At 69.8% G+C, this 56,104-nt stretch carries 48 protein-coding genes, 1 tRNA gene and 1 pseudogene; 27 read left to right on the top strand and 23 right to left on the bottom strand.

The window, feature by feature from the left end; translation table 11 throughout:
- Window positions 1-395 precede the first annotated feature (395 nt).
- Genes AAHG09_RS04000 through AAHG09_RS03985 form a run of 4 tightly spaced genes read right to left on the bottom strand, consistent with a single transcriptional unit; the run spans window position 396 to window position 7,133 of the window.
- Window positions 396-1,529, bottom strand: a complete 1,134-nt coding sequence (locus tag AAHG09_RS04000; protein ID WP_342105547.1) for a M20/M25/M40 family metallo-hydrolase — start codon at window positions 1,527-1,529, stop codon at window positions 396-398.
- Window positions 1,526-2,998, bottom strand: coding sequence for a M81 family metallopeptidase (locus AAHG09_RS03995; RefSeq protein ID WP_342105546.1), 1,473 nt, complete (start codon window positions 2,996-2,998; stop codon window positions 1,526-1,528). Before AAHG09_RS03995 ends, AAHG09_RS04000 begins: the two co-directional genes overlap by 4 nt.
- A gap of 32 nt (window positions 2,999-3,030) precedes the next feature.
- On the bottom strand, window positions 3,031-5,592 hold the full coding sequence (locus AAHG09_RS03990; RefSeq protein WP_342105544.1) for a penicillin acylase family protein: 2,562 nt from the start codon (window positions 5,590-5,592) through the stop codon (window positions 3,031-3,033).
- A complete protein-coding gene (locus tag AAHG09_RS03985; RefSeq protein ID WP_342106191.1) occupies window positions 5,589-7,133 on the bottom strand; it encodes an acetolactate synthase large subunit in 1,545 nt (514 codons plus the stop codon). The genes AAHG09_RS03990 and AAHG09_RS03985 overlap by 4 nt, the downstream gene beginning before the upstream one ends.
- Window positions 7,134-7,345: 212 nt before the next feature.
- On the opposite strand from AAHG09_RS03985, the gene AAHG09_RS03980 reads away from it, so the two are divergent.
- Complete coding sequence (locus tag AAHG09_RS03980; RefSeq protein WP_342105543.1) at window positions 7,346-8,959, top strand: ABC transporter substrate-binding protein; 1,614 nt, start codon at window positions 7,346-7,348, stop codon at window positions 8,957-8,959.
- A gap of 4 nt (window positions 8,960-8,963) precedes the next feature.
- Window positions 8,964-10,355: an amidase gene (locus tag AAHG09_RS03975; RefSeq protein ID WP_342105540.1), complete on the top strand. Its 1,392-nt coding sequence runs from the start codon at window positions 8,964-8,966 to the stop codon at window positions 10,353-10,355.
- A 41-nt stretch (window positions 10,356-10,396) separates the two neighbouring features.
- Here the strand turns inward: AAHG09_RS03975 and AAHG09_RS03970 are convergent, their stop codons facing one another.
- On the bottom strand, window positions 10,397-11,101 hold the full coding sequence (locus AAHG09_RS03970) for a sigma-70 family RNA polymerase sigma factor (RefSeq protein WP_342105539.1): 705 nt from the start codon (window positions 11,099-11,101) through the stop codon (window positions 10,397-10,399).
- A 203-nt stretch (window positions 11,102-11,304) separates the two neighbouring features.
- Between AAHG09_RS03970 and nthA the strand changes: the two genes are divergently transcribed.
- From nthA to AAHG09_RS03955, 3 genes are read left to right on the top strand one after another with little or no spacing between them, the layout of a single operon-like run.
- Window positions 11,305-11,997 (top strand): nitrile hydratase subunit alpha, encoded by a 693-nt coding sequence (gene nthA, locus AAHG09_RS03965; protein ID WP_342105538.1) that lies wholly within the window; start codon window positions 11,305-11,307, stop codon window positions 11,995-11,997.
- The gene (gene nthB, locus AAHG09_RS03960) at window positions 11,994-12,653 is read left to right on the top strand and encodes a nitrile hydratase subunit beta (RefSeq protein WP_342105537.1); all 660 of its coding nucleotides are present in this window, start codon (window positions 11,994-11,996) and stop codon (window positions 12,651-12,653) included. Before nthA ends, nthB begins: the two co-directional genes overlap by 4 nt.
- On the top strand, window positions 12,650-12,973 hold the full coding sequence (locus AAHG09_RS03955; RefSeq protein WP_342105536.1) for a nitrile hydratase accessory protein: 324 nt from the start codon (window positions 12,650-12,652) through the stop codon (window positions 12,971-12,973). The genes nthB and AAHG09_RS03955 overlap by 4 nt, the downstream gene beginning before the upstream one ends.
- On the opposite strand, the gene AAHG09_RS03950 is transcribed toward AAHG09_RS03955, so the two are convergent.
- Both AAHG09_RS03950 and AAHG09_RS03945 read right to left on the bottom strand, forming a co-directional pair.
- Entirely contained in the window at window positions 12,961-13,836 is an 876-nt protein-coding gene (locus tag AAHG09_RS03950; protein ID WP_342105534.1) for an MBL fold metallo-hydrolase, read from the bottom strand. The two genes, AAHG09_RS03955 and AAHG09_RS03950, sit on opposite strands and share 13 nt — an antisense overlap.
- A 58-nt stretch (window positions 13,837-13,894) precedes the next feature.
- Window positions 13,895-14,905, bottom strand: coding sequence for an SDR family oxidoreductase (locus tag AAHG09_RS03945; protein WP_342105532.1), 1,011 nt, complete (start codon window positions 14,903-14,905; stop codon window positions 13,895-13,897).
- A gap of 180 nt (window positions 14,906-15,085) precedes the next feature.
- Here AAHG09_RS03945 and AAHG09_RS03940 point away from each other — a divergent pair, with 180 nt between their 5' ends.
- The 4 genes from AAHG09_RS03940 to AAHG09_RS03925 all read left to right on the top strand — a co-directional run bounded on the left by AAHG09_RS03940 (window position 15,086) and on the right by AAHG09_RS03925 (window position 22,679).
- Complete coding sequence (locus AAHG09_RS03940; protein ID WP_342105531.1) at window positions 15,086-15,343, top strand: hypothetical protein; 258 nt, start codon at window positions 15,086-15,088, stop codon at window positions 15,341-15,343.
- A 143-nt stretch (window positions 15,344-15,486) separates the two neighbouring features.
- A complete protein-coding gene (locus AAHG09_RS03935) occupies window positions 15,487-18,900 on the top strand; it encodes an acyl-[ACP]--phospholipid O-acyltransferase (protein WP_342105529.1) in 3,414 nt (1,137 codons plus the stop codon).
- A gap of 463 nt (window positions 18,901-19,363) precedes the next feature.
- Complete coding sequence (gene pbpC, locus AAHG09_RS03930) at window positions 19,364-21,493, top strand: penicillin-binding protein 1C (RefSeq protein ID WP_342105528.1); 2,130 nt, start codon at window positions 19,364-19,366, stop codon at window positions 21,491-21,493.
- A gap of 142 nt (window positions 21,494-21,635) precedes the next feature.
- Entirely contained in the window at window positions 21,636-22,679 is a 1,044-nt protein-coding gene (locus AAHG09_RS03925; protein ID WP_342106190.1) for a cytochrome-c peroxidase, read from the top strand.
- 9 nt (window positions 22,680-22,688) lie between these two features.
- On the opposite strand, the gene AAHG09_RS03920 is transcribed toward AAHG09_RS03925, so the two are convergent.
- Window positions 22,689-23,135: a hypothetical protein gene (locus AAHG09_RS03920; protein ID WP_342105527.1), complete on the bottom strand. Its 447-nt coding sequence runs from the start codon at window positions 23,133-23,135 to the stop codon at window positions 22,689-22,691.
- Window positions 23,132-23,965, bottom strand: a complete 834-nt coding sequence (locus AAHG09_RS03915; RefSeq protein WP_342105526.1) for a nucleotide-binding protein — start codon at window positions 23,963-23,965, stop codon at window positions 23,132-23,134. The genes AAHG09_RS03920 and AAHG09_RS03915 overlap by 4 nt, the downstream gene beginning before the upstream one ends.
- Window positions 23,966-24,918: 953 nt before the next feature.
- On the opposite strand from AAHG09_RS03915, the gene AAHG09_RS03910 reads away from it, so the two are divergent.
- The gene (locus tag AAHG09_RS03910) at window positions 24,919-25,971 is read left to right on the top strand and encodes a hypothetical protein (protein ID WP_342105524.1); all 1,053 of its coding nucleotides are present in this window, start codon (window positions 24,919-24,921) and stop codon (window positions 25,969-25,971) included.
- A gap of 24 nt (window positions 25,972-25,995) precedes the next feature.
- Here AAHG09_RS03910 and AAHG09_RS03905 read toward each other — a convergent pair whose 3' ends face one another.
- Both AAHG09_RS03905 and AAHG09_RS03900 read right to left on the bottom strand, forming a co-directional pair.
- Entirely contained in the window at window positions 25,996-26,700 is a 705-nt protein-coding gene (locus AAHG09_RS03905; protein ID WP_342105522.1) for a MarC family protein, read from the bottom strand.
- A 79-nt stretch (window positions 26,701-26,779) separates the two neighbouring features.
- On the bottom strand, window positions 26,780-27,514 hold the full coding sequence (locus AAHG09_RS03900; RefSeq protein ID WP_342105521.1) for a methyltransferase domain-containing protein: 735 nt from the start codon (window positions 27,512-27,514) through the stop codon (window positions 26,780-26,782).
- Between the two features lie 152 nt (window positions 27,515-27,666).
- On the opposite strand from AAHG09_RS03900, the gene gloB reads away from it, so the two are divergent.
- The 9 genes from gloB (at window position 27,667) to lpdA (ending at window position 39,731) form a co-directional block, all read left to right on the top strand.
- Window positions 27,667-28,443, top strand: coding sequence for a hydroxyacylglutathione hydrolase (gene gloB / locus AAHG09_RS03895; RefSeq protein ID WP_342105519.1), 777 nt, complete (start codon window positions 27,667-27,669; stop codon window positions 28,441-28,443).
- A 291-nt stretch (window positions 28,444-28,734) separates the two neighbouring features.
- Window positions 28,735-29,370: a TetR family transcriptional regulator gene (locus AAHG09_RS03890; protein ID WP_412759998.1), complete on the top strand. Its 636-nt coding sequence runs from the start codon at window positions 28,735-28,737 to the stop codon at window positions 29,368-29,370.
- A 399-nt stretch (window positions 29,371-29,769) separates the two neighbouring features.
- Entirely contained in the window at window positions 29,770-30,732 is a 963-nt protein-coding gene (mdh, locus tag AAHG09_RS03885; RefSeq protein ID WP_342105516.1) for a malate dehydrogenase, read from the top strand.
- Between the two features lie 113 nt (window positions 30,733-30,845).
- Window positions 30,846-32,042, top strand: coding sequence for an ADP-forming succinate--CoA ligase subunit beta (gene sucC / locus AAHG09_RS03880; protein ID WP_342105515.1), 1,197 nt, complete (start codon window positions 30,846-30,848; stop codon window positions 32,040-32,042).
- 2 nt (window positions 32,043-32,044) lie between these two features.
- A complete protein-coding gene (sucD, locus tag AAHG09_RS03875; RefSeq protein ID WP_012317924.1) occupies window positions 32,045-32,929 on the top strand; it encodes a succinate--CoA ligase subunit alpha in 885 nt (294 codons plus the stop codon).
- 175 nt (window positions 32,930-33,104) lie between these two features.
- The gene (locus AAHG09_RS03870; RefSeq protein WP_342105513.1) at window positions 33,105-36,095 is read left to right on the top strand and encodes a 2-oxoglutarate dehydrogenase E1 component; all 2,991 of its coding nucleotides are present in this window, start codon (window positions 33,105-33,107) and stop codon (window positions 36,093-36,095) included.
- A 94-nt stretch (window positions 36,096-36,189) separates the two neighbouring features.
- Window positions 36,190-37,503, top strand: coding sequence for a 2-oxoglutarate dehydrogenase complex dihydrolipoyllysine-residue succinyltransferase (odhB, locus tag AAHG09_RS03865; protein WP_342105512.1), 1,314 nt, complete (start codon window positions 36,190-36,192; stop codon window positions 37,501-37,503).
- 7 nt (window positions 37,504-37,510) lie between these two features.
- Window positions 37,511-38,266: an SDR family oxidoreductase gene (locus AAHG09_RS03860; protein ID WP_342105510.1), complete on the top strand. Its 756-nt coding sequence runs from the start codon at window positions 37,511-37,513 to the stop codon at window positions 38,264-38,266.
- A 61-nt stretch (window positions 38,267-38,327) separates the two neighbouring features.
- The gene (gene lpdA / locus AAHG09_RS03855) at window positions 38,328-39,731 is read left to right on the top strand and encodes a dihydrolipoyl dehydrogenase (protein ID WP_342105508.1); all 1,404 of its coding nucleotides are present in this window, start codon (window positions 38,328-38,330) and stop codon (window positions 39,729-39,731) included.
- A gap of 141 nt (window positions 39,732-39,872) precedes the next feature.
- Here lpdA and AAHG09_RS03850 read toward each other — a convergent pair whose 3' ends face one another.
- Both AAHG09_RS03850 and AAHG09_RS03845 read right to left on the bottom strand, forming a co-directional pair.
- Window positions 39,873-40,730 carry a response regulator gene (locus tag AAHG09_RS03850; RefSeq protein WP_342105506.1) on the bottom strand — a complete coding sequence of 286 codons (858 nt, stop codon included), beginning with the start codon at window positions 40,728-40,730 and terminating at the stop codon, window positions 39,873-39,875.
- A 154-nt stretch (window positions 40,731-40,884) separates the two neighbouring features.
- Window positions 40,885-41,853: a tyrosine recombinase XerC gene (locus AAHG09_RS03845; protein WP_342105505.1), complete on the bottom strand. Its 969-nt coding sequence runs from the start codon at window positions 41,851-41,853 to the stop codon at window positions 40,885-40,887.
- A gap of 99 nt (window positions 41,854-41,952) precedes the next feature.
- Between AAHG09_RS03845 and AAHG09_RS03840 the strand changes: the two genes are divergently transcribed.
- On the top strand, window positions 41,953-42,273 hold the full coding sequence (locus AAHG09_RS03840) for a YnfA family protein (protein WP_342105504.1): 321 nt from the start codon (window positions 41,953-41,955) through the stop codon (window positions 42,271-42,273).
- 180 nt (window positions 42,274-42,453) lie between these two features.
- Here AAHG09_RS03840 and AAHG09_RS03835 read toward each other — a convergent pair whose 3' ends face one another.
- Window positions 42,454-43,026, bottom strand: a complete 573-nt coding sequence (locus AAHG09_RS03835) for a peroxidase-related enzyme (RefSeq protein WP_342105502.1) — start codon at window positions 43,024-43,026, stop codon at window positions 42,454-42,456.
- Between the two features lie 102 nt (window positions 43,027-43,128).
- On the opposite strand from AAHG09_RS03835, the gene ruvC reads away from it, so the two are divergent.
- On the top strand, window positions 43,129-43,752 hold the full coding sequence (gene ruvC, locus AAHG09_RS03830; protein WP_342106189.1) for a crossover junction endodeoxyribonuclease RuvC: 624 nt from the start codon (window positions 43,129-43,131) through the stop codon (window positions 43,750-43,752).
- 17 nt (window positions 43,753-43,769) lie between these two features.
- Here the strand turns inward: ruvC and AAHG09_RS03825 are convergent.
- Window positions 43,770-43,853: transfer RNA gene (locus AAHG09_RS03825), tRNA-Tyr, on the bottom strand.
- Window positions 43,854-44,120: 267 nt separating this feature from the next.
- On the opposite strand from AAHG09_RS03825, the gene AAHG09_RS03820 reads away from it, so the two are divergent.
- From AAHG09_RS03820 to AAHG09_RS03805, 4 genes are all read left to right on the top strand, one after another.
- On the top strand, window positions 44,121-45,929 hold the full coding sequence (locus AAHG09_RS03820) for a DEAD/DEAH box helicase (protein ID WP_412759997.1): 1,809 nt from the start codon (window positions 44,121-44,123) through the stop codon (window positions 45,927-45,929).
- 27 nt (window positions 45,930-45,956) lie between these two features.
- Window positions 45,957-46,280 carry a hypothetical protein gene (locus AAHG09_RS03815; RefSeq protein WP_342105499.1) on the top strand — a complete coding sequence of 108 codons (324 nt, stop codon included), beginning with the start codon at window positions 45,957-45,959 and terminating at the stop codon, window positions 46,278-46,280.
- Between the two features lie 364 nt (window positions 46,281-46,644).
- On the top strand, window positions 46,645-46,779 hold the full coding sequence (locus AAHG09_RS03810; RefSeq protein ID WP_342105498.1) for a hypothetical protein: 135 nt from the start codon (window positions 46,645-46,647) through the stop codon (window positions 46,777-46,779).
- Between the two features lie 115 nt (window positions 46,780-46,894).
- Window positions 46,895-47,308, top strand: a complete 414-nt coding sequence (locus AAHG09_RS03805; protein WP_342105497.1) for a DUF3597 domain-containing protein — start codon at window positions 46,895-46,897, stop codon at window positions 47,306-47,308.
- Between the two features lie 138 nt (window positions 47,309-47,446).
- On the opposite strand, the gene AAHG09_RS03800 is transcribed toward AAHG09_RS03805, so the two are convergent.
- Entirely contained in the window at window positions 47,447-48,490 is a 1,044-nt protein-coding gene (locus AAHG09_RS03800) for a polyamine ABC transporter substrate-binding protein (RefSeq protein ID WP_342106188.1), read from the bottom strand.
- Between the two features lie 68 nt (window positions 48,491-48,558).
- Window positions 48,559-48,915, bottom strand: a complete 357-nt coding sequence (locus tag AAHG09_RS03795; RefSeq protein WP_244006939.1) for a RidA family protein — start codon at window positions 48,913-48,915, stop codon at window positions 48,559-48,561.
- Between the two features lie 181 nt (window positions 48,916-49,096).
- Between AAHG09_RS03795 and AAHG09_RS03790 the strand changes: the two genes are divergently transcribed.
- Complete coding sequence (locus tag AAHG09_RS03790; RefSeq protein WP_342105495.1) at window positions 49,097-49,360, top strand: GlsB/YeaQ/YmgE family stress response membrane protein; 264 nt, start codon at window positions 49,097-49,099, stop codon at window positions 49,358-49,360.
- A gap of 77 nt (window positions 49,361-49,437) precedes the next feature.
- Here AAHG09_RS03790 and AAHG09_RS03785 read toward each other — a convergent pair whose 3' ends face one another.
- Window positions 49,438-49,659 carry a YgaP-like transmembrane domain gene (locus AAHG09_RS03785; protein ID WP_342105494.1) on the bottom strand — a complete coding sequence of 74 codons (222 nt, stop codon included), beginning with the start codon at window positions 49,657-49,659 and terminating at the stop codon, window positions 49,438-49,440.
- Window positions 49,660-49,742: 83 nt separating this feature from the next.
- Between AAHG09_RS03785 and AAHG09_RS03780 the strand changes: the two genes are divergently transcribed.
- Window positions 49,743-51,536, top strand: coding sequence for an SWIM zinc finger family protein (locus AAHG09_RS03780; protein ID WP_342105492.1), 1,794 nt, complete (start codon window positions 49,743-49,745; stop codon window positions 51,534-51,536).
- 168 nt (window positions 51,537-51,704) lie between these two features.
- Here the strand turns inward: AAHG09_RS03780 and AAHG09_RS03775 are convergent, their stop codons facing one another.
- The 5 genes and pseudogenes from AAHG09_RS03775 to AAHG09_RS03755 all read right to left on the bottom strand — a co-directional run.
- Complete coding sequence (locus AAHG09_RS03775; RefSeq protein ID WP_342105491.1) at window positions 51,705-52,346, bottom strand: Shedu anti-phage system protein SduA domain-containing protein; 642 nt, start codon at window positions 52,344-52,346, stop codon at window positions 51,705-51,707.
- Entirely contained in the window at window positions 52,346-52,621 is a 276-nt protein-coding gene (locus AAHG09_RS03770) for a hypothetical protein (protein ID WP_342105489.1), read from the bottom strand. Before AAHG09_RS03770 ends, AAHG09_RS03775 begins: the two co-directional genes overlap by 1 nt.
- A gap of 378 nt (window positions 52,622-52,999) precedes the next feature.
- Window positions 53,000-55,219 (bottom strand): polyribonucleotide nucleotidyltransferase, encoded by a 2,220-nt coding sequence (gene pnp / locus AAHG09_RS03765; protein ID WP_342105487.1) that lies wholly within the window; start codon window positions 55,217-55,219, stop codon window positions 53,000-53,002.
- Window positions 55,220-55,428: 209 nt separating this feature from the next.
- Window positions 55,429-55,698 (bottom strand): 30S ribosomal protein S15, encoded by a 270-nt coding sequence (gene rpsO, locus AAHG09_RS03760; protein ID WP_010685305.1) that lies wholly within the window; start codon window positions 55,696-55,698, stop codon window positions 55,429-55,431.
- A gap of 213 nt (window positions 55,699-55,911) precedes the next feature.
- A pseudogene (locus AAHG09_RS03755) lies at window positions 55,912-56,104 on the bottom strand (polysaccharide biosynthesis/export family protein); the annotation flags it as partial.

The raw sequence follows: 56,104 nt of genomic DNA, 5'->3' as shown, positions 1-56,104 counted from the left end.
CTTCAGCCCTTTGGCGGGTTCTGAGGGCGGAGCCCTGAGCTGCTTGGCCCTGAGATGTTAACCAGGGCTCCGCCCTGGACCCGCGAAAGGGCTCGCCCCAGCCCTTTTAAGGTGTTTGAAGCTGTACTATCGCGTAGGAGCGCTGCCCCCCAGGCGCAGCGCTCTACCCGAAAACACTTTCTCGTGCAGTGGCTTGGTCGCTCCTCGACGATGCTGTTTCGGAGCGCGCCGTCCGGGATCAGCCGCTCGGGCGTAGAACGGCCGCGCTAAAGGCTCAGCCGCGCGCGTTGAAGCAGGCAAGAGAGAAGGGCCTGATTTCGTTCACAAGAAGCGCTCGCCCCTGCCCCGACTAAACACCTTAAAAGGGCTGGGGCTCGCCCTTTCGAAACCCCGACTCACGCCGCCCCGAGGCTCGCCAGCAGCGCCGCGAACAGCCGGGCCCGCTGCGGCAGCGTCTCGATCAGCACGTGCTCCTCCAGGGTGTGGTAGCCCTGGCCGAGGGGGCCGAGACCGTCCAGCGTCGGGATGCCGTTGGCACCCGTGAAGTTGCCGTCCGAGCCGCCGCCGGCGCTCCGGTGGGGCAGGGGGTGGCCGAGCGCCTCGCTCAGGCGCCGCGCCGTCTCGTACAGGGCCAAGCCGCCGGCATCGGGCTCCCAGACCGGCCGGGTCACGCCCCGGGTCACCGAGAAGCGGACGCCATCCTCCTCCCCCGACAGGGCCAGCATCCGCGCGACGCCGCGGTCGAGATCGGCCTGGCGCTTGGCCATGCTGAGGGCCTGCCCGCGGCAGAGTGTCGGCACGCAATTCACCCACTGCCCGCCGGAGACGATGCCGGTTGAGAAGGTGCAGTCGGCATCCGACAGGGCGTCGATGGCGAGGATCATGCGCGCCATGGCGCGGATCGCCGAGCGGCCCTCGTGGGGCGAGGACCCGGCGTGGCTCGGGCGGCCGGTCGCCTCCAGATCGAAGCGCGCGATGGCGTAGCGGCCGGTCACCACCCCGTTCTCCGGCTGGCCGGGCTCCGGCACCAGCACGAAGGCGTGGCGGGCGGCCTCGGCCTCGATCAGGTCGCGGGTCGAAGGGCTGCCGACCTCCTCGTCGCCGGTGAACAGCACGGTGATCGGCAGCGGCGTTTCGATCCCGGCCGCCGCGAGTGCCTGGATCGCCGCCAGCGCGATCACGTTGCCGCCCTTCATGTCGAGGATGCCCGGCCCGTAGGCGCGCTCGCCCTCGATCCGCCAGGGCAGGGCGCCGAGCGTCCCCACGGGGTGGACGGTGTCGAGATGGCCGAGGATCAGGATCCCCGGCACGTCCCGGCGCGGATGCGCGAAGCGCGCGCGCACGCAATCGCTCAGGCCCATCCGCCCGGGGATGGTCTCGACCCGCGCCCCCAGGAGGGCGAGGTCCCGGGCGGCCACGCCCATCATCCGGTTGACCGCGGCCGCGTCGTAGGTCGGGCTCTCGCACTCGACCCAGGGGCGCAGCGTCGCGAGGATTCTGTCCGCGTCGAGGTGCAGGTCCGGGATCATCGGGCGGCTTGCTCGGCGAAAGGATCGGCAACCCGCGGCCAGTAGGCGCCCGAGCGCTTCGTGTAGGGGATGGCACCGTAATCCGGCGGGACCGCCCCGGGCGCCGCCACGTAGCGGACCTCGCTCGCGATGGGCGCGAAGGCGGCGTAGAAATGCTGCATCGACTTCACCACGACGATCCGCTTGTCGTCGAGGGAGAGCCCGAGTCCCGTGAAGGCGTCGGGCGCGAAGGCCTGCTGGCGCTTCTGGGTCAGCACCACGTGGATCCCGTCGGCCTCCACCCAGGCGGCGGAGCCGAGCTGCGCCCGGCCCCCGCTGAGGCCGGTCTGGCTGTGGTCCTCCGAGAGGCCGCGCACGGTGACCCGCAGGTCGACGGGATCGCCCGAGGTCACGCCGCACTTGCCGCCCATGCGGAGCGTGAAGGTCGCCCCGAGCCCGGCCTCGTGGCAGATCCCGACCGCGCCGGGGTCCCAGATCAGGCCAAGGGCGACGTCCTTGATGCCGCGCTCGGCGAGGCGGGCGAGGATCGCGGTGTTGTCCGAGGGCGCGCCGGCGCCGGCATTGTCGGCGAAGTCGGCGAGCACCATCGGGCGCGGGTCGTTTGAGGCCAGCGCCGCATCGATGGCGGCGTCGATCGTGTCGCAGCGGCTCGCCGCCTCTTCCCGCATCGCCCAGATTGCGGCGGCGAGCTCGTCGGCGAGCGCCTGCGCCTTGCCGGCATCGCCGTCGGCGACCACGAGCATCTTCGCGCCGACATCGGCCACGTCGCCCCAGGGGAAGCCGTGCCCGAAGGAGACCGACAGGATGCCGTTCTTCCCCTCCAGTGATTCCATCCGGCGCACGAAACCCGCCACGGGCTCGCGGCTGGTGCGCCACATGTTGACGATCCGGCAATCGGCATAGGCCATCACCGGCCGGATTTCCTTCGCGACCGTCCGCACCACCAGCGGATAGAGGTCCCGGGCGCGGTCGACGATGTCGGTGTGCGGGTATTCCTTGTAGATCACGATGACGTCGGCGCTTTGGCGCATCGTCTCGGTGAGGTGGCAGTGCAGGTCGAGCTCGACGCCGATTACGGCGTCCGGCCCGACGAGGGCGCGGACCCGCTCCAGGGTGTCGCCCTCGCAATCGTCGTAGCCCTCGGCCACCATGGCGCCGTGCATGAACAGCAGCACCGCGTCGACCGGCAGGGCGGCCTTCAGATCCGCCAGCAGGGCGTCGCGCAACTCCTCGTAGACGGCCCGCAGGGTAATCCCGCCGGGCTGCGCGAAGGTCGAGAGGCTTTCGACCACATCGTGGCCGTCGGCCTCGGCGAGCTCCCGCCACGCCTTGAGGCCGATATTGCTGAGGCTCGGCGGGTTCCGCGTGCCGTCCCGGCGGGCATAATCGGCGTGGAAGGCCGCGCGGCCCGTGGGCAGCGGCGCGAAGGTGTTGGTCTCGGTGGCCAGTCCGGCGATGAAGATTGTCAAGGTCGTTGTCCCACTCCGTCCCGGCCGCCCGGTCAGGCGGGGCTCAAGGCGATGATCGTCTCGGTGGCGGCGTCCACGGCTTCGCGGCCGTAGAGCATCGGCACATGGTCCTGGCGGCCCCAGACGGGAGCCAGGTCGGCGTAGTGCGGGCTGCCCGGGTCCCCGGACTGGCCCGGCACGTTGATGAAGACCGAGCGGTCCCAGTCCCCCACGTCCACGATCATGCGGAACGAGGCGCCGTGGGTGAGCCGGAACGTGTCGGTCCGGTACTCCGCGTGCATGACCGATGCCGCGGCCCCGCCCACGGGCAGGGGGCCGACATTCCAGGCCTGATCGGGTCGCAGGACGGAGAGGGGATGGGCGAACAGGGCGTGGTGCAGGCCGCCCCAGGACCAGCCGTTGTGGGAGTCGCACTCGCCGAGCCGCGGGGCTCTCTCCTCCCCCTTGCGGGGAGGAGTTGGAGGTGGGGGTGGTTCAGGATCGAGCGACGCGGTGCCTTCTGCACCACCCCCACCCCTGGCCCCTCCCCGCAAGGGGGAGGGGAAAAGCGCTGTTTCTTGAGAGTTTTGCCGCTCGTCGGAAAGGGGCGTCTCCGCCGCGAGCCGCCCCATCGGGTCCGCCCCCATTCGCTCCAGGCAATCCCGGAACGCGGCTCCGAGGGTGTCCGCCAGCAGCTTTTCGCGGGTCCCGGTGTCGAGACCGGCCTCGAGCCGCTCGATCAGACTCTGCGTGTCGCCGGGCGGCAGGAGGCGGCGGGTGCCGGCATCGGGCACGAACGCCTTCAGCAGGGCCGGGCGCAGGTGATGCACCCAGAGCAGCTCGATGAGCGCGGCGGCGGCCGAGTCCGGGGCCAGCGTCCCGTCGAACGATTCCAGCAGGGCCTGGGCCGAGGCCAGATCGGGATCCGAGGCCGGCGGCAGGGCCCGGACCAGTTCGGCGAGCCGCAAGGCGGGCTCGGAGAACGCATCGCCCTGGAGCGCGCGGGAATCCTCCAGGCTGTGCCGGGTCTGCCCGCCCAACACCGCGCGGATGCGCCGGGCGCGCCAGGGCTCGGCCCATTCGAACCCGACCTTGTGCGCCTCGACCGGGAAATCCGGCGGCAGGTTCATCTCGTTGGCGGTGGCGAGCCAGCCCGCCTCCGGATCGAGGCTCCGGGGCAGGGCGCCGGGATCGTGGAAGCCCGCCCAGTCGTAGCGGCCGTCGCCCGGCACCGGCAGCAGCCCGTCATGGGCCGGCCGCACCGGCGCCTTGCCGGCCATGAACCACGCGATCCGCCCCGTGGCGTCGGCGTAGAGCTGGTTCACCGAGGGCGCCGACCAGTGGCGCAGGGCCTCGCCGAACGCCTCCGGCGTGGTGGCGTCGAGATAGGCGAGGCTGCCGAGATAGGCGGCAGCGCCCGGCTCGGACCAGACGGTCCGCAGCGCGAAGGCCCGGCCCCCCGCCTCGCGGATCACCGGCCCGTGCCGGGTGAAGCCCAGGACCACGGTCTCGTCCGGCGCAGCCCGCACCGGGATTTCTTCGGAGATGCGCTCGATCGGCTCCCAGCCATCGCGATAGCGGTAGCGATCCGGGTCGTCCGGGTCGGTCTCGCAGACGAACAGATCTTCCTGGTCCATCGGCGCGATGGTCAGGCTGAAGGCGGCGTGGCCGTTATGGCCGATCGAAATCCCGGGGAGCGCCGGCTCGCCGGCCCCGATCACGTCGAGGCCCGGCGCCGTGAGATGGACGGCGTAGCGCAGGGACGGCTGCAGGTAGATCCGGTGCGGGTCGCTCGCCAGGATCGGGCGGCCGGTGTCCGTTTGGGACGGACCCACCACCCAGTTGTTGGAGCCCTCCGCCGGCTCCTTCGGGGCGGCGCGTGGGCCGCGGGTCACAGCGCCGTGCGCGTCGACCTTGCTCCAGGCCCAGGCCTCGTCGCGGGTCGCGGCCAGCCGTTCGGGCGAGAACCCGACCGGCGCGGTGGCGAGGCGAAAAGCGTCGAGGAGATCGTCCGGCCAGTCGGCGGCACCGAGCCCGTCCGGCACCACCGGATCGTGCGGCGGGCTGATCCGCTTGCGCAGGTCGTCGGCGGCGAGCCCGGCCTCCCGGGATTCGGCACGGGCCAGCACCCGGGCGCGGGCAACCTCGGAGAGGACGTTGCGCACCAGACCGTGGCTGCGGATGCGCACCACATCCTCCGGCTGCCAGCGGGCCGGGCGCGTCTCGGTCAGGGCGAATTCAGGCGGCAGCAGCTCGTGCCGCGCCGCGGTGAGCGCCACGTAGGCGTTGAGCCCATCCACGAAGGCCGTGACGATGGCCTTCGTGTCCTGCGGCCCGTAGGTGGCCCATTCCGCCGCCAAGTCACCGCGATAGAGGAACAACCGGGCGGCGCGGTCCTGGGCGAGGTAGCCGGGCCCGAAATCCGCCGCCAGCAGGCCGAGCCCGCGCTTGCGCCAGAGGTCGAGCTGCCAGAGCCGGTCCCGCGCCGCGTTGAAGCCCTGCGCCCGGAACGCGTCGAGGGTCGAGCCGGCGCGGATATGCGCCAGCCCCCAGCGGTCCACCCGGATCTCGGCCGGACCCGCGAGGCCGGGGAGGGCGTAGGTGGCCTCGCTCACAGGGCCACTTCGATCAGGTGCGGCCCCTTGTGGGCGAGCGCGTGCTGGAACGCCTCGATGAACGCCGCAAGCGTCTCGACGCGCTGGCCCTCCACGCCGAACCCCTTGGCCAGGCTCACCCAATCCACCGCCGGATCGTCGAGGCTCAGCATGCCGAGCGCCTTCGGGCCGGGATTGTGGGCGCCGACATTGGTGAGTTCCGCCCGCAGGATCGCGTAGGACCGGTTCGACCAGACCAGCGTCACCACGTCGAGGTGCTCGCGGGCCTGGGTCCAGAGCGCCTGGACGGTGTAGAGCCCGCTGCCGTCGGCCTGGAGGTTGATGACCTTGCGGTCAGGGCAGGCCACGGCGGCGCCGGTCGCCATCGGGATGCCGAGCCCGATCGAGCCGCCGCTGAGCTGGAGCCACGTGTGGGGCGCCGCGTCCCGGGTGAGGGCGAAGAAGTTGCGGCCCGTGGTGATCGACTCGTCGCAGATCACCGCGCCCTCCGGGATCAGCGCGCCGAGCACCTGCCCGATCGTGTCCTGATCGAGGGGACCCGACGTCGGCAGCGTCGGACGCGGTCCGGCGGCGATCGGCTCGGCGGGCGGGGCGCCGACGGCCTCGGCCAAGCGCTCCAGGGCGTCGATCTGGTCCTCCTCGGGGGTGGCCAGGGTGATGGTGGACGAGCCCTCCGGCGCCAGCAGGCTCGGCTTGCCCGGATAGGCGAAGAAGCCCACCGGCGGGGTCGCGCCGATCAGGATGATGTGGCGGAAGTCCTTCAGGGCCGCGATGCCCTGATCGATCGGGTAGGGCAGGCGCTCGATCGGCACGGTGCCGGCGCCGCGGTCGATCCGTGAATTCGACGTCATCGCCATCAGCTGCGCGCCGGTCTTGCGGGCGATCCGGTCGGCGACGACCCGGCCCTCGTTCCGCACAGCCCGGTCGCCGAGGTGCAGGAGCACCTTATCGCCGCTCTGCAGCGCCTTCACCGCCGCCGCGATCGCATCGTCGCCGGCCTTCGCCCGCTCAGGGATCGCCGGCACCGGCGCGGGCCCGGTGCCGGGATCCCAGGCGGTGTTGGCCGGCAGGATCAGGGTCGCGACCTGACCGGGGGCGGTGCGGGCGGCCGCGATGGCGGCGGCGCCGTCCGGGCCGATCTCGGCGGCGCTCATCCCGGTGCGGACCCAGGACGACATCGGCCGGGCCAGCCCCTCGATGTCGGAGGTCAGCGGCGCGTTGTACTCCCGATGGTAGGTCGCGTGCTCGCCGACGATGTTGACCACCGGCGTGCGCGCCTTCTTGGCGTTGTGCAGGTTGGCCAGACCGTTCGCGAGGCCGGGCCCGAGATGGAGCAGGGTCGAGGCCGGCTTGTCGGCCATGCGGGCGTAGCCGTCCGCCGCGCCGGTCGCCCCGCCCTCGAACAGGAACAGCACGCAGCGCATGCCCTCGACCCGGTCCAGGGCGGCCACGAAATGCATCTCGGAGGTGCCGGGATTGGTGAAGCAGACCTCGACCCCGCCCTCCACGAGGGTTCGGACCAGGCTCTCGGCCCCGTTCATGGCGGCCGGCATCCCATCGCTCACGGGCGTCTCCCCTCTCACTGGCGGCCTCGGCGGCACCATGGATTCTGTATTATCGTGACGCCGCCGCGGCCGAGCGCAAGGGGCTGCCGGTGACATTGTCCCTTCGCCGGACGCGGGCATGATGGCCCCGTCTGGCGCGGGACTTGCCGGGGGCGAGCCGCACCTTCCACGCGTGAGGTCTGATGAAAATGCGCCGCCTGATTGCCGCCGCCCTGGCTGGCTCCGCTGCCTTGACCGGACCCGTCGTCCTGGCGGGTCCCGCCAGCGCCGAGAGCGTGCTGCGCATCGCCATGACGGCCTCCGACATCCCCACCACCACGGGGATGCCGAACAACGGCTTCGAGGGGATGCGCTTCCTCGGCTACCCGATCTTCGAGGGGCTGGTGCAGTGGGACCTGAAGAGCACCACCAAGCTCGCCGGCATCATGCCCGCCCTGGCCGAGCGCTGGGAGCAGGACCCGAACGACAAGACGATCTGGACCTTCCACCTGCGCCAGGGCGTCAAATTCCATGACGGCACGCCGTTCAACGCCGACGCGGTGATCTGGAACCTCGACCGCTACTTCAAGAACGACAGCCCGCAATTCGAGCCGCAGGGCGCCGGCATCTCCCGCGCCCGGGCGCCGCTGGTCGGCAGCTACAAGAAGATCGACGACGCCACCGTCCAGATCACCACCACGCAGGTGGCCTCGTACTTCCCCTACATGGTGGTCTACCTGCTGTTCACCTCGCCGGCCTCCTTCGAGAAGGCGGGCCACGACTGGAACAAGGTCGCCACGCTGCCGGCGGCCGGGACCGGGCCGTTCAAGATCACCCGCGTCGCCCCGCGGGAGGCGGTCGATCTCGCCAAGTTCGACGGCTACTGGGACCCGAACCGGATGGCCAAGGTCGACAAGGTCCGGCTGCTGCCGATCCCGGAGGCCAATGCCCGGGTGGCGGCCCTGCGGTCGGGCCAGGTCGACTGGATCGAGGTGCCGGCGCCCGACGCGATTCCGTCCCTGAAGCAGGCGGGCTTCACCATCACCACGGGCTCGTACCCGCATGTCTGGCCCTATATCTACAACATGGGCGCGAAGGACAGCCCGCTGAAGGATGTCCGCGTCCGGCAGGCGCTGAACTACTGCATCGACCGCGCCGGCATCGTGGAGCTCTTGAACGGCACGGCCGAGCCGGCCTCCGGCTGGCTCAACGACAAGGACCCGAATTTCGGGTCGCCGAAGAACCGCTACACGTTCGACGCCGCCAAGGGGAAGGCGCTGCTGGCCGAGGCCGGCTACACCGATGCCAAGCCCCTGAAGCTCAAGGTGATGATCTCCTCCTCCGGCTCGGGCCAGATGCTGCCGATGCCGATGAACGAGTACCTGCAGGAGAACCTGAAGCAGTCCTGCAACGTCGAGCTGAGCTTCAACGTGGTCGAGTGGCAGGTGCTGCTCAATTCGAGCCGCGCGCTGCCGGATGCGCAGAGCCTGCAGGGCTCGATGGCGCTCAACGTCTCCTCGCCCTCCTCGGACGCCGCCGTGATGGCGCGCTACTTCGGAAGCGACCGCTTCCCGCCGTCCGGCTTCAACTTCCCCAACTGGAAGGACGATCAATTCGACGCCGCCCTCAAGGCACTCGCCGAGACCACCGACGCCAAGGTGATCGACGCGCAGACCAAGGTCGCGCACGAGCGCCTCGTCGACAATCCGCCGTGGCTGTTCGTCGTCCACGACCTCAACCCGCGGGGGATGTCGAAGAAGATCCACGGCTTCGTGTCGCCCCAATCCTGGTTCGTCGACCTCACCCTCGTCAGCGTGCAGTAATCCGATGTCCGATCTCGATCCCGTCCAGGCCTCCGCGGCCGACCTCGCCCGGGCGATCCGCGCGCGCAGCCTCTCGCCGGTCGATGCGGTCGACGCGCTGCTCGGGCGCATCACGCAGCTGGAGCCGAAGCTGCAGGCCTTCACGGAGGTGTTCTCCGGGGATGCCCGCCTCGCCGCCGAGGGGGCGGACCGGGCGATCCGCTCGGGCCACGCGGTGGGGCCGCTCCACGGCGTGCCGGTGGTGCTCAAGGACCTAATCGATCTGGAGGGCCGGATCACCATGGGCGGCTCGGCGGCCCATCGCACACGGCGGGCCGAGCGGACCGCGACCATCGCCCGGCGCCTGATCGCGCAGGGCATGATCGTGCTGGGCAAGACCCATACGGTCGAGTTCGCCTATGGCGGCTGGGGCACCAACCAGCATCTCGGCACGCCCTGGAATCCCTGGGATTCCGAAGTTCCGCGGACTCCAGGCGGGTCGAGCAGCGGCACCGGCGTCGCGGTGGCGGCCCGGATGGCCCCCTGGGGCATCGGCACCGATACCGGCGGCTCCGTGCGCCTGCCGTCCGCCTTCTGCGGCCTGACCGGGCTCAAGGTGACGGTCGGACGGGTCTCGACCTGGGGGATCGTGCCGCTCTCGACGACGCTCGATTCCCCCGGCCCGCTCGCCCGCACGGTGGAGGACGCCGCGCTCCTCTACGAGGCGATCTCCGGCCCCGATCCGCTGGATCCGACGACGCGCGGCGTCCAGCCGGACGCCCCCTGGTCCACCCTCGACCGCGGCGTGCGCGGCCTGCGCCTCGGACGCATGCCGGCGATCGAGCGGGAGGGCGTGGCCGCCGACATGCTGGCCGCCTACGACGACGCCCTCGACCGGCTGGCCCGGCAGGGCGCCGAGATCGTGGACGTCGCCCTGCCGTTCCGCTTCAGCGATTGCGTGGCGATGACCGCGATCACCAACGCCGAGGCGTATTTCTTCAACGGCACGCTGGCGGAGGACCCGTCGGCACAGCTCGGCGACGCCGTGCGGGCGCGAATCCTGGCCGGCGCCAAAGTCTCGGCCCAGGACTATCTCGGCACCCTCCATCGGCGCGCCGCGATGAAGCAGGCCTATGCCGAGGCGACCGCGGGAATCGACGCCCTGCTGACGCCGACGACGGAAACCGCCGCCGTGCCGCTCGCGACGGTCGACGAGGCGCATCTGCCCTCGCGCTTCACCCGCTTCGGCAACCTGCTCGATCTCTGCGCCCTGGCGCTGCCGAACGGCTTCACGGCCGACGGGCTTCCGCTCTCGCTGCAGATCGTCTGCCGCGGCTATGACGAAGCGACGGCGCTGCGGATCGGGCAGGCTTACCAGCAGGCCACCGCATGGCACCGGCGCCGGCCGCCGATGTAAGGGCCTGATCCGATCGACGGATCGGGCCGACGGCATCGCCCTCAGGCGGCCGGGATCTGCCCGGCCACCACCGTGCCGAGGGTGCCGAGCAGGGAGGACCGGGCCCGGCTCACCCGGCTCTTCACCGTGCCGACCTGGCAGCCGAGCTTGCTCGCCGCCTCCTCGTAGGTGTGGCCCTCGGCGCCGACCAGCAGCAGCGCCTGCCGCTGCGCCGCCGGCAGGCCTTCGAGGCGCGCCCACACGACCTTGAGGGTGCTGGCATCCTCCTGATCGGCGAGGCTCGTCATCTGGCCCGCATGGGTCCCGTCGACATCCTCGATCTCGCGGCGGTGCTTGCGCAGCTCCGAATAGAACTGGTTGCGCAGGATCGTGAACAGCCACGCCGTGAAGTTCGTGCCGGGACGGAACCGCGCCTGGTTGGCCCAGGCCTTGACGAAGGTCTCCTGGACGAGGTCGTCGGCGCGGTTGACGTCCCCCACGAGCGACAGCGCGAAGGTGCGCAGGGCCGGCAGCGCCTTGATGATATCGCCGCGGAAGTCGAACGGCACGGTCTGGCCATGGGCGGCAACCGCGATCTCGAACCGCGCGACCAGATCGTTCAGTTGCGCCGGCAGCGGCTCCTGCTCGACGAGCTTGAAGTAGTCGCGGATGGGCAGAGCGAGGTGCTGGCCGATGGCCGCGGCGTAGCCGTTGGCCGTCCGGTCGCCCTCGGCCTCGGTCCGAGGCTTCGCGGCATCTTCGATCATGAACGCGTCCTGATCTCGAAACTGGTATACTGGAACTGATCTAACGTCCGTACCGGTGCAAATATGAACCGATACCAAACGCTCCCAACTGAATTGGAAGACAGGGGCAACGTGGTCATAACGGCCGAGGTTAATCCATCCGAGCTTCGGGGCTGGAAGGGACCTGTCCGGCGGTGCAGACTGCGCATCGTCAGGAGAGCGCGATGAGCCACGACCACGCGGAGCACGACCACGCCGATCACGACCACGCGCACCACGACCACGCGCACCACGACCACGCGCACCACGGCAGCGAACTCTCGCCGGTCGAGGCGCGGGTGCGGGCGCTGGAATCGCTGCTGACCGAGAAGGGCTATGTCGATCCCGCCGCCCTCGACGCGCTGGTCGAACTCTACGAGACCAAGGTCGGCCCGCATCTGGGCGCCCGGGTGGTGGCCCGCGCCTGGCTCGATCCGGCGTTCCGGTCGCGGCTGCTGACCGAGGCCACGCCGGCCATCGCCGAGCTCGGCATCGGCGGACGGGGCGGCGAGCACATGGTGGTGGTCGAGAACACCCCGGAGATGCACAACCTCGTCGTCTGCACCCTGTGCTCGTGCTATCCCTGGCCGGTGCTCGGCCTGCCGCCGGTCTGGTACAAGGCGCCGCCCTACCGGGCCCGGGCGGTGATCGACCCGCGCGGCGTGCTCGCCGAATTCGGTGTGACGCTTCCGGAAACCACCCGCATCACGGTGTGGGATTCGACCGCCGAGACCCGCTACATGGTCCTGCCGATGCGCCCCGCGGGCACCGAGGGCTTCTCCGAGGAGGCTTTGGCCGCCCTCGTCACGCGGGATTGCATGATCGGCACCGGGCTTGCCACGGCGCTGCCGGTCGAACCCGCGGAGATGCCGTTATGAACGGGGCCCAGGATCTCGGCGGCGCGCACGGCTTCGGACCGGTGGTGCCGGAGCCGGACGAGCCGGTGTTCCACGCGGCCTGGGAGCGGCGCGTCTTCGCGATGGCGCTCGCCATGGGCTATACCGGCGCCTGGAACCTCGACGGCAGCCGCGCCGCCCGCGAGTCGCTGCCGCCGGCCGAGTACCTCGCGTCGAGCTATTACGCGATCTGGCTCAAGGCCCTGGAGAAGCAGGTCGCCGCCACCGGGCTGGCGACGCCCGCCGAGATGGCGGCCGGCCGGGCCACGGAGCCGGCCCAGCCCGTGGCGCGGACCCTCAATCGCGACGGGTTGGAGGAACGGTTCCGGGCCGGCTTCCCGAGCAGCCGCGCGACCGACGCTCCGGCCCGCTTCGCGCTCGGCGACGCGGTCCTGGCCCGCAACATCCACCCGACCACCCACACGCGGCTGCCGCGCTACGTCCGCGGCAAGCGCGGACGGATCGTGCGGGTCGACGGGACGTTCGTGTTTCCCGACACCAACGCCTATCAGGCGGGCGAGAGCCCGGTCTGGCTCTACACGGTCGCGTTCACCGCGCAGGACTTGTGGGGCGAGAGCGGCGATCCCGGCGGGACCGTCACGGTGGCGGCCTTCGAACCCTATCTGGAGCCTGCGTGACCGATCCGTCGCCGAGCCCGTTCGCGGCCCCCTGGGAGGCCCAGGTCTTCGCCCTGGTGGTGAGCCTGCGCGAGGCCGGGCTGTTCACGTGGTCGGAATGGGCGGACCGCCTCGGCCAGGGGATCCGCCCGGCGGATGCCCCCGAGCGCGCGGCCGATTATGGCGCATGGCTCGCCACCCTGGAGGGGATCCTGGCCGAGCGCGGCGTGGCCGAGCCCGAACGCGTCGCATCGCGCACGGAAGCGTTCCAGCGGGCCGCCGCGGCGACGCCGCACGGCGAGCCGATCCGCCTGGAGAACGATCCGCTCTACCGGCCCTGAACCCGCAGGCTCTCGAGCGGCACTGGGGCGGCGTGCGCGCGCCCGGCCATCAGCTGATCGAGGAGCGCCAGCACCTCCGGCCGCCCGCAATTGGCGGCCGGCTCGAACGGCGTCCAGGTCTGCACGAAATCGAGGCGCTCGAACACGTCCCGGTAGCGGCGCAGCTCGCTCGGGGTGAGCGGGACGCCGCGCACGAAGGCCTTGTGGGCCGAGATCGTGGTGGCGCGGCGGAAATCCGCCGGGTCGAGCTCGAATTTCAGCGCGTCGCCGCAGAAGCAGATTTTTCGCGCCCGGTCGTACAGGATCGCGTGGCCGTCGAAATGGCCCGCGGTACGGTGCAGTTCCAGGCCCGGCAGCGGCTCCAAAAAGTCGTCGTAGGGCCAGCTCACCTGCAGCGCCGCGCTCCACGTGAAGTCGGCGGCGGGCAGGCACAGTTCCGGGTCGAACCGGTCCTGAAGCTGCGTCAGCGCTCCGTAGGAATGGGGATGCGAGGCCGAGAGCACCGCCATCCCTCCGAGCCGTTCGATCTGATCGAGGGCTGCCTCGCTGAAGACCGGGCAGGCCTCGAACCCCATGTTCCCGTGCCCGGTCTGGATCAGGTAGCCGGACGGGCCGATGCCCGAGACCGGCTCGTTCCAGAACCGCCAGACGCCCGGCTCCAATTCCTGCCAGTGGCACGGGAAGGCGTCCTGCGCCTCCCGGGTGGTGCGGAAGCGCCAGCCGTCCTGCGGCACGACGTGGCGGGCGTCGAGGCACATCGGGCAGGCGGCCGGCGTCTCGAAATGGCGCTGCCAGAACCCGCAATTGTCGCAGGTGTAGGCGGGCAGCTTCAGGGCGCCCGCGAAGGGCAGATAGCCGGGCATGCGTTCGGACCTCGTTCGGGGCGTCGGCTGTAGCAGGCGCTGCGCGCGGGCGCAGCCGTCACGTCCGGTCCGGCAGCCGGCGCGCCGAGCGGGCGGCATGGACGGTGCCGGCGAGCCCGATCAGCGCCAGACCGGCGAGCCCGCCCACCACGAGGTCGCGAGTCCGGCTCGTGACGAACTCGGCCCGGCTCGCCTTGGTCCGCCCGGAGAACCGGCCATCGATCCCGACGGGGCCGGGTACGGGTTCGTAGAGATTGCCCTCCATCTCGGGGATCGTGTCGTCGGAGAGCTGCGCCGACCACATGGAGGCGGCCTTGCGGTCGGCGAGGGCCGGCGCCAGGGCCTGCGCGGCCGCCATCATCATCGACGAGCGCCCGACCCAGACCTCCCGGCGCGGGTTCTCGACGGCGTACACGATCGCCTCGGCGCAGAGCCGCGGATCGAAGACCGGATCGGGGGCGTATTGCCGGTGCCCGGTCCGGTTGCGCGCCCAGTTGAACTGGGGCGTGTTGACCGCGGGCAGGTAGATCACGCTCAGGCTGACGTTGACCCGGTCGTGGAGCAGTTCGCAGCGCAGGGCGTCGGTGAAGCCCGAGACCGCGAACTTCGCCGCGCAGTAGGGGGCCTGCAAAGGCGCGGCCCGGACTGCGAGCCCGGACGAGACCTGGATGATCGCGCCCCGGTTGCGCCGCTTCATGAAGCGCAGGGCGGCGAGCGTCCCGTAGACCTGGCTCAGATAGGTGGTCTCGGTGACCCGCCGGTACTCGTCCGGGGTGATCTGGTCGGCGGGGTTCACCACGGTCGACATGGCGTTGTTCACCCAGGCGCGGATCGGCCCGAGTTCCCGCTCCACGCGCTCGGCGGCGGCGTCGACCGCCTTCGGGTCGGCGACATCGGCGCTGATCGCCAGCACCGGCTGGCCATAGGCCGCCAGGGCCCGCTCGGCCGCGGCAAGCCGGTTCTGATCGCGCGCGATCACCGCCACCGACCAGCCCCGCTCGGCCAGCGCATGGGCCGTCGCCAGACCGATCCCGGCCGTACCTCCGGTCACGACCGCAACCCGCGCCATATCCACCTCACCACCGCTGACGATTCGAACGGCAACCCGGTTCGCGGCGGTCGGTTGCGCCGCGGCATCGGGCCGGAACGTCACGGGGGGATCAATTTCGCGTTCCGCGACGCAACGACCGAGTCCGGCCGCTGTTAACCACCTGTGCCGCGTCATGCCGAACCATCGAGGGTCGAAGTCATGCGCTCCGGACGACGCTTCTCCCTTCCGATCGATCCCTGGCCTCAGGCCTCGCTGGCCGAGCGGACGGCGGTCGGGATGGTGCTGACCTTCCTGCTGCTGCTGCCGGCCTGCGCAGCCGGTGCTGTGCTGTTCGTGATCTCGATGATCGCGACGCACATCTACTGGTCCTACGACCTCGGCGCCTCGCTGCGCGGTTTCATGGTCCGGCACGCCCGCATCCCGGGCCGCCGCGGCCGGGTCGTCCGGAAGGTCTGAGCCCCGGCCTTTTTCCGGCGCCGCAACGGCGCGGGCCCACATAACGAGCGATCCCCGCGGCCGTGATCGCTGTGCGTTGGTCGCGTTCCGATTTGACCTGAGCGTATCGGGTAGGCCAGTCAGGCTCGGAACGAGAGATCGCCATGTTCCGTACCCTGATGACTGCGCGGCGCTTCGCGCCGCTGTTCTGGTGCCAGTTCTTCTCGGCGTTCAACGACAATTTTCTCAAGAACGCCCTGGCCTTCCTGATCCTGTTCGGGATCGGCGGCGAGGCGGATGCCCATGCCGGCGTTCTGGTGACGCTGGCGAGCGCGGTGTTCATCGGGCCGTTCTTCATCCTGTCGGGCCTCGGCGGCCAGTGGGCCGACCGGTACGACAAGGCCCTGATGGCGCGGCGGCTCAAGTTCGCCGAGATCTTCGCCGCCGGCACCGCCGTGCTCGGCTTCCTGCTCCATTCCGTGCCGGTGCTGTTCGTGGCGCTCGGCCTGTTCGGCACGATCGCGGCCCTGTTCGGCCCGATCAAGTACGGCATCCTGCCGGATCACCTGAAGCGCGAGGAGTTGCCCGCCGGCAATGCGCTCGTCGAGGCCGCGACCTTCCTGGCGATCCTCCTCGGCACGATCGCGGCCGGGGCGGCCTCGGCGATGGGGGGATCCGGCCTCCTGTTCGGCGCCCTGGTGATGGGCTTCGCGGTCCTGTGCTGGCTCTCGGCCCGGATGATCCCGGCGACCGGGGAGGGGGCGCCGGACCTGCGGGTCGACCCGAACGTCGCGCGCTCCACGGCGTCGCTGCTGCGCGACCTCTGGGCCGACACGCGCCTGTGGCGCGGCTCGCTGATCGTAAGCTGGTTCTGGCTGGTCGGCGTGGTGGTGCTCTCGCTCCTGCCGGTGCTGGTGCGCGGGGCCTTCAACGGCACCGAGACCGTGATCACGCTGCTGCTCGCCCTGTTCTCCATCGGCATCGCCCTGGGCTCGGGGCTGGCCTCCTGGCTGGCCAGCGGCCGGATCGTGCTGCTGCCGACGCCGGTCGGCGCGGTGCTGATGGGCCTGTTCGGCCTCGACCTCGCCTGGACGATCGGCCATCTGCCGGCGCCTCCGGCCGAGGCGATCGGCCCGTTCGATGTCCTGGCGACCGGCCACGGCCTGCGCACGGCCATCGACTTCCTGGGCCTCGCGGTCTCCGGCGGCCTCTACATCGTGCCGTCCTTCGCGGCCGTGCAGGCCTGGGCCGAGAAGGCGATGCGGGCGCGGATCATCGGCGCGGTCAACGTCATGACGGCGGCCTTCATGGTGGCCGGGACCCTGGCGCTCGCGGCGCTGCAGGGGGCGGGCCTCTCGATCGCCAGCCTCCTCGCGGTCGTCGCGGTGCTGAACCTGATCGTCGGGGCGATCGTGTTCGCGACCCTGCCGACCAGCCCGTTCCGCGACGCCCTGTCGATCCTGTTCCGGGCCTTCTACCGGCTGGAGGTGCGGGGATTCGACAACATCGCGGCGGCCGGGCCGAACGCCATCGTGGCGCTCAACCACGTCTCGTTCCTCGACGCCCCGCTCGCCCTGTCGCTCCTCGATCAGGAGCCGGTCTTCGCCGTCGACAGCGGAATCGCCCAGCGCTGGTGGGTGCGGCCGTTCCTGCGGGTCACCAAGGCGATGCCCCTCGATCCGACGCGCCCGCTGGCGACGCGCACGCTGATCAACGCCGTCAAGGGCGGCGAGACCCTGATCATCTTCCCCGAGGGGCGGCTCACCGTCACCGGCAGCCTGATGAAGGTCTATGACGGCGCCGGGCTGATCGCCGACAAGTCCGGCGCCATGGTCGTGCCGGTCAAGATCGACGGTCTGGAGCGCACCACCTTCTCGCGCCTGTCGCGCCGGCAGGTCAGCCGCACCTGGTGGCCGAAGGTGATCGTGACGGTGATGCCGCCGGTGCGGCTGACCGTCGATCCCGCCCTCAGGGGCAAGGCCCGCCGGCAGGCGGCCGGTGCCGCCCTCTACGGCATCATGTCGGACCTCGTGTTCCGGACCGCCGATATCGACCGCGGCCTGATGGCGGCCCTGATCGAGGCGGGCGACCTCCACGGCTGGCGCCGCAACGCCCTGGAGGATCCGGTCGGCGGTCGACTCAGCTACAGCCGGCTCGTGATGGGCGCCAACATCCTGGGCCGCAAGCTCATGCCGCTCGCCCCCGTAGGCGGTCGGATCGGTGTGATGCTGCCGAACGCCAACGGCGCCGCGGTAACGCTGTTCGCGCTGGCCTCCGCGGGCCGGGTGCCGGCGATGATCAACTTCTCCGCCGGCCCCGCCAACGTGCTCTCGGCCTGCCGGGCGGCGGAGGTGAGCAAGGTCCTGACATCCCGGGCCTTCATCGAGAAGGGCCGGCTCGGGCCGCTGATCGAGGCGATCCGCGGCTCGGTCGAGCTGATCTACCTGGAGGACGTGCGGGCCGGCATCACGACCGGGGACAAGATTCGCGGCTTCCTCGCGCCCCGCCGCCCGCTGGTCGCGCGCCGCGGCGAGGATCCGGGGGCGGTGCTGTTCACCTCGGGCAGCGAGGGCACGCCGAAGGGCGTGGTGCTGGCCAACCGCTGCATGCTCGCCAACGTGGCCCAGGTGGCGGCCCGGATCGATTTCGGGCCGATGGACAAGGTGTTCAACGTCTTGCCGGTGTTCCACGCCTTCGGCCTGACGGCCGGGCTGGTCCTGCCCCTGGTCTCGGGCGTGCCGGTCTATCTCTACCCGTCGCCGCTGCATTACCGGATCGTGCCGGAGCTGATCTACGGCTCGAACAGCACGGTCCTGTTCGGGACCGACACGTTCCTGATGGGCTATGCCCGGTCGGCCCATTCCTACGACCTGCGCTCGCTGCGCTACGTCGTGGCCGGCGCCGAGGCCGTGAAGGAGACCACCCGCAAGACCTGGGCGGAGAAGTTCGGCCTGCGCATCCTCGAAGGCTACGGGGTCACCGAGTGCGGACCGGTGGTGGCGCTCAACACGCCGATGTTCAACCGCTTCGGCACGGTCGGGCGGATCCTGCCGGGCATCGAGACGCGGCTGGAGCCGGTGCCGGGGATCGAGGCGGGCGGGCGCCTCTCGGTGAAGGGCCCCAACATCATGCTGGGCTACCTGCGCGCCGAGAAGCCCGGGGTGCTGGAGCCGCCGCCCGGCGGCTGGCACGACACCGGCGACATCGTGGCGATCGACGCGATGGGCTTCGTGACGATCAAGGGCCGGGCCAAGCGCTTCGCCAAGATCGCGGGCGAGATGGTCTCGCTCGCCGGTATCGAGGCCTTGGCCGCCGAGCTCTGGCCCGACCGCCTGAGCGCGGTCGCGGCGGTGCCGGACGCGCGCAAGGGCGAGCGCCTGATCCTGTTCACGCAGGCGAAGGACGCGACCCGGGCCGCCTATCAGAGCTTCGCCAAGGGCCGCGGCGCCTCCGACGTGGCGATTCCCGCGGAAGTCGTGGTTTTGGAGGCGATCCCGATGCTCGGCACCGGCAAGGTCGATCAGGTGGCGGTCACCAAGCTGGCGCTGGAGCGGGCGAAGGAATCCGCAGCCGCCTGAGCGCCGCCTCGGGTCCCTCGCACCGCATCACCCAAACGGAGGATGCGACAACCCCTGGTATGCACTCGTATCACGAATACAGTCCCGATTCGATCCGCCGATGCGATCGAGCTGCCGGACTGGATGTCGTCATCGCGGATTGCATCGAGAGGGGCAGATCATGGCGAAGGAGGGACACGTTCCGGCTTGGTTGACGAGGCGGACGTATTTCAAGCGCGTCGGGCGCTGGCTGAAGCCCGGCAGGGCCCGTGGGATCGCATCGGCCCTCGAGGCCGCGGCAGCGCCGGTCGCATCGAACGTGGTGCCGTTCCCGGTCCGGATCGATCGGGCGGAACGGCCCGATTTCGCGGATCGGCGCAGCATCGGCATAGGGGAGCCGGAGCCGCCCTCGTCTAAGCTTGCCTGAGCGGCGGGAACCGGGAATCCTGCACGCCGGATGGCGGGTCCTGACTCCGGAGGAGACGTGCCGAAGGACGGGCTCGACCCCGACGGAGAAGCGCCCCCGGCGCGGCGCGCGTCCGCGCGCGCCGGCCTCAGGGCCGCTTGGCTTGGGCTGGGCCTGCTGGTGGCCGGCCTGGGCGCGGTGTGGCTCTACGCCACCACGCTGCCGCCCCTCGACCTCGCGGCCGCGGCGGCACGCTCCACCGTGGTGCTCGACCGGTCCGGGACGCTGCTGCGCCCCTTCGCGACCCCGGACGGGCGCTGGCGCCTGCCGGTCACCGCGGAGGGGGTCGATCCGCGCTTCCAGGCCATGCTGCTCGCCTACGAGGACCGTCGCTTCGCGCGCCATCCCGGCATCGATCCGGCGGCCCTGCTGCGCGCCGCGGGGCAGTGGCTGACGCGGGGGCGCATCGTGTCGGGCGGCTCGACCCTGTCGATGCAGGTCGCCCGCCTGGTCGAGCCGCGGCGCGAGCGCTCCCTCGGCGCCAAGCTGCGCCAGATGGTGCGCGCCGTGACCCTCGAACGGCGCCTCGGCAAGCCCGGGATGCTCGACCTCTACCTCGCGCTCGCCCCCTATGGCGGCCCGCTGGAGGGCGTCCGGGCGGCGAGCCTCGCGTATTTCGGGCGGGAGCCCGCACGGCTCACGGCGGCGCAGGCCGCGCTCCTCGTCGCCCTGCCGCAGGCCCCCGAGGCGCGCCGGCCGGACCGCTTCCCGGACCGCGCCCGCGCCGCCCGCGACCGGGTGCTCGATCGCGCCAGCGCCCGGGGCGTCCTGACCATGGCGGAGGCCGAGGCCGCCAAGGCGGAGCCGGTCCCGATGGGGCGAAAGCCCTTCCCGATGCTGGCCGCGCACGCCGCCGAGGAGGCGGTGGCGGCCGATCCGGCGAACCCGGCGATCCGCCTCGCCATCGACGGGGCCCTGCAGGCGCGGCTGGAGGCGCTGGCCGCCGAGCGCGCCGCCGCGGCCGGACCCGACCTCTCGGCCGCGATCCTCGTCCTCGACAACCGGGACGGGCGCATCCTCGCCCAGGTGGGCAGCGCCGGCTACCTCGATGCGTCCCGGCGCGGCGCCATCGACATGACCCTGGCGATCCGCTCCCCCGGCTCCGCCCTGAAGCCGTTCGTCTACGCCATGGCGTTCGAGGATGGCCTGGCCCACCCCGAGACGCTGCTGGAGGACCGCCCGACGCGCTTCTCGGCGAACTACGCCCCGGAGAATTTCGACCTGACCTTCCAGGGCACGATCACGGCCCGGCGGGCGCTGCAACTGTCGCTCAACGTCCCCGCGGTGGCGCTGATGGAGGCGGTCGGCCCGGCGCGCTTCATCGCCCGGCTGCGCGCGACCGGCGCCGGGATCCAGTTGCCCCGCGAGGCGGCGCCCGGCCTGCCGGTGGCGCTCGGCGGCCTCGGCATCACCCTCACCGACCTCGCACGGCTCTATGCCGGGTTCAGTCGCGGTGGCACGCTGCCCGATCTCCAGCGCCGCGCCGAGGCGGCGGCGCCCGGACCCGGGCACCGGATCGCCGGCCCGGTGGCGTCCTGGTACGTCGCCGACATCCTGCGCGGCACGCCGCCGCCCGAGAACGCCCTCCCGAACCGAATCGCCTACAAGACCGGCACCTCCTACGGCTACCGCGACGCCTGGGCGGCCGGGTTCGACCGGCGCGTCACCGTGGCGGTCTGGGCCGGGCGTCCGGACGGGGCGGCGGTTCCGGGCCTCGTCGGCCGGATCGTCGCGGCGCCGATCCTGTTCGACGCCTTCGCGCGCCTCGGCGGCGAGCCCGAGCCGGTTCCCCGCCCCGCCGATACCCTGATGGCCGGATCGGGCAGCCTGCCGCCGCCCCTGCAGCGGCTCGGGCGGGACGCGGCCGGCGCGCCGGGCCCGAGCTTGCGCATCGCCTATCCCCCGGACGGCGCGCGGATCGACCTCGGCCTGACGCCGGGCGGCCACGAAGGTGCGGCCGGGGCATCGGGGCTCGCCCTCAAGGCCCTGGGCGGGGTGCCGCCGCTCACGTGGCTGATCGATGGACAACCGGTCGCACAATCCCTCCGGCACCGCGCCGAATGGTTTCCGCAGGGCGCCGGCTTCGCGCGTATCTCCGTTCTTGATTCAACTGGAGCGAGTGACAGCGTTGCGGTTCGGCTCGAATAGCCGGACACCACCGATTGCACGGCGGAAGCTTGGCCGCGCCGAAGTTTTTCATACAGTTGCACTGTCGGGCGCCGAAATATTCATGCGGAGATTCATCGGTCATCAACGAATAGGAGTGTAGCACCGCCCCGTGAGGTTGATGATGGCGTGGAAGGTCGGCGCCGCGGTCGCGGCGATACTCGGGTTCGTCGGGGTGGGCGTCGGGGTCGGCGGCGGTGCCGATCCGCGCCGCGCCGGCTGGCGCGAGACCTATCGCACGCCCACCGAGATCCCGTTCCCCGCCGGCAATCCGTACACGGCCGCCAAGGCCGAGCTCGGCCGGCGCCTGTTCTTCGATCCGATCCTGTCCGGCGACCGGACCCGGGCCTGCGCGACCTGCCATGTCCCGGATCTCGCCTGGGCGGACGGGCGCGCCCGCGCGGCCACGCGCCAGCAGGGCGACATGGACCTGCGCACGCCGACGGTCCTCAACGTCGCTTGGCAGGACGGTCCGCTCGGCTGGGACGGCAAGTTCCCGACCCTCGAATCGGTCTCCGCGATGCCGATCATGGCCCCGGGCAACATGAACCTGCCGATGAGCGAGGCCCTCGCCCGGCTCTCCGCCGACCCGGACTACGCCGCGGCCTTCAAGGAGGCGTTCGCGGATCCCGCCGTGACCCGCGAGCGGCTGGAGGCGGCGCTTGCCACCTTCGAGCGCCTGATCGTGGTCGAGCCGGCCCCCTTCGACCGCTGGATCGCCGGCCAGGAGGACGCGATCGCCGAGCCGGCCAAGCGGGGCTTCGACCTGTTCAACGGCCGGGCGGGCTGCGCCAACTGCCATTCCGGCTGGTCGTTCACCGACAACTCGTTCCACGATATCGGCGTCGGTTCGGGGACCGACATCGGCCGCGGCCGCTTCAAGCCGACCTCGGTCGCGCTGCGCTACGCCTTCAAGACACCGACCCTGCGGGAGGTCGGCGAGCGCGGCCCCTACATGCACGACGGATCGGTGCCGAACCTCGAAGCCGTGATCGATCTCTACGACCGCGGCGGGATCGACCGCCCGAGCCGCTCCCGGCTGATCAAGCCGCTCCATCTGAGCGCTACGGAGCGGAGCGATCTCCTGGCCTTCCTGGCGACGCTGTCGGCCCGCACGGAGCGCGACCTCGTCACCGCCGCGTTCACGGCGCAGCCGCCGGCGCCCTGACGTCGTCGTTCAGCGGTTGAGGTCCGGCCCGCGCGGGATCCGCCCCGCGCCGCGGGGGTCGTAGGAATCCGGCGCGAGGGCGGTGTTGCGCCCCCCGTTGACGGCGATGCCGCTGGGGAGGGTGAGGACCGTGCCGAGGGTCCAGGCGCTGGTGACGAGGCAGAGTGCCACGGCACCGAGCAGGCCGTAGGTCAGCAGCCTGTTGCGGCGCAGATCCTTCGTGACGGTCTGGATCAGGTCGCGGTTGTCTTCGGCGAGCGTGTTCCGCGCAGCCACCAACTCGTTGTACATGTTGGTGATTGCGTTGGTGGACATGTACACGAGGAGCAGGTGGACGACGAAGTCGTCGTCCGTCGTCGTGTTCAAGGCGGCCGCGATCCGCACGGCGAGCTGACGCTCCCAGGGCTGAAGATCGCGGCCGTGGACCGACCGGTAGAACCGCTCGAGGTTGGTCACGGCCGGAGCGCTTCCCGCCAGACCTGGTGGAAGTTGCGCCGGAGGCGGCGGCCTTCAACGCGCAGGCGCATCGGCGCCGTATTGGCCAGCGTCTGCCACGTCATGTTCTGCACGCGCAGGGCCTCGACCAGGCGCTCGCCGATCTTCTCGATCTCGATCACGCGGAAGTTCGGCTGCTTGCGCAGGGCTTTCACGAGGTCGGAGGATTCGAGGTAATCGAAATTGGTCGCCTGGGCGGTGTTCTTGGCCAGGATCGCGCGGTCACACTCGATCAGCATCGGCTTGAGTTCGCGCAGGACATCGAGGGCCGTCGGATCGACGGCACCGGCCGCGACGACCACGGCGAGGCGGATGTTCGACTCCCGGCAGCTCTCGATGATGATCTCGGCGCAGCGGCGGGTCGTCTCGGTGTCGCCGGCCGGGAAATCGACCACCACGAAGCGCTCGGCGGCCTCGATCACGTGCTCGATCATGTCCTGGCACAGGGTCGGGTCGACGCGGCCGGTGCTGTCCTCCGCGCGCAGGCGCTGACGGAAGCAGGTGATGTCCGGCCGGCGGGGCACGAAATTATCGCTGCCGGGGTTGGTCTCCTGCATTAAAGCCGTGTGGAAATGGCGGTTGGCCGGATCGGTGTCGATCGCCAGGACCGGGCTGACCTCGGCGCAGAGATCGGCGACCTGAAGCGCGATCGTCGTCTTGCCGACACCGCCCTTGCCGCCCAGGCAGAGGATCAGGATCTTGGCTGCCGAACCGAGAAGGTCGCGCTGGATCAACTGGATCTCGTCCGGGCTGTACCAGGGCAGTACCTTGGTCTGCGTCTCGTCACTCATGAAGTCTCTCCTTGCTGATGGACCGGGCCGCCGCCGCGCGCCGAGGCGCCCGGGGACCGTCCCGCGGGGATGTCAGGATGGATGCGGTGCGCCCGGGGCCGGCCCGGGGGTGGAGCACCGTCAGGGAGCCGTCTCGGTCATCTCCGAGCGGCCGGCCCTGCGCGGAGGAACGATGGCCGACCCCGGCGATTCGCCCGGAGCGCCTGCGGCCGGGCGACGAGCCATCCCGCGCCGCGGTTCAGAGAGTCGCGCGGTCGCTGGGTGTCGACAGGTGTGTCGGGCCTCGAAATGGCGTCCCTCCCCATCGCATGCACCCCGTCACTCGGCCCCAGCCTCGGCAGAACAGCCTCACCGGCATCACCCTCCGGGCTCGGGCCAACCAAACAACGCGCGCGCTCACGCAAGTTGCAATCCCGAGGCTTGCGTTGTCTGCGGGCCTTTTTCCGCTACAGCCTAAACATTAACGAATCACTCTCACCATAATTCCGGTCTTTATCAGCAATAAATACAACTCAATAGTAGATAAATCTTGATATATACTGCATTACTGGCGTATATATCAATCGCATCCCAACATGATAGTACTATCAGTCCAGGCATCGTGGATCGAACGCCGAACTGTGCGGTGTCAGGGCAGGACGTCGATCGGCAAGATTTAGTGGACGGCGCAGGGCTATGCAGACCCGGCACGTCTCAGCGGCATCGAAGACTGCCGGTCGCGCAGCCGCTCAAAACAGCAACCGAGAATTTGGTTGTTCGGCAACGGGCCGTCGGCGGATTCACGCCTGCGCGTGCCGGCACGACGCGGCCAGACCGAGATTTCATGCGATCTCAACGCGATCCACAGCGTTAACCTTTCACTCACATTCGTTAACAAACCATTGGCTAAAATCGGACGTATCTATTTAAATCGCCCGGTAACCACGGCGTCGTTGCGCTGCGACGAGGGCACAATGCCAATACCCAACACAAAGCTGGTTCCGGTTGCCCGCACCCTCGGTATCACCGGCCCCCTGATCCTAGGCGGGACAAGCGCCGCCGAGGCACACGTCAAGTGGTTCTGCGCCTACGACGTGGCCGGGCAGCCGCAGGGCCTCGAGCAGGTGCTATGTCTCAACTTTGAATGGCTGACCGGCCTCGCGCTGCTCTGCCTGACATTCGGATGCCTGGCCGAAGGCACGCCGCTCGGCGGCGCGCTGCTCAACGCCCTCGACCGGGTGACGACGCGGATCCGCACCGATACCGAGCTTCTGGTGCGCGCCACGCTGGGCTTCTTCCTCGTGTCGCTGTTCGATCTCGGCGGCATCATCCTGACGCCCGAGCTGAAGACCGACGCGACCTGGATCCCGTGGCTCCAGCTCGCTCTGGCCGGCTGCCTGATCTGGCGCCGCACGATGCCGATCACGGGCCTGGGCCTCGTCTTCCTGTTCAGCTACGCGACCGCCCAGTACGGGGTGTTCCACCTCGCCGACTATCCGATCTTCCTCGGCATCGCCGTCTACCTGATCGCCCAGGGTCTCGGCCTGAAGCCCTTCGACATCCGCCCCCTCGACATCGTCCGCTGGGCTGCCGCGATCACGCTGATGTGGGCCTCGATCGAGAAGTGGGCCTATCCGGAATGGTCGGCGCCGCTGCTGGCCGCCAAGCCGCAGATGACCATGGGTGCCACGCCCGAGCTGTTCATGCAGGCCGCGGGCGTCATCGAGTTCACCCTCGCCTTCGCGCTGGTCTGGACGCCGCTCGTCCGGCGCTGCGCGGCGATCATCCTGGCGGCGATCTTCGTCTCGGCGGTCTTCGAGTTCGGCAAGGTGGACGCGATCGGCCATTCCGGGATCATCGTGGTGCTGCTGGCGATCGCCGCCGACAACGTCCGGGTCCCGGTGCGCGCCCGGCAGGCGCTCCTGGCGCCGGCATGGTACGGTGCGGCGCTGGCGCTCTTCCTGTTCCTCTACTACGCGGGCCACGCCGCCCTGTTCGGCGGCGCCGGCACCCTGCCGGTCATCTGACCGCTCTCCGCCCGCCGCCCGGTCTCATCGCGCCGCCAGCAGCGGCGCGATGACGTCGGTGAGGCCGTTGATCAGGATCTGCGTGCCGACGCAGAGCAGCAGGAAGGCGAACAGGCGCCCGACCACCCGGGCCCGGGCCGGGCCGATCAGCGCCACCACCCGGTCGGCCGAGGCGTACAGCAAGGCGACCGTGACGGCGACCGCGAGCGCCGCCAGCGTGACCCCGAGATAGAACCCGGCCCGCTCGGCGAACGCGTTCGGCCGGTTCGCCCCCAGGGTGATCGCCACCGCGATCGTGCCCGGCCCGGTGGTGAACGGCAGGGTCAGCGGGAAGAAGGCGATTTCCGAGAGCGCCGCGGGCGCCGGCTCGGAGGGAGCCGCGGCACCCCGACCGCTCGAACCCAAGGCCTCGGCCTGCTTGCGCGCCTCGCGCGCCTCCGGCCGGTTGAGCTGGGTCCAGGCCGACGACATCACCACCAGCCCGCCCGCGATGCGCAGGGCCGCCAGGGTGACGCCGAAGAAGTTGAGGATCGGCGTCCCGGCCCAGAGGGCGCCCAGCATCACCAGCGCCGCGTAGACGCCGATCCGGCGCGACAGCAGCACGCGCTCGGCGTGGCTGTAGGCGCTGGTCACCTGGGCGAAGATGAAGGCGCCGCCGATCGGGTTGACGATCGCGATCAGGCCCGAGAGGGCGAGCAGGAACTGCTGGACGGTGAAATCGAGGCTCATGGGGACCGCTCCGTGCGGATGGTCCTCCTAGGCCCTCCGGGGCGCCGACGGAATCCGGTTTCCGCGGACGGGCGCCCGCTCAGCCGGGGGCAGGCGCCGGCACCAGCACCCGGGCCGGGGCGAGGCGGCGGGCGCGCCGCACCTGCCGCACCGTGACCGGCCGGTAGAGCTGCTTCGTCGCGTCGACCACGTGCAGCCCCGCGAAGGGCAGCGACAAACCGGTGCCGATCCACTCCCAGGCCGGCCCGGTGCGCAGCATCGGGCGGGAGCGAACCGGCGGCATGTAGAGCGTCTCGGCCCAGTTCACCGGCGAGAACAGCGTGTCGCGCATCAGCCGCCCGAGCTGCGAGCGGCTGTAGGGCTGGCCATGGCCGAAGGGCGTCGCCTCGCGCCGCGCCCAGACCCCCCGCCGGTTCGGCACGACCAGGATCATCCGCCCGCCGGGGGTGAGGGTCCGCCACACCTCCTGGAGCAGCTCCGAGGGACTCTCGACCGCCTCGAGCGCGTGGATCAGGATGATCCGGTCGACCGCGGATTCGGGCAGCGGCATCATGGTGGGATCGGCCAACGCCGTGCAGGAGCGGCCGCTCGGCGGCCAGTTCACCACCCCCTGGCTGGTCGGCATGAACGCGATGGTGCGCTCGGCGATGCAGTGGACCGGGCCGAGATACGGCATCGCGTAGCCGATCCCGAGCACGCGCAGGCCCGAGACCGAGCCGAGGAATCCGTGGATCGAGCGGCCGACCACGCGATGCGTCGTGCGGCCCAGGGGGCTGGCGTAGAAGGCCCGCAAGCCGTTGACGTCGAGACGCATGGAGAAGCAGGCTACCGACTCGGGAACGGTTGTCGTACTCAATGGTGACACCGACCGCCCGGGGCAAGCGTGACGGGACGGGCTTCACGGAACCCGGCTGCGGGGCCGCCTGTTCACGGCGACAGCGTTCGCGCCCCGAGGAGACTGTCCGAATGGCCGCCGAGACCGAGATCCGCACCTTCCTGTGCCGCAGCGACAACATCGGCGTCCTGATCCGCGATCCCGCCACCGGGGCCTGCGCGGCAATCGACGTGCCGGAGGCCGGACCGGTCCTGAAGGCCCTCGACGAGACCGGCTGGACGCTCACCGACATCCTCGTCACCCATCGGCACGGCGACCATGTCGAGGGCATCCCGGCGGTGAAGCAGGCCACCGGCGCCCGGGTCGTCGCGCCCGCCAGGGCCGGTGATGCGGTCCCGGACGTGGATCTCGCCGTCCGCGAGGGCGACACGGTGCGGGTCGGCGATCTGGCCGCCCAGGTCTGGGAGACGCCGGGCCATTGCGCCGATCACATCACCTACTGGTTCTCCGAGGCAGGCCTCGTCTGCGCGGGCGACACGCTGTTCACCCTCGGCTGCGGCCGGGTGATGGAGAGCCCGCCCGAGACCCTTTACCGGTCGCTGCGGCGCTTCGACGACCTGCCCGATACCGCGCAGGTCTTCAGCGGACACGACTACGTACTCTCCAACGCCCGCTTCGCCCTGGCGGCCGACCCCGACAACGCGGAACTCAAGGCGCGCCTCGCCGAGGCCGAGGCCGCGAAGGCGCAGGGCCGCTTCCTCGTGCCCTCAACCATGGGCATGGAGCGCGCCACGAACCCATTCCTGCGTTGCACAGTCCCGGCCCTGGCCAAATCCGTCGATCTGCCACCAGGAAGCGATCCGGAAACCGTCTTCGTCGCTCTTAGGGCGTGGAAGAACCGCTTCTGACGCAGGTGATAACGAGAAAAATTTGTTGCCTTCTCAAGGCAAACTGACACATAGGAGTGTTTAAGCGGACTAAATCCGCTCAGGTAACCGGGCTCCCGGGGGGAAGCCGCAACGTCAACGCGAAGCGCCGGGACGCTTCAGCCGGTCTGATGGGGGTCCGTCTCGCCCTACCACCTGTCTACTTCCCGCCTTCCTCTTCCGTTCCTCAAACCAGAATCCACTGGATCCACGGAAGAGTCACTTACCGTTAAGGCCAAGCTCCCGCGCGCGGACGATGCCGAAGCCAGCGCGCTGCGCGACGTCGGTGACACGGCCAATCCCCAGCGGGCCCGCGCACCGGTCGCGGCCGATGTCAGGTTGCTCGGCATCGCCACCGAGCATCTCTCACGCCTCGGACCCAAGCGCGTGACGGTCGTGGCCGTCGCCGCCGAGGCGGGCATGACCCACGCCAACGTCTACCGCTACTTCCCGTCGAAGGACGCGCTCCTCGACGCGGTGGCGGGGCGCTGGCTCCGGGAGGTCGAGGCCCGGCTCGCCGGCATCGCCGATGCGCCGGACCCGGCCGACGACAAGATCGAGCGCCTGCTGACCGCGCTCGCCACGGTCCAGCGCGACGCGCTGGTCGATGAGCCGAACCTGTTCGCGGTCCATCTCGACGCCACCGTGGCGGCCCGGCCGATCGCCCGGCGGCACCGGGTGCGCCTCCGCAGCCTCGTGGAGCGGGTGGTCGAGGAGGGAATCACCTCCGGGATCTTCTCGGCCCGGGACCGGGAGCGGGCGATCGCCTACATCTTCGACGCGAGCTACCGCTTCACGCATCCCCTGGCGATCCAGCACGATGCCGAAGTGCCGCGCGACCTCATCGAGGCCCGCTTCGGCGCCGTGATCCACGCGATCCAGCGGGTTCTGCGCTCCGGCGTGCTGTGACGCCGGGCTGCGCGACGCATCGCAGCCTGCAAGGCCCGGACATCGTCCGGGCCTTTCTTTTTCCAGGCTGTCCACCACGTCGTCGACCGGCAGCCAGCGTGGAATGACAGCTTTTCGAATCTGTCATCGAGGCTTCACGCCGCCTCCGGCTCAGGTTGCACTGCACCTAAAACCTTCGCAGCGCTGGCATTTCTTGAACCGTCGGCGAGCCCGTCTGGCCGTCCGGCGCCGGCTCGAGCGCGGCCGCCCGACCCGCATCGGGTTGAAGCGACGGTGCTTTTCCGCCACACAGCCGCGCAGATTTGGGACCGCGAATCCCGCCGCGAACCGAGCGGACACGCAGTCCCGGCAAGGCCCGACGCATCCTCGACATCGATACGCAAGGGAGACGGATCCGACATGGCTCGCAACAAGATCGCGCTCATCGGCGCCGGCCAGATCGGCGGCACCCTGGCCCTCCTGGCCGGCCTCAAGGATCTCGGGGACGTGGTGCTGTTCGACATCGTCGACGGCGTGCCGCAGGGCAAAGCCCTCGACATCGCCGAGGCCGCCCCGGTCGAGGGCTTTGACGCGACCTACGCGGGCGCGAGCGACTATGCCGCCATCAAGGGCGCCGACGTGGTGATCGTCACCGCCGGCGTGCCGCGCAAGCCCGGCATGAGCCGCGACGACCTGATCGGCATCAACCTGAAGGTGATGCAGGCGGTGGGCGAGGGCATCAAGACCTACGCGCCGGACGCCTTCGTGATCTGCATCACCAACCCGCTCGACGCGATGGTGTGGGCGCTGCAGAAGTTCTCGGGCCTGCCGACCAACAAGATCGTCGGCATGGCCGGCGTGCTGGATTCGGCCCGCTTCCGCCACTTCCTCGCGGAAGAGTTCAAGGTCTCCGTCGAGGACGTCACCGCCTTCGTGCTCGGCGGTCACGGCGACGACATGGTGCCGCTGACCCGCTACTCGACGGTGGCCGGCGTGCCGCTGACCGACCTCGTCAAGCTCGGCTGGACCACCCAGGAGAAGCTCGACGCCATGGTCGACCGCACCCGCAAAGGCGGCGGCGAGATCGTCAACCTGCTCAAGACCGGCTCGGCCTTCTACGCGCCCGCCGCCTCCGCCATCGCCATGGCGGAGAGCTACCTGCGCGACAAGAAGCGGGTCCTGCCCTGCGCCGCCTACCTCGACGGCCAGTACGGCGTGACCGGCATGTTCATCGGCGTGCCGATCGTGATCGGCGCCAACGGTGTGGAGCGCGTCCTGGAGGTGACCTTCGACGACGCCGAGAAGGCGATGTTCGACAAGTCGGTCGCCTCGGTGACGGGCCTCATCGAGGCCTGCAAGGGCGTCGACGCTTCGCTGGCGTAGAAACAAAGCGAATAGGGAGTAGGGAGTAGCGAATAGGGCTGAACCGGCCCGCTCGCGCTACATCGACTATTCGCTGTTCGCTACTCCCATTCGCCCCTCCCTACGAGGCTCCGATGAATATCCACGAATACCAGGCCAAGGCCGTGCTGAAGGAGTTCGGCCTGCCCGTCTCCCGCGGCGTGGCGATCTTCAACCCGTCGGAGGCCGAGGCCGCCGCCAAAGAGCTCGGCGGCCCGGTCTGGGTCGTGAAGAGCCAGATCCACGCGGGCGGCCGCGGCAAGGGCACGTTCAAGGGCGCGCCCGAGGGCGCCAAGGGCGGCGTGCGCGTCACCAAGTCGATCGACGAGGTGAAGCAGTTCGCCGGCGAGATGCTCGGCCAGACTCTGGTGACGATCCAGACCGGCCCGGCCGGCAAGCAGGTGAACCGCCTCTACATCGAGGAGGGCGCCCAGATCGCCGAGGAGTTCTACCTCTCGATGCTGGTCGACCGCGCCACGGGCGGCGTCGCCTTCGTGGTCTCCACCGAGGGCGGCATGGATATCGAGGCGGTCGCCCACGATACCCCTGAGAAGATCCACACCATCGCGGTCGATCCGGCCACGGGCGTGATGCCCCACCACGGCCGCGCGGTCGCCAAGGCGCTCGGGCTGTCGGGCAACCAGGCCAAGGAAGCGGCTTCGCTCACGGAGAAGCTCTACGCGGCCTTCGTGGCCAAGGACATGAGCCTGCTCGAGATCAACCCGCTGGTGCTGACCGCGGACGGGCACCTCAAGTGCCTCGACGCCAAGATGGCCTTCGACTCGAACGCCCTCTACCGGCATCCCGACATCGTCGCCCTGCGCGACGAGACCGAGGAGGACGCCAAGGAGATCGAAGCGTCGAAGTACGACCTCGCCTACATCGCCCTCGACGGCACGATCGGCTGCATGGTCAACGGCGCCGGCCTCGCCATGGCGACCCTCGACATCATCAAGCTCTACGGCGAGGAGCCGGCGAACTTCCTCGATGTCGGCGGCGGCGCCTCCGAGGAGAAGGTGACGGCGGCGTTCAAGATCATCACCGCCGACCCGAACGTGAAGGGGATCCTCGTCAACATCTTCGGCGGGATCATGAAGTGCGACGTGATCGCCAACGGCGTGATCGCCGCCGTCAAGGCGGTGGGCCTGCAGGTGCCGCTGGTGGTGCGCCTCGAGGGCACCAACGTCGAGCAGGGCAAGGCCATCATCCGCAATTCCGGCCTCAACGTCATCCCGGCGGACGACCTCGACGACGCCGCCCAGAAGATCGTCGCCGCCGTGAAGGGAGCCTGATCATGTCGGTGATGATCGACGCCAACACCAAGGTCATCTGCCAGGGTTTCACCGGCAAGAACGGGACCTTCCACTCCGAGCAGGCGATCGCCTACGGCACCAAGATGGTCGGCGGCACGAGCCCCGGTAAGGGCGGCTCCAGCCATCTCGGCCTGCCGGTCTTCGACACGGTGGCGGAGGCCCGCGAGGCCACGGGCGCCGAGGCCTCGGTGGTCTACGTGCCGCCGCCCGGCGCGGCGGATGCGATCTGCGAGGCGATCGCCGCCGAGGTGCCGCTGATCGTCTGCATCACGGAGGGCATCCCGGTGCTCGACATGGTGCGGGTGAAGCGGGCGCTGACCGGCTCGAAGTCGCGCCTCGTCGGGCCGAACTGCCCCGGCATCGTCACGGCGGGCGAGTCGAAGATCGGCATCATGCCGGCCAACATCTTCCGGCCGGGCTCGGTCGGCATCGTGTCCCGCTCGGGCACGCTGACCTACGAGGCGGTGTTCCAGACCTCCAATGCCGGCCTCGGCCAGACCACGGCGGTGGGCATCGGCGGCGATCCGGTGAAGGGCACCGAGTTCATCGACGTGCTGGAGCTGTTCCTGGCCGATCCGAAGACCGAGTCGATCGTCATGATCGGCGAGATCGGCGGCTCGGCCGAGGAGGAAGCGGCCCAGTTCCTGAAGGACGAGGCCAAGCGCGGGCGGAAGAAGCCGATGGTCGGCTTCATCGCCGGCCGCACGGCGCCTCCGGGCCGCCGCATGGGCCATGCCGGCGCGATCATCTCGGGCGGCAAGGGCGGCGCCGAGGACAAGATCGCCGCCATGGAGGCCGCGGGCATCCGCGTGTCGCCGTCGCCGGCGCGGCTCGGCTCGACGCTCGTCGAGGTACTGAAGGGCTAAGACGCCCGCGCGCCTGCGTTGCGGCCATCGCAGGGCCGCAACGCCCATATCGGGCGTGCAGAGACGATCTCAGCGGGGCGGTTCACCCGCCCCGTCTCGGTTTGAGGGCGATCCGCCGCGCTGACGGAGAGCCTGATGGGCAGGGCTCCTGCCCGCGCGACAGGATGGACGCACCATGGCACGCCAGGACGTGAACGAAGCGCTCCTCGAAACCTCGTTCCTCTACGGCGCCAACGCCGCCTACATCGAGGAATTGCAGGCGGCCTACGCCCGCAACCCCGCCTCGGTGGATCCGGAGTGGCAGAACTTCTTCAAGGCGCTCGGCGAGGACGAGACGCTGGTCGAGAAGAACGCCGCCGGCGCGTCCTGGGAGAAGCCGAACTGGCCGGTGCCGCTGAACGGCGAGCTGGTCTCGGCGCTGGACGGCAACTGGGGCGCCCTGGAGAAGGCGGTCGGCGACCGGATCGTCGCCCGGGACGCCAAGGAGGCCAAGCCCGGCAAGCCGCAGGACACCGTCTCCGCCACCACCGGCGTCTCGGTCGAGCAGGCGACGAAGGATTCGGTGCGGGCGATCATGCTGATCCGCTCCTACCGCATGCGCGGCCACCTGCACGCCAAGCTCGACCCGCTGGGTCTTGCGCCGCGCGGCGACCACGAGGAGCTGCACCCGCAGCATTACGGCTTCACCGAGGAATCCGATTGGGATCGCCCGATCTTCCTCGACAACGTGCTCGGCCTCCAGTTCGGCACGATCCGCGAGATCGTCGACATCCTGGAGCGGACCTACTGCCAGACGCTCGGCGTCGAGTTCATGCACATCTCCGACCCCGCCGAGAAGGCGTGGATCCAGGAGCGCATCGAGGGCAAGGACAAGGAAATCTCGTTCACGCCCGAGGGTCGTCGCGCGATCCTCAACAAGTTGATCGAAGCCGAGGGCTTCGAGAAGTTCCTGGATCTCAAGTACACCGGCACGAAGCGCTTCGGCCTCGACGGCGGCGAGTCGATGATCCCCGCGATGGAGCAGATCATCAAGCGCGGCGGTGCGCTCGGCGTCCGTGAGATCGTGCTCGGCATGGCCCATCGCGGCCGGCTCAACGTGCTGACCAACGTGATGGCCAAGCCGTTCCGGGCGGTGTTCCACGAGTTCAAGGGCGGCTCTGCGTCCCCGGCCGAGGTCGAGGGCTCGGGCGACGTGAAGTACCACCTGGGCGCCTCCTCGGACCGCGCCTTCGACGGCAACAACGTCCACCTGTCGCTCACCGCCAACCCGTCGCACCTGGAGATCGTCGATCCGGTGGTGTTGGGTAAGGTCCGCGCCAAGCAGGACCAGTGGGCCAAGCCCAACATCGAGCGCCGCACGGTGCTGCCGCTCCTGATCCACGGCGACGCCGCCTTCGCGGGCCAGGGCGTCGTGGCGGAGTGCTTCGGCCTGTCCGGCCTGAAGGGTCACCGCACCGGCGGCTCGATCCACTTCATCATCAACAACCAGATCGGCTTCACCACCGATCCGCGCTTCTCGCGCTCCTCGCCCTATCCGTCCGACGTCGCCAAGATGGTCGAGGCGCCGATCTTCCACTGCAACGGCGACGACCCCGAGGCCGTCACCTTCGCGGCCAAGATCGCGGTCGAGTACCGCCAGAAGTTCGGCAAGCCGGTCGTCATCGACATGCTGTGCTACCGGCGCTTCGGCCACAATGAGGGCGACGAGCCGGCCTTCACCCAGCCGAAGATGTACCAGCGGATCCGCAAGCATCCGTCGGTGCTGGAGAATTACGGCCGCAAGCTGGTCGAGAACAGCTCCGTCACCCAGGAGGCACTGGACGCCCGCAAGGCCGAGTTCCGGCAGCTGCTCGATACCGAACTCGACGTCGCCAACAATTACAAGGCGAACAAGGCCGATTGGCTCGATGGTCGCTGGTCCGGCGTGAAGGCGGTCCACGAGGACGTGGACGATCCGCGCCGCGGCCGCACCGCCGTGCCGACCGAGACCCTGCAGGAGATCGCCCGCAAGATCACCCAGGTGCCCCCGGGCTTCCATCTGCACCGGACGATCCAGCGCTTCATGGACAACCGCGCCAAGGCGGTGGAGACCGGGGCGGGCATCGACTGGGCGACCGCCGAGGCCCTGGCCTTCGGGGCGACCTTGCTCGATGGCAACCGGGTCCGGCTCTCGGGCCAGGATGTCGAGCGCGGCACCTTCTCGCAGCGCCACGCCGTGGTGATCGATCAGGAGAACGAGCAGCGCTTCACGCCGCTCAACGCGATCCGCGAGGGGCAGGCCTCGATCGAGATCATCAACTCGATGCTCTCCGAGGAGGCGGTGCTCGGCTTCGAGTACGGCTACTCGCTGGCTGAGCCGAACGCCCTGGTGCTGTGGGAGGCGCAGTTCGGCGACTTCGCCAACGGCGCCCAGGTGGTGATCGACCAGTTCATCGCCTCCGGCGAGCGCAAGTGGCTGCGCATGTCCGGCCTCGTGCTGCTGCTGCCGCACGGCTACGAGGGGCAGGGCCCTGAGCACTCCTCCGCCCGCCTGGAGCGCTACCTCCAGGCCTGCGCCGAGGACAACATGCAGGTCGCCAACGTCACGACGCCGGCGAACTACTTCCACATCCTGCGCCGGCAGCTGAAGCGGGACTTCCGCAAGCCGCTGGTGCTGATGACTCCGAAGTCGCTGCTGCGCCACAAGCGAGCCGTGTCGAGCCTCGCCGCCCTGGCCGAGGGCTCGACCTTCCACCGCGTCCTCTGGGACGACGCCGAGGAGGAGGGCGCGCAGAACAAGCTGGTCCGCGACGACAAGATCCGCCGCGTCGTGCTGTGCTCCGGCAAGGTCTATTACGACCTCTTGGAGGAGCGGGAGAAGCGCGGCATCAACGACATCTACCTGATGCGCGTCGAGCAGCTCTACCCGTTCCCGCTGAAGGCCCTGGCCAATGAGATGGCCCGCTTCCGCAACGCCGACGTGATCTGGTGCCAGGAGGAGCCCAAGAACATGGGCGCCTGGGCCTTCGTCGAGCCCTACCTCGAATGGGTGCTCGGCCAGGCCGGCTCCGCGGTGAAGCGCGCCCGCTACGTCGGCCGCCCGGCCTCGGCCTCGACGGCGGTCGGCCAGATGTCGAAGCACCAGGCACAGCTCCAGGCCTTCCTCAACGAGGCCCTGGCCGTCTGATCCTCTTTGGAACGCGGCGGCGGCTCGCACGGGCCGCCGCCTTCATTGTCCAGGCCGTCCGGCACGGCCCAACCGATCCGGAAGTGCGAGACCCATGGCTACCGACATCCTCGTCCCCACGCTCGGCGAATCCGTCAGCGAGGCCACCATCGGCCGCTGGTTCAAGAAGCCGGGCGACACGGTCGCGGCCGACGAGCCGATCGTCGAGCTCGAGACCGACAAGGTCACCCTGGAGGTCAACGCCCCGGCGGCCGGCCAGCTCGGCGAGATCCTGGTGAAGGACGGCGAGACCGTGGAGCCCGGCGCCCTGCTCGGCTCGATCGTCGAGGCCGGGGCGGGCGCGGCGCCGGCCAAGAAGGCGGCTCCGAAGGCCGCCGAGACCAAGGCGGAGAGCCGGAGCGAGGCCCCGAAGGCCGCTTCCCCCGCCAAGGCCGAGGCCCCGGCCCAGGACTCCTCCGCCGGCTACGGCAACCACGGCGAGGCGGGCGCCCCGGCGGCCCAGCAGCGCCCGGTCGGCGACAACGGCCCGGCCGTGGCCAAGCTCGCCCGCGAATCCGGCGTCGACCCGTCGGGCGTGAACGGCTCCGGCAAGGATGGCCGCGTCACCAAGGGCGACATGCTCGGCGCCATCGCCAAGGGACCCTCGACGGCCCCCGCCAAGGAGGCCCGCCCGACCCTGCCGCGCGCGCCCTCGGCGCCGGACGATGCGTCGCGCGAGGAGCGCGTGCGCATGACCAAGCTGCGCCAGACCATCGCGCGCCGCCTCAAGGACGCCCAGGACACCGCGGCGATGCTGACGACGTTCAACGACGTCGACATGTCGTCCGTGATGGCGATGCGCAGCCAGTACAAGGACATCTTCGAGAAGAAGCACGGCACGAAGCTCGGCTTCATGGGCTTCTTCACCAAGGCGGTGATCGGCGCCCTCAAGGACGTGCCGGCGGTCAACGCCGAGATCGACGGGCAGGACCTCGTCTACAAGAACTACTACCACATCGGCATCGCGGTCGGCACCGATAAGGGCCTCGTCGTCCCGGTGGTGCGCGACGCCGACGACCTCTCCATCGCCGGCATCGAGAAGAAGATCGCCGGCTTCGGCAAGAAGGCGCGCGACGGCAAGCTTTCCATCGAGGAGATGCAGGGCGGCACCTTCACGATCACCAACGGCGGCATCTACGGCTCGCTGATGTCGACGCCGATCCTCAACGCGCCGCAATCCGGCATCCTCGGCATGCACCGCATCGAGGAGCGTCCGGTGGTCCGCGCCGGCAAGATCGAGGCGCGGCCGATGATGTACCTCGCCCTGTCGTACGATCATCGCATCGTCGACGGTAAGGAGGCCGTGACCTTCCTGGTGCGGGTGAAGGAGGCGCTGGAGGATCCGGCGCGGCTCGTGCTGGACCTCTGAGGCTGTCATGGCGGGCGCTGAGAACAGGGTCGCCATCGTCACCGGCGGCAGCCGCGGCATCGGCCGGGCTGTGTCGCTGCTCCTGGCCGAGCGCGGCTACGCGGTCTGCCTGAGCTACGTGTCGGACGCCGCCGCGGCGCAAGCCGTGGTCGACGCGATCACCGCCAAGGGCGGCCAGGCGCGCGCCGTGAAGGGCGATGTCGGCAACGAGGCCGAGGTGATCGCCCTGTTCCAGGCCGCCGACGGGCTCGGCCGCCTCGCGGCGCTCGTCAACAATGCCGGCGTGGTCGACGTGAAGTCCGACGTCGCCGATATGAGCCTCGCCCGGCTCCAGCGGATGATGAACACCAACGTGGTCGGCAGCTTCCTCTGCGCCCGCGAGGCGGTGCGGCGGATGTCGACCAAGCGGGGCGGGGCCGGGGGCGCGATCGTCAACCTGTCCTCCGTGGCGGCGCGCCTCGGCGGTCCCGGCCAGTTCGTGGATTACGCCGCCTCGAAGGGCGCCATCGACTCCCTGACGATCGGGCTTGCCCGCGAGGTCGCAGGCGAGGGGATCCGCGTCAACGCGGTGGCGCCCGGCATCATCGCCACCGATATCCATGCCAGCGGCGGCGAGCCCGACCGGGTGGAGCGCCTCGGCCCCGCCGTCCCGATGGGCCGGGCCGGCACCGCCGAGGAGGTCGCCGCACCGATCGTGTGGCTCCTCTCGGACGAGGCCTCCTACACCACGGGCGCCATCCTCGACATCGGCGGCGGCCGCTGATCCCGACCTGACTTTCCCTGCCCGTCCCGCACGCGGCACGACCGACCGGAAGCGAACCTGCATGTCCTACGATCTCGTCGTCATCGGCACCGGCCCCGGCGGCTATGTCTGCGCGATCCGCGCGGCGCAGCTCGGCCTGCGCACGGCCGTGGTCGAGAAGCGCGCCACGCACGGCGGCACCTGCCTCAACGTCGGCTGCATCCCGTCGAAGGCGCTGCTCCACGCCTCGGAGGCGTTCGAGGAGGCCAACAAGCACTTCGCCGATCTCGGCATCGACGTCGGCACGCCGAAGCTCGACCTGAAGAAGATGATGTCCTTCAAGGCCGAGGGCGTGGCGGGCAACACCAAGGGCGTCGAGTTCCTGCTCAAGAAGAACAAGGTCGACACCTTCCATGGCACCGGCCGGATCGCCGGCGCCGGCCGCGTCGAGGTCATCGCCGAGGATGGCGGCAACCAGATGCTCGAGACCAAGAGCATCGTCATCGCCACCGGCTCGGACGTCACGCGCCTGCCGGGCGTGACCATCGATGAGACGGTCGTGGTCTCCTCGACCGGCGCCCTCGAACTCGACCGGGTGCCGAAGAAGCTCCTCGTCATCGGCGCTGGCGTGATCGGTCTGGAGCTGGGCTCCGTCTGGCGCCGGCTCGGCTCCGAGGTGACGGTGGTCGAGTATCTCGATCGGGTGCTGCCCGGCATGGACGGCGAGGTCGGCAAGCAGTTCCAGCGGATCCTGACCAAGCAGGGCATCGCCTTCAAGCTGTCCACCAAGGTGACGGGCGTCGAGGTCGGCAAGAAGGGCGGGGCCAGCGTCACCGTCGAGCCGGCCGCGGGCGGCGAGGCCGAGACGCTGCAGGCGGACGTGGTGCTCGTGGCGATCGGCCGGGTGCCCTTCACGGAGGGTCTGGGGCTCGACACGGTCGGCGTGCAGAAGGACGACAAGGGCCGGATCCAGACGGATTCGCACTACGCCACCAACGTCACCGGCATCTACGCCATCGGCGACGTGATCGCCGGCCCGATGCTCGCCCACAAGGCGGAGGACGAGGGCGTCGCGGTGGCCGAGATGCTGGCCGGTCAGTCCGGCCACGTGAATTACGGCGTGATCCCGAACGTGGTCTACACCTTCCCGGAGGTCGCCTCGGTGGGCAAGACCGAGGAGGAGCTGACCAAGGACGGCGTCGCCTACAACGCCGGCAAATTCCCGTTCACGGCGAATGGCCGCGCCAAGGCGAACGGCACCACGGACGGGTTCGTGAAGGTGCTGGCCGATGCCCAGACCGACCGGGTGCTCGGCGTCCACATCGTCGGCGCGGATGCCGGCAACCTGATCGCCGAGGTGGCGGTCGCGATGGAGTTCGGCGCCTCGTCGGAGGACATCGCCCGCACCTGCCACGCGCACCCGACGCTCACCGAGGCCGTGAAGGAAGCGGCGCTCGCGGTGAACAAGCGCGCCATCCACGTCTGAGATCGGGGTTTCCAAGGGGCTTCGCCCTTTGGCGGGTGCTCAGGGCGGCGCCCTGAGCGAGCGAAGCCCGGCACCGGGCGAAGCCCGGCACCAGGGCTCTGCCCTGGACCCGCGAAAGGTCTCGACCTTTCGAAACCAGGATCAGGCGATCTTGCGCCGGGGGTTCGGTAGGTCGACGATCCGCAGCAGCGCGCTCGGCGCCGGCGGGGCGGTGAGGGCGTTCAGCAGATACGGCCGGCGCAGGCCCAGCGCGTTGTGCAGGGCGAGGTCGATGTCGCGGGCGTAGAACGGCATCCGCAGCACCGCATCGACGCCGAAATAGCGGCCCGCCTGGGCGACCGGCTCCAGTTCGGCGGTGGTCAGCAGGGTGATGCGGGTGGCCAGATTCAGGGGCTGGATCTGGCAGGCGAGTTCGAGCCCGTCGATGCCGGCAAGCTTCACGTCGATGAAGGCGAAGTCGTAAGCCGCGAACTTCAGCTGCTTGAGGGCGTGGCGGCCGTCGTCGGTCTCGTCGAGCTCGATCGTGAAGCCGCTGCGGGCCACGACGCGGCTGATCGCCGAGCGCCCGGCCGGGGACGAGCAGGCGAGCAGCGCCCGGGTCGGCGCCCGGCGGCGGGCATTGGCGTGGAGCAGCTGCTCGATATGGCTCGGGTCGAGGGGCGTCTTCAACACTTCGTAGGCGCCGAGGCTCGTGGCGATCTCCTGCCACTGGGCGAGGACCCGATTGGCGACGAGGACGAGGCAGGGCGGCTCGGCCCCCGCGCGCCGCGCCACCGCGACGGCCTCGGGCCCGCTGAGATCCTCCAGCTGGACGCCGACGAAGGCCAGGGCCGGGCGGTGCCGAAGGAGGATGTCGCACAAAGCCTGGCCGGAGGTCGCCTCGTCGACCACAGCCCGGGGATCGAAGCGCTGGACGACGTCACGGAGGGCCGCCCGGCGGCCCGCGTCACAATCCGCGATCACGACCCGTGTGGGCGTCCGCGCCTCCGCCAGCTCCATCACGACCGTCCGCGTCGACCCATAACGTATCGGCCAAAGTGAGCGCAGATGGTGACGAAGCCCTTAAAGAAAATTGATGTTCACCGGATCTAGCCGATGAACTTACCATTCTGGCTAGAAATGATCGTCGATTACGTACGGATAGCAATCGAGATCAGCGCCCGGCGCGGGGATGCGCGGCCGCATAGGCGCTCATCAGCCGGGCGGCATCGACCTGGGTGTAGAGCTGCGTGGTCGACAGCGAGGCGTGGCCGAGCAGTTCCTGGATCGCGCGCAGCTCGCCCTGACGGGCCAGGAGATGCGTCGCGAAGGAGTGGCGCAGGGCGTGGGGGGTGGCGCTCTCCGGCAGGCCGAGGGCGCCCCGGGCGCGGGCGACCGTGTACTGGATGATCCGCGGCGAGAGCGGCCCGCCGCGGGCGCCGACGAACAGGGGCCCCTCCGGCGGCAGCGGCAGCGGACAGGCGGCGACGTAATCGGCCACCGCTTGGGCGACGACCGGCAGGATCGGCACCATGCGCTCCTTGCCGCCCTTGCCCAGCACGGTGACCTGATCGACGCCCGGCAGCGGGGCGTCGCGGCGGGTGAGGCCCAGGGCCTCGGAGATGCGCAGGCCGGCGCCATAGAGCAGGGCCAGGACGGCGGCATCCCGGGCGAGCACCCAGGGCTCGCGCTCCTCGCCGGCGCGGATCCCCGTATCGGTGAGCGCCACCGCGGCGGAGACCGGCAGGGGCCGGGGCAGCCGCCGCGGGACCTTCGGCGAGCGCACGCCGCCGAGCGCCGAGACGGTCCCGTGGCCCTCACGCTCCAGGAAGCGCGCGAAGGAGCGCAGGCCCGCCAGCATGCGCATCAGCGAGCGCCCGGACACCGCGTCGGCCCGGCGCGCCGCCATGAAGGCGCGGATGTCGCGCACCTTCAGGGCGACCAGCATCGGGATGGTCGGCGTGCCCAGCCGCCCCGCAAGGTGCTGGAGGAACTGACGCAGGTCGCGCCCATAGGCCTCGACGGTGTTGGGCGCCATGCGCCGCTCGCGCGCCAGCCCGTCGAGCCAGGCCAGGACCACGGCGCGCAACCGCGCGTCGCCGGGGAACAGCAGGAGGTCGTCGGCGGTCTCGGATGCGCTCATGGTGCCAATCGACCGGATCAGCCTTGCCGGAGACTTAACGCGGGCCGCCGTTCAGGCCCGCACCTCGCCTCGTGCGAGGCGCCATGCCAAGCCTCATCCATGACCCTCCTCGCCTATGCCGGCGCCGCCCTCGCGGAGATCGCCGGATGCTTCGCGTTCTGGTCCTGGCTTCGGCTCGGGCGTTCACCCCTGTGGATACTGCCGGGTTTCGCCTCGCTCGCGCTGTTCGCCGGCCTGCTCACCCTAGTGGACAGCCCGGCGGCGGGGCGGGCCTTCGCGGCTTATGGCGGCGTCTACATCGCCGCCTCGATCCTCTGGATGTGGCTCGCCGAGGGCCAGCGGCCGGACCGCTGGGACCTCACGGGGGGCGCAATCTGCCTCGTCGGCACGGCGATCATCCTGCTCGGCCGCCGGCCGTGAGAGCCTATTCGATCGAGTCCGGGTTTCCAAAGGGCGAGCCCTTGGGTGGGTTGTCAGGGCGAAGCCCTGAACCTCCAAGGCTACGCCCTGGACCCGCGAAAGGGCTCGCCCTTTCGAAACCATGACTTGCGTGCATGACTTGCGTGACGGACGGTCTGCACCCGGCGAACGGCCTCTGGCTCACCGGCCCATCGCGTAGAATTCGTCGTTCGGGCGCAGGTCCGCCACGCTGGCGATCCGGTTCGACAGGGCGAAGAGGGCGGTGATGGAGGCGATGTCCCAGATGTCGTCCGGGCTGAACCCCTGTGCCGCCAGCGTCGCGTGATCCTCCGCCCCGACGGCCTGGGACCGGGTCGCGACCTTCACGGCGAAATCCAGCATGGCGCGCTGGCGCGGGGTGATGTCGGCCTTGGCGTAGTTCACCGCGACCTGGTCGGCGATCTGCGGGTTCTTCGCCCGGACCCGCAGGATCGCCCCGTGGGCGACGACGCAGTAGAGGCAGTCGTTCGCCGCGCTGGTCGCCACCACGATCATCTCGCGCTCGGCCTTGGTCAGGCCGCCGGGCCGGTCCATCAGCGCGTCGTGATAGGCCAGGAAGGCGCGGAACTCCTCCGGGCGGTGGGCCAGCGCCAGGAAGACGTTGGGCACGAAGCCCGCCTTCTCCTGCACCAGGGCGATGCGCGTCCGCAGATCTTCCGGAAGGTCGGAGAGCTCTGGCACCGGGAAGCGGCTGATCGGGGCGTCCGTGCTCATGATCGTCCTCGCAAGCGACGCATTTGGATGAAACCAAGCGTTCACGATACGTACGGCAGCCTCGGGCTATGCGTCGAGCTGTTCGTCGACCTGTGGAGCATCATGACCAGCCCCGTCCGCATCCTCGGGATCGATCCCGGGCTCCGCCGCACCGGCTGGGGCCTGATCACCGCGCAGGGCACCAAGCTCACCTACGGCGCCTGCGGGGTCGTCACCTCGGACGGCGACCTGCCCCTGGCGCTGCGCCTGCGTGAGCTGTTCGAGGGGATCGGGCGCATCGTCGAGGGCCAGCAGCCCGACGAGGTCGCCGTGGAGGAGACCTTCGTCAACAAGGACGCGCAGGCGACGCTGAAGCTCGGTCACGCCCGCGCCATGGCGCTGGTGGTGCCGGCCCTCGCCGGGCTGCCGGTTTTCGAATACGCCGCCAACCTGATCAAGAAGACCGTGGCGGGCTCCGGCCACGCCGAGAAAGTGCAGATTCAGGCGATGGTGCGCTTCCTGCTGCCGAAGGCCGAGTTCCGCGTGGCCGATGCCGCGGACGCGCTCGCCATCGCGATCACCCATGCGAGCCACCGGGATTCGCATGCGCTGCGCAAGGCGCATCTGCCGGCGGGCAAGCGCCGCAGCCTCACGGGCCAGGCGGCCGCAGGGCAGGGGCTTGAAGGGAAGGGGTTTTCCGCCGCCGCCGCCGCGCGCATCGAGGCGGCGCTGGCGAAACAAGGCTGACGGGATCGGGAAGGACTTGGTGGGGGAAGTAGGACTCGAACCTACGAAGCTTACGCAGCGGATTTACAGTCCGCCCCCTTTGCCGCTCGGGACATTCCCCCAAGGCGGGCTTTTTTCGCCCGCGGCGCCCTTATGGTGAGGGGTGGGCCGGGTGTCAACGTCTCTCGTGCGCCGATCCGGCACCGGGCTGTGCGAAGCCGCTTCGCGGACACGGGACCGGACCGGGCATCCGGAAGAAAACGCGAACGTTCCGCGACGGGAGGGATTCACAAAGGAATCGCGATCGGCCACGGTGGGCAGATGTCGCCCTGCGTCGCCGGCCCTTGACCCGTCCCACCCCGTCCCTGCGGTCGCACCAGCGCACGCTGATGGCCCTGGTGGCCGCCATGGCGAGCGGGGAGGCGGGCCCTATCCGCGACATCCTGGCGGCGGTGACGCCCGGCGGCGGCAAGTCGCTCCTGCCGGTGATCGCCGCCCATGGGCTGATCGCGGCGGGTCTGGTCGAGCGCGTGGTCTGGGTGGTGCCGCGGGATTCCCTGCGCCTCCAGGCCGAGGAGGCGTTTGCCGATCCCCTCTGGCGGGCGGCCTTCGGGCATGCGCTGAGCGTGCGCGCCGCCGACAACGAGCGCGACCCCGCTCGGGGGCTCTCCGGCTACATCACCACCTACCAGGCGGTCGCCGCCGCCCCGACCCTCCATCACGCCGAGGCGCTCGCGCACCGCACCCTGCTGGTGATCGACGAGGTCCACCATCTGCCGGCCCCCGGCCGGCCGGGGGCCGACGAGACCGGTGCCGAAGACGCGGAGGCCGGAGCGTGGTCGCGGGCCATGCTCCCCGTGATGGAGGCGTCCGCATACCGGCTGTACCTGTCCGGCACGCTGGAGCGGGCCGACGGCAAGCGCATCCTCGGCCTGCCCTACCAGCCCCCGGCGCCGGGGCGCGGGCCCGAGCTCGACCTCGACGCCCCGGGCCTCGCGGTGATCGGCTATTCCCGGGCGCAGGCGCTGGCCGAGCGGGCGGTGCTGCCGGTGACCTTCGGGGCGATCGACGGCGAGGCGAGCTGGCTCGAAGGCGGCCGGATCGCCGGCGACAGCCCCCGGGTCGGGCCGCACCGCCTGGGCGCGGGATCCGTCCGCGTCACCACCCGGCCGGCCCTGTTCACCGCCCTGCGCACCGGCTTCGCCCGGGATCTCCTGAGCGAGGCGTTCCACGCCACGAAGCGCCTGCGTGCCCGCCGCCGGGCCGAGCGCTGCCTGTCGGCCGGCGAGGCGGTGCGGGGCCTCGGCAAGCTCCTCGTGGTGGCGCCCGACCAGGCGAGCGCCCGCACCTATCTCGAAACCCTCCGGGGCTGGATGCCGGCGGGGCAGGGGATGCGCGACGTGCGGATCGCCACCTCCGGCCAGGGCGACGCCCACGCGGCGCTGGCCGCCTTCCGCCTGACGCCGGAGCCCGCGATCCTCGTGACGGTGGCGATGGCCTACGAGGGGCTCGACGCCCCCGAAGTCGCCGTGGTGGCGGCCCTCACCCATATCCGCTCGCGCCCCTGGCTGGAGCAGATGCTGGCCCGGGCCACCCGGGTCGATCCCCATGCCGGCGCCTACGACGCCCAGCAGGCGCTGGTCTTCCACCCCGACGACCCGCTCTTCGCCCGGTTCCGCCTGGAACTGGAGACCGAGCAGGGCAGCAGCATCCGGCCCCGGCGGGAGCGGCCGGTCAGCGCGGTCGTGCCCGAGCGGACCCGGTGGCGCGACGAGGACGAGCCCGCCGGGATCACGCCGCTGGAGAGCAACGCGATCGGCCTGCGCTACGCCCTGTTGCGTCCGCGCCTCGCCGAGCCCGCCCCGGCAGCGCCGGCTCTCGAACCGCCCTCGGTCACCGAGCGAACGCTACGCCAACGGCTCGCGACGGTGGTCGCCGCCCAGGCAGTGGAGGACGAGGCCTCCCTGCGGGTGCCCCGCGGCGGCAACCTCGCGCACCGCTACAACGCCGTGCTCAAGCGCGTGCTCGGCAAGGGCCGCGCGACCATGACGCTGCCCGAGCTGGAGGCGGCGCTCGGCTGGCTTGAACGCAACCGCCTGTCGGACCATCTCGACTGCCTCGACGGCGATGCCCGCTACGCGTGGTCCGCCCGCCAGCGTCGGGGCCGCTGGCCGCCGGAGCGCGCCGCACGACGCTGACCCGCCGCAGGACGCGAGGAGAGCGCCGTGACCGAGAACCTGCCTGCCGCCTTCACGACGACTCTGACCGCAGCCGCGCCGCCGACGGCATGGCCGGCCCCGCTCGCGGCGCTCTGGTGGCTGGCGCGGGAACCCTCCCGACCGGGCTCGACCGGCTGGGACCGGGCGCACGCCCTCGTGCAGGCGGACCCGGGCCGTGCTGCGGCCTGGGTCCACGCCCATCTCCACCGCATCGAGGGCGACGCGGCCAACGCGCGCTACTGGTACGATCGCGCCGGCCACGAGGAACCGCGCGGGACCTTGGCGGCGGAACACGCCGCGATCGTCACGGCTCTGCACGACAGGCTCTAGATCCCGGCTTTGTGAAGGATCGAAATGCGGCCGGCTGCCGTTCCTGGCGGCCCCCATGCGCATGACCGTCAATCATGAGCATCTGAAGAGCTGTCGATTGGACAACGAATTAGTTTCGAGTTCGGCAGATCGACCCGTATCGTGACAGGAATTTCACTTTTATCGGCCTCTTCGCGCCACAACTTCAGATTATGTTTTCTGATATCAAAACACGTTCCCATCGTCATGCGCCGGAAATTGCGCTAACATAGATCGACTACGTTATTTTTTGACTCGCATAAGCGCGAAAACTGATTATGGCTACGCAGATGAGATTTGGATTCAGGGGAAACCGCTGGTCGTCGTGATGAGCTTGGTTTGTTTGATGAGCGGCGTGGCCCTCGCCCGTATTTCACTCCACGATCCCGCCCGCGCCGCCACGCTGGAGCGCTGGAGCGGCGTGTGTCTCGTGCTCGGCCTGAGCCTGCTCGGCGTCGCGCTCCATCACGCCCACGGTTAAGATCCCGGCCGCGGAGTTCGAGTCGCGGGTCCGAGTCGCGGAACGCCCGGCTGGAACCACCCGTTAAACGCCCGCCCGGCACATCAGGCCGGGCCGTATTTATCGGAGCGGACTCATGAGCCTCCTCGGCAGCATCGTCGGCAAGATCCTCCACCCGTTCGGCGGCGGGACCGCGGATGCCGCACCGGCGCCCACGGCCGGCTCGGGCGGTCCGGCCGGCACCAGCACCCCGTCCACCCCTTCGGCCCCCGGCACGGCGGGCGGCAGCGAGCCCGTGGACGTCGAGGCGGTCCTCACCGGCCTCGCCGAGAAGAACTCGCAGAAGCTCGATTGGCGCCACTCCATCGTCGACCTGATGAAGCTGCTTGGCCTCGATTCCGGCCTCGCCTCGCGCAAGCAGCTCGCCGACGAGTTGCACTACAGCGGCGACAAGGACGACTCGGCCACGATGAACATCTGGCTGCACAAGCAGGTGATGCAGAAGCTCGCCGAGAACGGCGGCAAGGTGCCGGACGACCTGAAGCACTAGAGCGCTCCCCGGCGAAGTGGATGCCGGTTCGGCGCAACAGAGCGCATCACAACAAGACCTGAGAGCCGCGCGCGATTGCAACGCGATCGGGCACGGATCCAGGATCCGGACAGGGGAGCCGGCGCGCCGGCTCCCCGCTCAGCGCCCGGTCCGAACCCGGGTCCAGAGCCGCGTGACGAAGCGCTGCGTACGGTCGTCCCAGGCGGTGTTGGTCGAGAGGCGCTGCATCGTCGCCTCGTCCGGGTATATGCCGGGATTGTTCAGGATCTCGGGCTTCACGTACCGCTTCGCCGCGAGATTGCCGCTGGCGTACGAGACGAAGTTGGTGTTGGCCGCCGCCACCTCGGGCCGCATCATGTAGTCGATGAAGGCGAGCGCCTCGGCCGGGTGGGCGGCATCCTTCGGGATCGCGAAGGTGTCGAACCACATCAGTGCGCCTTCCTTCGGCACCACATAGGCGATGTCGATCCCGTTCTTGGCCTCGTCGGCCCGGCGCTTGGCCTGCATCACGTCGCCGGAATAGCCCACCGCCACGCAGATATCGCCGTTGGCGAGCGCCTGGATGTATTCCGACGAGTGGAATTTCCGCACGGTGCCGCGCACCTTGTAGAGGGCGTCGGTCACCAGGGTCATGTCGTCCCAGCGCTTGGAATCCGCCTTGGCGCCGAAGGCCGGCAGCATGCTCGGGATCAGGTCCTCGGGACTGTCGAGCATCATGATCCCGCAATCCTTGAGCCTGTTGGCGGAGGCGGGGTTGAGCACGAGATTCCACGAGTTCACGGCGGCGTTGGCGCCCAGGCGCTCGCGGACGGCGGCGACGTTGTAGCCGATCCCGGTGGTGCCCCACATGTAGTCGACCGCGTAGGTGTTGCCGGGATCGTAGGCGGCGAGCCGGCTCGTGACCTCCGGCCAGAGATTGCCGAGGTTCTTCAACTTAGACTTGTCGAGCGGCAGGAAGGCACCGGCCCGGATCAGCCGCTGCAGGTAGGGCCCGGAGGGCACGACGAGGTCGTAGCCGGACCGGCCGGCGAGCAGCTTGGTCTCCAGGATCTCGTTGTTGTCGTAGGTGTCGTAGACGACCTTGATCCCGGTCTCCCGGGTGAAGGCTTCGAGCACCTGCGGGTCGATATAGTCCGACCAGTTGTAGATATTGAGCACCCGCTCCTCGGCGGCCCGGGGCATCGCGGCCGAGCCCAGCGCCGCCAGGGCGGCGAGGGCGGCGACCGCCAGAACGCTGCGGCGGGGGCCGCTCACCGGCTCCTCGCGGCCACGACCACGATCTCGACCAGATATTCGGGGGCGGCGAGCTTGGCCTCGACGGTGGCGCGGGCCGGCGGGTTCTCCGGGGAGACCCAGGCATCCCAGGCGGCGTTCATCTCCGCGAAGGTCGCGATGTCGGCGAGGTAGACGGTCGCCGAGAGGATGCGCGCCTTGTCGCTGCCGGCGGCGGCCAGCAGCCGGTCGATCTCCGACAGGATCTGCTGCGTCTGGATCGTCACCCCGGTCCCGACCGTGTCGGACGCGACCTGCCCGGCGAGGTAGACCATGTCGCCGAAGGTCACGGCCTGCGCCATGCGCTTGCCCGGCTCGATCCGCTGAATATCCATGCCCGTCTCCGATCCTTCAGAACCGGCGTATCTGCCGCCCCGGCCGGGCGTCCGTAAAGGGCGGCGCGTTCGCGCATCGCGGGAAGCGGAGGAAATTTGTCGTCTTGTCGCAGGCTGCGGGCAACCGTCGCGGGCCGCGGCGCGTTCTGCCGGCATCGACCATCAGGCACTGGGGTTTGTCATGGGTATCCTCTGGACCATCATCATCGGGTTCCTCGCCGGCGTCATCGCCAAGTTCCTCATGCCGGGCCCGAATGAGCCGGCCGGCTTCATCCTGACCACGATCCTCGGCATCGTCGGCGCCTTCGTGGCGACCTTCCTGGGCCAGGCGATCGGCTGGTACGGCCCCAACCAGGGCGCGGGCTTCATCGGCGCCATCGTGGGCGCCGTCGTGGTGCTGTTCATCTACGGCATGATCGCCGGCCGTCGCACCACCACCTACTGACCGGTCCCACAGGCCGGAAACGACGAGGGGCGCCCCGCGGGGCGCCCCTTTCTTTTGCGCTCGATCAGCCTGCGGGCTCAGAGGTGCTCCGAGGCCGCCTTCACGGCGCAATGGCCGGTGGCGCCGCGCACCGCCAATCCAACGCCGACGACGAGGGCCAGCAGGCTCAGGAGCTTGTTGGGCCGGGGCTGCGCGGCCGCGGCGGCGATGCCGAGGCCGAGCGCCACCGAGACGGCGCGCTCCGTGGTGGACAGGTTCGTGTGCCCGCTGAAGATGTCGTGCATCATGTCGTTGGCCATGGAAGAATCCTTGGTGTGTCGTCGCCGGGCGAACGCGGACCAGCGAAGCGCGTTCCCGCCCCGGCTCGAACCGGAGGTCGCGGATGCCGCGGAAGCGATCACGCAAACTGCCCGATGAGGCCGCGATCCGTGCGCTGACCGAACCCGCGGTGTTCGAACGCGGCCGCGCCTATTGCGATGATGGCGCCGTGTCGGACCTCGTGGCCCGGGGCGACACGATCAGCGCGGCGGTGGCCGGCAGCGATGTCGAGCCCTACCGGGTCACGATCCGGATCGCGGACGGCCAAGTCGAATCGAGTACCTGCACCTGCCCGTACGAGTGGGACGGCGCCTGCAAGCATGTCGTCGCGACCCTCCTGGCCGCGGCCGAGGCAGGCAAAGCGCTCGAAGAGCGGCCTCCGCTCGCGAAGCGCCTCGAAGCCCTCGACCGGGACGCGCTGACCGACCTGATCCTGCGTCGCGCAGCGCTCGATCCGGATCTGGTCGAGTGGATCGAGCTGGAATGCACCATCGCGCCCCAGGCGGCTCCCGATGGTGCCACGATCGACCCAGCGCCTCTGGCGGCCCGGGCCCGCAGCCTGATCGCGCAGCGGGAGCGCAGGCGCGATTATTGGGATGGCTACCAGCCCCGGGGCAACGAAGCGGAACTGCACGCCCTGGTCGAGAAGGCGGTGCCGTTCCTCGAAGCCGGCGACGGCCGCAACGCCCTGCGGATCCTGGAGGCGGTGGCCAAACCGCTGGTCGAGGATTGGCTCGACTATCTCTACGAGCACGACGAAGAGACCTACCTGCTGTTCGAGGATCTCGGGCGCATGATGGCCGAGGCCGCGCTGGTGAGCGACCTCGACGCGCAGGAACGTGAGCGTCTGCGCGAGACGCTGACGGATTGGCAGGAGCGGATCTTCGATTACGGCCCCCAAGGCTTCGAGGTGGCGATCCTGGCACTGGAGACCGATTGGGACGATCCCGCCCTGAAGGCCGTCCTCGACGGAGGACCCGGCCCCTGGCCGCCGAAGGACAATTTCGAGAGCCGTGCGCTCACCGAGGTGATGCTGCGGGTGCTCGACGGCAGCGGCCGGGACGAGGCCTATATGAACCTCGCCCGCGCCGTAGCCGCGCAGACGCGCTATGCCGAGAAGCTCGTGCGGCTCGGGCGGGTCGCGGAGGCGGTGGCGCATGCCAGGGCCACCTTCTCGAAGCCGGCCGAGGCGCTCGACCTCGCGCAGGCGCTCGACGCGGCGGGCCGGTGCAAAGAGGCGCTGGCCGTGGCCGAAGCCGGCCTGGACCTCGGGGGGCCGGACGCGAAGGGCGACGCGCTCGACATCCGGCATCCGGGCCACACGGTGGCGCACCTGGCGCGCTGGCTGCGGGACAAGGCCCGGGGCGACCTCGCCGTGCGGGCGGCCCGCATGGCCTTCGCGGCGACGCTCTCGCGAGCCGATTTCCACGCCGCGAAGACCGCCTCCGGCGCAGCGTGGCCGTCCCTGCGCACCGAACTCCTGGCCGTCCTGGGCAAGGCCAAGCACGCCCATGACCGCGTCGCGATCCTGCTCGACGAGGGGCTGATCGCTGAAGCCGTAGCCGCCGCCGGGCCGGACACCAACACGGCCGTGCTGCGGCAGCTCGCCGAGGCCGCCCATGCCAGCCATCCGGATTGGGTGATCGCGCTGGCGGAGCGCCACGCGGCAGGGATCATGGATGCCGGTTCGGCAGGCCAATACGCGGAGGCCGCGGACTGGCTCGGCTGCGCCGCACGGGCCTACGACGCCGCCGGCCGCTTCGAGGACTGGATCCGCCGGATCGAGGATCTGATCGCGACCCACAAGCGCAAGCACAAGCTGCGGCCGATGCTGGAGGCGCTGCGGGCGGGCGGGTGAGGCGGCGGGGGCGCTCGGGTCTTGAGCTGGCTGAGCGAGCCGATCTTCGTCACTTGGGTCGATACGATCTCGCCTCGGAGTCAAACGTGATCGGTTCGTTGTCTGTCATCCGCTTTCGGAGACGACGAGGGCACCCCTATAGAGTTGGGCACACGCGCACGCGTGATTTCAAGAGATCGTGCGATCCATCTTCTTAAGACCGATCCATAGCTCAAGTTCGCGATAAAGCTCATCAAAAGTCTGCAGCGTCAGCGTAAAGCTATCGGCTTTGACTTTCAGTCCTCGCCACGCCCACCGATCCCTTCGCGCTGCGGTCGACAACGAAGTGGAGCGCCCGATCACGAGTACGCCTACGATATTGGGCCGATCACTTCCGAAGGCGTCGACGTAATCGACGTTCGTGCGGTAGTGATCCAAAGCCCAGGTCCAATCGACAACTTGACTAAACCCTTTCTCGAATGCCCGCGCCCAAGGATCCATGCCACGGTCGCTGTCCTCGAAAATGTGTCGATCGGAGGCACCCTCAAACTCGATCAGGCAGATGTTGCTGGTGCCGGAACGGCGGACAGTGAGATTGGTCCGGAAGTGAGGAAGAATTCGAAACTCCCGCTTGATTAGATCACCGGTACCAAGACGACTATTGAATTTACCCATCATTGCGCAGAGATTGGGCCATCTTTTGAAATTTGCAAGAACCTGATCACGCTCAGCAAGATCTGCATTGCTTTCCAAAAGACGCTTGAATTCGGTGAGTTCAATCTCCGCATCTGCCAAATTAAAGACATGGCTATCGAAATGCGACTTCGCCATCAGTCCCGCGCAACAATTGACGTGATGACGACCGAATCGCCCTCGCGCTTAAAGAGGACGCGCAAATCGTCCACCCGTGCGACGAAAGCGTTCTCGACGCCAGCGACCTTCTTGACCGCCAATGGATCAAGAACGCTTGATCGGATCTTCTCCAGCGCAGCGTCCGCCTCTTTCTTATCGAATGGATGCAGCGACGAGACCATATTCGTAGCTGTATTGCTTACGAAGACGCGTGGACTGCCTGCGCCGGTCTGCTGTTGCGGAGCGGTGGACATCGTCGACTCCATGCCTCTGGGTAGGGCAAACGAAGATAGGCACTGCGAGCGGCGCAGTCCAATCGCCTCCACAATGCGCGCCCGACGACCGCGGCATCGTCTGACGCGGCGCGGCAAGTTGGTAACGAGCTCGGCCGAAAATCCGTCGGGCAGCGGGCCGCCATTCGTCCGCGGCCCCGCTTCTCTGCTGGCTCAAGCCGATCGGCTTCAACGCCTGCTATGCGGCGCTGCAGGCGATGGCGGGAGGACCACGCTGGCCGGCTCGATCCACGCGCGGGAGCTGTGTGAAGCCCCGCGAAAAAAGGCGCGGCCCCGGAGGACCGCGCCCATCTCAAAAACCCGCGCCGGCCGAAGCCCCCACGGGTGTGGTGCCGATGCTTACTCGCCCGCCTCGCGGCGGCGCTCGCCGCGGTGGCGGCCGCCCTCGCGGGGCTCGCGTGGCTCGTCGCCGCGCTCGGACCGGTCGGCGTCCCGCTGGGCCTTCACCTTCTCGGTGATGTCCTCGCCGGTCGCCTGATCGACCACCTTCATGGACAGGCGGATCTTGCCGCGGTCGTCCTGGCCGAGGAACTTCACCTTGACCTTGTCGCCTTCCTTGACGACGTCCGTCACCTTGGCGACGCGGTTGGCGGCCAGTTCCGAGATGTGGACGAGGCCGTCCTTGGCGCCGAAGAAGTTCACGAAGGCGCCGAACTCCATGCACTTCACGATCGTGCCGTCATAGATCACGCCGACCTCCGGCTCCGCCACGATCGAGCGGATCCAGTTGTAGGCGGCCTTGATGGCCTTGCCGTCCGAGGAGGCGATCTTCACGACGCCGGTATCCTCGATGTTGATCTTGGCGCCGGTCTTCTCGACGATCTCGCGGATCACCTTGCCGCCGGTGCCGATCACGTCGCGGATCTTGTCGGTCGGGATCTGCATCGTCTCGATGCGCGGCGCGTACTCGCCGAGCTCCGGACGGGCCGCCGTCAGGGCTTTGGACATCTCGGCCAGGATGTGGGTGCGACCCTCCTTCGCCTGCGCGAGGGCGATCTTCATGATCTCCTCGGTGATGCCGGCGATCTTGATGTCCATCTGGAGCGAGGTCACGCCCTCGTCCGTGCCGGCCACCTTGAAGTCCATGTCGCCGAGGTGATCCTCGTCGCCGAGGATGTCGGACAGGACCGCGAAGCGCTCACCTTCCAGGATGAGGCCCATGGCGATGCCCGCCACCGGACGGCGCAGCGGCACGCCGGCATCCATCAGCGACAGCGAGCCGCCGCAGACCGAGGCCATCGAGGACGAGCCGTTCGACTCCGTGATCTCCGACACGACGCGGATCGTGTAGGGGAACTCGTGGGCCGGCGGCAGGACCGGGCGGATCGCCCGCCAGGCAAGCTTGCCGTGGCCGATCTCGCGACGGCCCGGGGAGCCCATCCGGCCGGTCTCACCGACGCTATAGGGAGGGAAGTTGTAGTGGAGCAGGAAGCGCTCCTTATAGGTGCCTTCCAGCGCGTCGATGAACTGCTCGTCCTCGCCGGTGCCGAGGGTGGCGACGACCAGCGCCTGGGTCTCGCCGCGGGTGAACAGGGCCGAGCCGTGGGCGCGGGGCAGCACCCCGACCTCGGAGAGGATCGAGCGGACCGTCTTCACGTCGCGGCCGTCGATGCGGGCGCCGCTGTCGAGGATGTTCCAGCGGACCACCTTCGACTGGGCCTCCTTGAAGGCGGCCTTGACCTTCTCGGCCGGGTACTTCTCGGCGCCCTCGGGGCAGAGGGCGGCCATCACCTTCGCCTTCACGGCGTCGACGGCGGCGTAGCGCTCCTGCTTGACGGTCTTGGTGTAGGCGGCGCGCAGCTCCGCCTCGCAGACCTCCAGCACCGCCTTCTCGACGTCGGCGTTCTCGGGGGCCTTGAAGTCGCGCGGCTCCTTGGCGGCCTTCTCGGCGAGGCGGATGATCGCCTCGATCACCGGCTGGAAGTGCTTGTGGCCGAACATCACGGCGCCGAGCATGATCTCCTCGGAGAGCTCCTTCGCCTCCGACTCGACCATCAGCACCGCGTCCTGCGTGCCGGCGACGACGAGGTCGAGGCTGGATTCCTCCTTGGTCTCGGTGACCGGCGGGTTCAGCCGGTAGCCGCCGTTGACGTAGCCGACGCGGGCGGCGCCGATCGGGCCCATGAACGGCACGCCCGAGAGGGTCAGCGCCGCGGAGGCCGCGACCATCGACACGATGTCGGGATCGTTCTCGAGGTCATGGGTCAGGACGGTGATGACGACCTGGGTGTCGTTGCGCCAGCCCTCGATGAAGAGCGGGCGGATCGGGCGGTCGATCAGGCGGGAGACCAGGGTCTCCTTCTCGGAGGGCCGGCCCTCGCGCTTGAAGTAGCCGCCGGGGATGCGGCCGGCCGCGTAGGCGCGCTCCTGATAGTTCACGGTGAGCGGCATGAAGTCGATGCCGGGCTTCGGCTCCTTCGTGGCGACCACGGTGGCCAGCACCGAAGTCTCGCCGTAGGTGGCCAGCACGGCGCCGTCGGCCTGCCGGGCGACCTTGCCGGTCTCGAGCACGAGCTTGCGGTCACCCCACATCAGCTCTTCGCGTTGAACGTCGAACATTCCTGTATCTCTTCCTTGCCTGCGGCGGGCCCAAGCCCGGCGCCGCCGGGGGCAAGACGGCGAGGCACTTCCCCGATGAAGTGCCTCGCGATCCTGCCCCGATGCCGACGCCTCGAAGCGGCCCGCTTGCCGGGCGGTCGGACCCATTCCGACAACCCGAGATGGTGAAACGCGGCCCCGGACCGGGCCCGGAACCGCGCGAAACCGCCTTAGCGGCGGATGCCGAGACGCTCGATGAGGGCGCGGTAGCGGGCCTCGTCCTTGCGCTTGACGTAGTCGAGCAGCGAGCGGCGCTGCGAGACCAGCTTCAGGAGGCCGCGCCGGGAATGGTTGTCCTTGGCGTGGGTCTTGAAGTGGCCGGTGAGGTTGGTGATCCGCTCGGTGAGGATCGCCACCTGGACCTCGGGGGAGCCGGTGTCCTTGGCGTCCTTGCGGTGTTCCTTGATGAGCGCGGTCTTGCGCTCTGCCGTGATCGACATCGCATGCCTTTCGGGTTGTGCGGATCGGATGCGGCGCCCCGTCTCGGGCGCGCGCGCGGGCTCGGCGTTCGGCCGGTGCCGGGATGTCGTCCAGCACGGTCACAGCGCCAAGCGGCTCAAGCCCCGCCCGGAAACCCGGGGCGAGGCCGCGCGATCCATACACGAAACCGGGGGCATTGCCAGCCCCAGGGCGTACCGTGCCGGCGGCGAAGCCTACTTCGCGTAGGCGTAGGCCGTGGCCGCGGAGGCGAGCGGTCCGGTGACGCCACTGAAGGCGGCCAGCACCTTCGAGACCTCGGTGAACGGCGCGTTCGACACGTAGACGAGGTCGCGGTTGCGCATCCGGAACGCCTGAGACACGAACAGGCTGTTCGGGTCGCGCATGTCGATCCGGTACACCACCGGC

Source organism: Methylobacterium guangdongense (assembly GCF_038442355.1).
Taxonomy (GTDB): domain Bacteria; phylum Pseudomonadota; class Alphaproteobacteria; order Rhizobiales; family Beijerinckiaceae; genus Methylobacterium; species Methylobacterium guangdongense.
This window is presented reverse-complemented; position numbering and strand designations above follow the sequence as displayed.

Coding starts and splice junctions, on each gene's coding strand:
- AAHG09_RS03835 (WP_342105502.1), bottom strand. CDS start 43,026: ATGAGCACGGACGCCCCGATCAGCCGCTTCCCGGTGCCAGAGCTCTCC.
- ruvC (WP_342106189.1), top strand. CDS start 43,129: ATGACCAGCCCCGTCCGCATCCTCGGGATCGATCCCGGGCTCCGCCGC.
- AAHG09_RS03775 (WP_342105491.1), bottom strand. CDS start 52,346: ATGGCGAAGTCGCATTTCGATAGCCATGTCTTTAATTTGGCAGATGCG.
- sucD (WP_012317924.1), top strand. CDS start 32,045: ATGTCGGTGATGATCGACGCCAACACCAAGGTCATCTGCCAGGGTTTC.
- AAHG09_RS03980 (WP_342105543.1), top strand. CDS start 7,346: ATGCGCCGCCTGATTGCCGCCGCCCTGGCTGGCTCCGCTGCCTTGACC.
- AAHG09_RS03935 (WP_342105529.1), top strand. CDS start 15,487: ATGTTCCGTACCCTGATGACTGCGCGGCGCTTCGCGCCGCTGTTCTGG.
- AAHG09_RS03970 (WP_342105539.1), bottom strand. CDS start 11,101: ATGATCGAAGATGCCGCGAAGCCTCGGACCGAGGCCGAGGGCGACCGG.
- AAHG09_RS03810 (WP_342105498.1), top strand. CDS start 46,645: ATGAGCGGCGTGGCCCTCGCCCGTATTTCACTCCACGATCCCGCCCGC.
- AAHG09_RS04000 (WP_342105547.1), bottom strand. CDS start 1,529: ATGATCCCGGACCTGCACCTCGACGCGGACAGAATCCTCGCGACGCTG.
- AAHG09_RS03845 (WP_342105505.1), bottom strand. CDS start 41,853: ATGAGCGCATCCGAGACCGCCGACGACCTCCTGCTGTTCCCCGGCGAC.
- nthA (WP_342105538.1), top strand. CDS start 11,305: ATGAGCCACGACCACGCGGAGCACGACCACGCCGATCACGACCACGCG.
- AAHG09_RS03945 (WP_342105532.1), bottom strand. CDS start 14,905: ATGGCGCGGGTTGCGGTCGTGACCGGAGGTACGGCCGGGATCGGTCTG.
- AAHG09_RS03950 (WP_342105534.1), bottom strand. CDS start 13,836: ATGCCCGGCTATCTGCCCTTCGCGGGCGCCCTGAAGCTGCCCGCCTAC.
- AAHG09_RS03840 (WP_342105504.1), top strand. CDS start 41,953: ATGACCCTCCTCGCCTATGCCGGCGCCGCCCTCGCGGAGATCGCCGGA.
- AAHG09_RS03820 (WP_412759997.1), top strand. CDS start 44,121: ATGGCCCTGGTGGCCGCCATGGCGAGCGGGGAGGCGGGCCCTATCCGC.
- mdh (WP_342105516.1), top strand. CDS start 29,770: ATGGCTCGCAACAAGATCGCGCTCATCGGCGCCGGCCAGATCGGCGGC.
- odhB (WP_342105512.1), top strand. CDS start 36,190: ATGGCTACCGACATCCTCGTCCCCACGCTCGGCGAATCCGTCAGCGAG.
- AAHG09_RS03790 (WP_342105495.1), top strand. CDS start 49,097: ATGGGTATCCTCTGGACCATCATCATCGGGTTCCTCGCCGGCGTCATC.
- sucC (WP_342105515.1), top strand. CDS start 30,846: ATGAATATCCACGAATACCAGGCCAAGGCCGTGCTGAAGGAGTTCGGC.
- lpdA (WP_342105508.1), top strand. CDS start 38,328: ATGTCCTACGATCTCGTCGTCATCGGCACCGGCCCCGGCGGCTATGTC.
- AAHG09_RS03910 (WP_342105524.1), top strand. CDS start 24,919: ATGCCAATACCCAACACAAAGCTGGTTCCGGTTGCCCGCACCCTCGGT.
- AAHG09_RS03905 (WP_342105522.1), bottom strand. CDS start 26,700: ATGAGCCTCGATTTCACCGTCCAGCAGTTCCTGCTCGCCCTCTCGGGC.
- nthB (WP_342105537.1), top strand. CDS start 11,994: ATGAACGGGGCCCAGGATCTCGGCGGCGCGCACGGCTTCGGACCGGTG.
- AAHG09_RS03975 (WP_342105540.1), top strand. CDS start 8,964: ATGTCCGATCTCGATCCCGTCCAGGCCTCCGCGGCCGACCTCGCCCGG.
- AAHG09_RS03800 (WP_342106188.1), bottom strand. CDS start 48,490: ATGCCCCGGGCCGCCGAGGAGCGGGTGCTCAATATCTACAACTGGTCG.
- AAHG09_RS03850 (WP_342105506.1), bottom strand. CDS start 40,730: ATGGAGCTGGCGGAGGCGCGGACGCCCACACGGGTCGTGATCGCGGAT.
- gloB (WP_342105519.1), top strand. CDS start 27,667: ATGGCCGCCGAGACCGAGATCCGCACCTTCCTGTGCCGCAGCGACAAC.
- AAHG09_RS03780 (WP_342105492.1), top strand. CDS start 49,743: ATGCCGCGGAAGCGATCACGCAAACTGCCCGATGAGGCCGCGATCCGT.
- AAHG09_RS03795 (WP_244006939.1), bottom strand. CDS start 48,915: ATGGATATTCAGCGGATCGAGCCGGGCAAGCGCATGGCGCAGGCCGTG.
- rpsO (WP_010685305.1), bottom strand. CDS start 55,698: ATGTCGATCACGGCAGAGCGCAAGACCGCGCTCATCAAGGAACACCGC.
- AAHG09_RS03940 (WP_342105531.1), top strand. CDS start 15,086: ATGCGCTCCGGACGACGCTTCTCCCTTCCGATCGATCCCTGGCCTCAG.
- AAHG09_RS03870 (WP_342105513.1), top strand. CDS start 33,105: ATGGCACGCCAGGACGTGAACGAAGCGCTCCTCGAAACCTCGTTCCTC.
- AAHG09_RS03900 (WP_342105521.1), bottom strand. CDS start 27,514: ATGCGTCTCGACGTCAACGGCTTGCGGGCCTTCTACGCCAGCCCCCTG.
- AAHG09_RS03805 (WP_342105497.1), top strand. CDS start 46,895: ATGAGCCTCCTCGGCAGCATCGTCGGCAAGATCCTCCACCCGTTCGGC.
- AAHG09_RS03860 (WP_342105510.1), top strand. CDS start 37,511: ATGGCGGGCGCTGAGAACAGGGTCGCCATCGTCACCGGCGGCAGCCGC.
- AAHG09_RS03915 (WP_342105526.1), bottom strand. CDS start 23,965: ATGAGTGACGAGACGCAGACCAAGGTACTGCCCTGGTACAGCCCGGAC.
- pnp (WP_342105487.1), bottom strand. CDS start 55,219: ATGTTCGACGTTCAACGCGAAGAGCTGATGTGGGGTGACCGCAAGCTC.
- AAHG09_RS03985 (WP_342106191.1), bottom strand. CDS start 7,133: ATGAACGGGGCCGAGAGCCTGGTCCGAACCCTCGTGGAGGGCGGGGTC.
- AAHG09_RS03785 (WP_342105494.1), bottom strand. CDS start 49,659: ATGGCCAACGACATGATGCACGACATCTTCAGCGGGCACACGAACCTG.
- AAHG09_RS03925 (WP_342106190.1), top strand. CDS start 21,636: ATGGCGTGGAAGGTCGGCGCCGCGGTCGCGGCGATACTCGGGTTCGTC.
- AAHG09_RS03770 (WP_342105489.1), bottom strand. CDS start 52,621: ATGTCCACCGCTCCGCAACAGCAGACCGGCGCAGGCAGTCCACGCGTC.